At 71.8% G+C, this 57,671-nt stretch carries 43 protein-coding genes and 1 riboswitch (1 of these 44 running past the window's edge); of the genes, 22 read left to right on the top strand and 21 right to left on the bottom strand.

Translation table 11 applies throughout. The annotated features are described in order from the left end of the window. Together ACZ4FH_RS34640 and ACZ4FH_RS34635 are read right to left on the bottom strand one after the other, a co-directional pair. Positions 1–92, bottom strand: partial view of a helix-turn-helix domain-containing protein gene (locus ACZ4FH_RS34640; RefSeq protein ID WP_018518904.1) — the 5' end (the start) only. 130 nt of this gene lie to the left of the window's left edge; the window shows 92 of its 222 coding nt (coding positions 1–92); its start codon is at positions 90–92; the stop codon falls past the left edge of the window. A 373-nt stretch (positions 93–465) separates the two neighbouring features. After that, positions 466–2,064, bottom strand: a complete 1,599-nt coding sequence (locus ACZ4FH_RS34635) for an ABC-F family ATP-binding cassette domain-containing protein (protein ID WP_467309763.1) — start codon at positions 2,062–2,064, stop codon at positions 466–468. A 254-nt stretch (positions 2,065–2,318) separates the two neighbouring features. Here ACZ4FH_RS34635 and ypfJ point away from each other — a divergent pair, with 254 nt between their 5' ends. After that, a complete protein-coding gene (ypfJ, locus tag ACZ4FH_RS34630; protein WP_467309761.1) occupies positions 2,319–3,209 on the top strand; it encodes a KPN_02809 family neutral zinc metallopeptidase in 891 nt (296 codons plus the stop codon). A gap of 109 nt (positions 3,210–3,318) precedes the next feature. Beyond that, complete coding sequence (locus ACZ4FH_RS34625; RefSeq protein WP_467309759.1) at positions 3,319–3,732, top strand: VOC family protein; 414 nt, start codon at positions 3,319–3,321, stop codon at positions 3,730–3,732. 67 nt (positions 3,733–3,799) lie between these two features. Here ACZ4FH_RS34625 and ACZ4FH_RS34620 read toward each other — a convergent pair whose 3' ends face one another. The 3 genes from ACZ4FH_RS34620 to ACZ4FH_RS34610 all read right to left on the bottom strand — a co-directional run bounded on the left by ACZ4FH_RS34620 (position 3,800) and on the right by ACZ4FH_RS34610 (position 7,280). Continuing rightward, positions 3,800–5,110 carry a hypothetical protein gene (locus ACZ4FH_RS34620; protein WP_467309757.1) on the bottom strand — a complete coding sequence of 437 codons (1,311 nt, stop codon included), beginning with the start codon at positions 5,108–5,110 and terminating at the stop codon, positions 3,800–3,802. Positions 5,111–5,296: 186 nt separating this feature from the next. After that, positions 5,297–6,424, bottom strand: coding sequence for an alpha/beta hydrolase (locus ACZ4FH_RS34615; protein ID WP_467309755.1), 1,128 nt, complete (start codon positions 6,422–6,424; stop codon positions 5,297–5,299). 193 nt (positions 6,425–6,617) lie between these two features. Beyond that, complete coding sequence (locus ACZ4FH_RS34610) at positions 6,618–7,280, bottom strand: class II aldolase/adducin family protein (RefSeq protein WP_467309753.1); 663 nt, start codon at positions 7,278–7,280, stop codon at positions 6,618–6,620. A 236-nt stretch (positions 7,281–7,516) separates the two neighbouring features. On the opposite strand from ACZ4FH_RS34610, the gene ACZ4FH_RS34605 reads away from it, so the two are divergent. The 7 genes from ACZ4FH_RS34605 (at position 7,517) to ACZ4FH_RS34575 (ending at position 15,963) form a co-directional block, all read left to right on the top strand. After that, positions 7,517–8,791, top strand: coding sequence for an inorganic phosphate transporter (locus tag ACZ4FH_RS34605; RefSeq protein ID WP_467309751.1), 1,275 nt, complete (start codon positions 7,517–7,519; stop codon positions 8,789–8,791). A 10-nt stretch (positions 8,792–8,801) separates the two neighbouring features. Then, entirely contained in the window at positions 8,802–9,035 is a 234-nt protein-coding gene (locus ACZ4FH_RS34600) for a hypothetical protein (protein WP_383649373.1), read from the top strand. Positions 9,036–9,209: 174 nt separating this feature from the next. Further along, positions 9,210–9,335: riboswitch (cobalamin riboswitch) on the top strand. Positions 9,336–9,466: 131 nt separating this feature from the next. After that, the gene (locus tag ACZ4FH_RS34595; RefSeq protein WP_467309748.1) at positions 9,467–10,465 is read left to right on the top strand and encodes a cobalamin biosynthesis protein; all 999 of its coding nucleotides are present in this window, start codon (positions 9,467–9,469) and stop codon (positions 10,463–10,465) included. After that, positions 10,462–12,015 carry a cobyric acid synthase gene (locus ACZ4FH_RS34590; protein WP_467309746.1) on the top strand — a complete coding sequence of 518 codons (1,554 nt, stop codon included), beginning with the start codon at positions 10,462–10,464 and terminating at the stop codon, positions 12,013–12,015. Before ACZ4FH_RS34595 ends, ACZ4FH_RS34590 begins: the two co-directional genes overlap by 4 nt. Beyond that, positions 12,012–14,027, top strand: coding sequence for a putative cobaltochelatase (locus ACZ4FH_RS34585; RefSeq protein WP_467309744.1), 2,016 nt, complete (start codon positions 12,012–12,014; stop codon positions 14,025–14,027). The genes ACZ4FH_RS34590 and ACZ4FH_RS34585 overlap by 4 nt, the downstream gene beginning before the upstream one ends. Continuing rightward, complete coding sequence (gene cobO / locus ACZ4FH_RS34580; protein ID WP_467309742.1) at positions 14,027–14,626, top strand: cob(I)yrinic acid a,c-diamide adenosyltransferase; 600 nt, start codon at positions 14,027–14,029, stop codon at positions 14,624–14,626. Before ACZ4FH_RS34585 ends, cobO begins: the two co-directional genes overlap by 1 nt. Further along, entirely contained in the window at positions 14,620–15,963 is a 1,344-nt protein-coding gene (locus ACZ4FH_RS34575; protein ID WP_467309739.1) for a cobyrinate a,c-diamide synthase, read from the top strand. Before cobO ends, ACZ4FH_RS34575 begins: the two co-directional genes overlap by 7 nt. Positions 15,964–15,992: 29 nt before the next feature. Here ACZ4FH_RS34575 and ACZ4FH_RS34570 read toward each other — a convergent pair whose 3' ends face one another. Further along, complete coding sequence (locus ACZ4FH_RS34570) at positions 15,993–16,715, bottom strand: ZIP family metal transporter (RefSeq protein WP_383649388.1); 723 nt, start codon at positions 16,713–16,715, stop codon at positions 15,993–15,995. Positions 16,716–16,802: 87 nt separating this feature from the next. On the opposite strand from ACZ4FH_RS34570, the gene cobC reads away from it, so the two are divergent. Then, positions 16,803–18,395 (top strand): Rv2231c family pyridoxal phosphate-dependent protein CobC, encoded by a 1,593-nt coding sequence (gene cobC, locus ACZ4FH_RS34565; RefSeq protein ID WP_467309737.1) that lies wholly within the window; start codon positions 16,803–16,805, stop codon positions 18,393–18,395. On the opposite strand, the gene ACZ4FH_RS34560 is transcribed toward cobC, so the two are convergent. The 3 genes from ACZ4FH_RS34560 to ACZ4FH_RS34550 all read right to left on the bottom strand — a co-directional run bounded on the left by ACZ4FH_RS34560 (position 18,385) and on the right by ACZ4FH_RS34550 (position 21,551). After that, positions 18,385–18,780, bottom strand: coding sequence for a group I truncated hemoglobin (locus ACZ4FH_RS34560; protein ID WP_467309735.1), 396 nt, complete (start codon positions 18,778–18,780; stop codon positions 18,385–18,387). The two genes, cobC and ACZ4FH_RS34560, sit on opposite strands and share 11 nt — an antisense overlap. Before the next feature lie 151 nt (positions 18,781–18,931). Next, positions 18,932–20,110, bottom strand: a complete 1,179-nt coding sequence (locus ACZ4FH_RS34555; protein WP_467309733.1) for an SCO1860 family LAETG-anchored protein — start codon at positions 20,108–20,110, stop codon at positions 18,932–18,934. Positions 20,111–20,450: 340 nt separating this feature from the next. Beyond that, on the bottom strand, positions 20,451–21,551 hold the full coding sequence (locus tag ACZ4FH_RS34550) for an amidohydrolase family protein (RefSeq protein ID WP_467309731.1): 1,101 nt from the start codon (positions 21,549–21,551) through the stop codon (positions 20,451–20,453). Positions 21,552–21,721: 170 nt separating this feature from the next. Here ACZ4FH_RS34550 and ACZ4FH_RS34545 point away from each other — a divergent pair, with 170 nt between their 5' ends. From ACZ4FH_RS34545 to ACZ4FH_RS34520, 6 genes are all read left to right on the top strand, one after another. Beyond that, complete coding sequence (locus tag ACZ4FH_RS34545; protein WP_467309729.1) at positions 21,722–22,828, top strand: pyridoxal-phosphate-dependent aminotransferase family protein; 1,107 nt, start codon at positions 21,722–21,724, stop codon at positions 22,826–22,828. Between the two features lie 385 nt (positions 22,829–23,213). Further along, positions 23,214–23,678 carry a diaminobutyrate acetyltransferase gene (ectA, locus tag ACZ4FH_RS34540; RefSeq protein WP_467309821.1) on the top strand — a complete coding sequence of 155 codons (465 nt, stop codon included), beginning with the start codon at positions 23,214–23,216 and terminating at the stop codon, positions 23,676–23,678. A gap of 80 nt (positions 23,679–23,758) precedes the next feature. Further along, the gene (gene ectB / locus ACZ4FH_RS34535; RefSeq protein ID WP_467309727.1) at positions 23,759–25,021 is read left to right on the top strand and encodes a diaminobutyrate--2-oxoglutarate transaminase; all 1,263 of its coding nucleotides are present in this window, start codon (positions 23,759–23,761) and stop codon (positions 25,019–25,021) included. Between the two features lie 65 nt (positions 25,022–25,086). Then, a complete protein-coding gene (locus tag ACZ4FH_RS34530; protein ID WP_467309725.1) occupies positions 25,087–25,485 on the top strand; it encodes an ectoine synthase in 399 nt (132 codons plus the stop codon). A 4-nt stretch (positions 25,486–25,489) separates the two neighbouring features. Next, positions 25,490–26,383 (top strand): ectoine hydroxylase, encoded by an 894-nt coding sequence (gene thpD, locus ACZ4FH_RS34525; RefSeq protein ID WP_467309723.1) that lies wholly within the window; start codon positions 25,490–25,492, stop codon positions 26,381–26,383. A gap of 94 nt (positions 26,384–26,477) precedes the next feature. Further along, positions 26,478–27,500, top strand: coding sequence for a VOC family protein (locus ACZ4FH_RS34520; protein WP_467309721.1), 1,023 nt, complete (start codon positions 26,478–26,480; stop codon positions 27,498–27,500). A gap of 6 nt (positions 27,501–27,506) precedes the next feature. Here ACZ4FH_RS34520 and ACZ4FH_RS34515 read toward each other — a convergent pair whose 3' ends face one another. Beyond that, entirely contained in the window at positions 27,507–29,069 is a 1,563-nt protein-coding gene (locus ACZ4FH_RS34515; RefSeq protein WP_467309719.1) for a glycoside hydrolase family 53 protein, read from the bottom strand. Between the two features lie 59 nt (positions 29,070–29,128). Further along, positions 29,129–31,174 (bottom strand): beta-galactosidase, encoded by a 2,046-nt coding sequence (locus ACZ4FH_RS34510; protein ID WP_467309718.1) that lies wholly within the window; start codon positions 31,172–31,174, stop codon positions 29,129–29,131. A gap of 181 nt (positions 31,175–31,355) precedes the next feature. Here ACZ4FH_RS34510 and ACZ4FH_RS34505 point away from each other — a divergent pair, with 181 nt between their 5' ends. The 5 genes from ACZ4FH_RS34505 to ACZ4FH_RS34485 all read left to right on the top strand — a co-directional run bounded on the left by ACZ4FH_RS34505 (position 31,356) and on the right by ACZ4FH_RS34485 (position 40,339). Beyond that, positions 31,356–32,678: an extracellular solute-binding protein gene (locus tag ACZ4FH_RS34505; RefSeq protein WP_467309716.1), complete on the top strand. Its 1,323-nt coding sequence runs from the start codon at positions 31,356–31,358 to the stop codon at positions 32,676–32,678. Then, complete coding sequence (locus tag ACZ4FH_RS34500) at positions 32,675–33,601, top strand: carbohydrate ABC transporter permease (protein ID WP_467309715.1); 927 nt, start codon at positions 32,675–32,677, stop codon at positions 33,599–33,601. The genes ACZ4FH_RS34505 and ACZ4FH_RS34500 overlap by 4 nt, the downstream gene beginning before the upstream one ends. Continuing rightward, the gene (locus ACZ4FH_RS34495; protein ID WP_467309713.1) at positions 33,598–34,464 is read left to right on the top strand and encodes a carbohydrate ABC transporter permease; all 867 of its coding nucleotides are present in this window, start codon (positions 33,598–33,600) and stop codon (positions 34,462–34,464) included. The genes ACZ4FH_RS34500 and ACZ4FH_RS34495 overlap by 4 nt, the downstream gene beginning before the upstream one ends. A 41-nt stretch (positions 34,465–34,505) precedes the next feature. Beyond that, the gene (locus ACZ4FH_RS34490; RefSeq protein ID WP_467309711.1) at positions 34,506–35,540 is read left to right on the top strand and encodes a LacI family DNA-binding transcriptional regulator; all 1,035 of its coding nucleotides are present in this window, start codon (positions 34,506–34,508) and stop codon (positions 35,538–35,540) included. Positions 35,541–36,253: 713 nt separating this feature from the next. Next, positions 36,254–40,339, top strand: coding sequence for a carboxypeptidase regulatory-like domain-containing protein (locus ACZ4FH_RS34485; RefSeq protein ID WP_467309820.1), 4,086 nt, complete (start codon positions 36,254–36,256; stop codon positions 40,337–40,339). A gap of 70 nt (positions 40,340–40,409) precedes the next feature. Here the strand turns inward: ACZ4FH_RS34485 and ACZ4FH_RS34480 are convergent, their stop codons facing one another. After that, a complete protein-coding gene (locus tag ACZ4FH_RS34480; protein WP_467309709.1) occupies positions 40,410–41,504 on the bottom strand; it encodes an alkene reductase in 1,095 nt (364 codons plus the stop codon). 247 nt (positions 41,505–41,751) lie between these two features. On the opposite strand from ACZ4FH_RS34480, the gene ACZ4FH_RS34475 reads away from it, so the two are divergent. Continuing rightward, positions 41,752–42,237: a MarR family winged helix-turn-helix transcriptional regulator gene (locus ACZ4FH_RS34475; protein ID WP_467309707.1), complete on the top strand. Its 486-nt coding sequence runs from the start codon at positions 41,752–41,754 to the stop codon at positions 42,235–42,237. A 19-nt stretch (positions 42,238–42,256) separates the two neighbouring features. Here the strand turns inward: ACZ4FH_RS34475 and ACZ4FH_RS34470 are convergent, their stop codons facing one another. From ACZ4FH_RS34470 to ACZ4FH_RS34430, 9 genes are all read right to left on the bottom strand, one after another. Next, positions 42,257–43,321, bottom strand: a complete 1,065-nt coding sequence (locus tag ACZ4FH_RS34470; protein WP_467309705.1) for an aminotransferase class V-fold PLP-dependent enzyme — start codon at positions 43,319–43,321, stop codon at positions 42,257–42,259. 205 nt (positions 43,322–43,526) lie between these two features. Next, positions 43,527–44,246 (bottom strand): DsbA family oxidoreductase, encoded by a 720-nt coding sequence (locus ACZ4FH_RS34465; protein ID WP_467309703.1) that lies wholly within the window; start codon positions 44,244–44,246, stop codon positions 43,527–43,529. Positions 44,247–44,396: 150 nt separating this feature from the next. Further along, a complete protein-coding gene (locus ACZ4FH_RS34460; protein ID WP_467309701.1) occupies positions 44,397–45,116 on the bottom strand; it encodes a hypothetical protein in 720 nt (239 codons plus the stop codon). A 103-nt stretch (positions 45,117–45,219) separates the two neighbouring features. Then, a complete protein-coding gene (locus ACZ4FH_RS34455; RefSeq protein ID WP_467309699.1) occupies positions 45,220–47,856 on the bottom strand; it encodes a Tox-REase-5 domain-containing protein in 2,637 nt (878 codons plus the stop codon). Positions 47,857–48,003: 147 nt separating this feature from the next. Then, complete coding sequence (locus ACZ4FH_RS34450) at positions 48,004–48,498, bottom strand: GNAT family N-acetyltransferase (protein ID WP_467309818.1); 495 nt, start codon at positions 48,496–48,498, stop codon at positions 48,004–48,006. A gap of 60 nt (positions 48,499–48,558) precedes the next feature. After that, on the bottom strand, positions 48,559–49,422 hold the full coding sequence (locus ACZ4FH_RS34445) for a Dyp-type peroxidase (protein WP_467309816.1): 864 nt from the start codon (positions 49,420–49,422) through the stop codon (positions 48,559–48,561). A gap of 244 nt (positions 49,423–49,666) precedes the next feature. After that, positions 49,667–49,936: a hypothetical protein gene (locus ACZ4FH_RS34440; RefSeq protein ID WP_467309697.1), complete on the bottom strand. Its 270-nt coding sequence runs from the start codon at positions 49,934–49,936 to the stop codon at positions 49,667–49,669. Positions 49,937–50,880: 944 nt separating this feature from the next. Next, positions 50,881–51,129, bottom strand: coding sequence for a hypothetical protein (locus ACZ4FH_RS34435; RefSeq protein WP_467309696.1), 249 nt, complete (start codon positions 51,127–51,129; stop codon positions 50,881–50,883). A 472-nt stretch (positions 51,130–51,601) separates the two neighbouring features. After that, positions 51,602–57,547: an RHS repeat-associated core domain-containing protein gene (locus ACZ4FH_RS34430; RefSeq protein WP_467309694.1), complete on the bottom strand. Its 5,946-nt coding sequence runs from the start codon at positions 57,545–57,547 to the stop codon at positions 51,602–51,604. Positions 57,548–57,671: the final 124 nt, after the last annotated feature.

The raw sequence follows: 57,671 nt of genomic DNA, 5'->3' as shown, positions 1-57,671 counted from the left end.
GCACCGGAGTCGTACTTCTTCTTCAGGTCTGCCGCGAGCTTGTCGCGCGCGGCGCCGGTCACCCGGCTGCCCTTCTTCAGAGTCTCGGCCACCCGTGCCTCCTCATGGGAAGTGCGCTCTGGACTTCTCATGATCACCCCTCGGGGCCGTCCTGGCCACCCATTCGGCAAGGTCGGTGCAAGCGGATAGACGCCCCCTGAAGGCATCGACACGACCGGAACTCGCTATTCCGAGAGGCCGGGGAGGCGGTCCGCACACAGGCCCGAACGAACGCCCAGGTCAGGGCCGCACGGGGATCGAGCGCCCGCGCGCGCCCCCTGCCGGGTCCCGCTCCGGGCGCCGCCCCGGGGTACGAGACCTCCTCACACAGATGAAGGATCACGCGTAGGCCGAATGATCCAGTGCGAGTGGATCATTCGGCCCGGGGACACCGCGAACACGCGTCCGCGCAGGAGGCCGGCCGGGTCAGGCCAGGGCCACCAGGTCCCGGTAGTCCGCACCCCACAGGTCCTCGACGCCGTCGGGCAGCAGGATGATGCGCTCGGGCTGGAGCGCCTCGACCGCGCCCTCGTCGTGGGTGACGAGGACGACCGCGCCCTTGTACGTGCGCAGCGCGCCGAGGATCTCCTCACGGCTGGCGGGGTCGAGGTTGTTGGTGGGCTCGTCGAGCAGGAGCACATTGGCCGAGGAGACGACCAGCGTCGCCAGGGCGAGCCGGGTCTTCTCGCCGCCGGAGAGCACCCCGGCGGGCTTGTCCACGTCGTCCCCGGAGAAGAGGAACGAACCGAGCGTCTTGCGCACCGCGACCAGGTCGAGATCGGGCGCGGCGGAGCGCATGTTCTCCAGGACCGTGCGGTCCGGGTCGAGGGTCTCGTGCTCCTGGGCGTAGTAGCCGAGCTTGAGGCCGTGGCCCTGGATGACCTCGCCGGTGTCGGGCTCCTCGGCGCCGCCGAGCAGCCGGAGCAGCGTGGTCTTGCCGGCGCCGTTGAGGCCGAGGATGACGACGCGGGAACCCTTGTCGATCGCGAGGTCGACGTCGGTGAAGATCTCCAGCGAGCCGTAGGACTTGGAGAGGCCCTCGGCCATGAGCGGGGTCTTGCCGCACGGCGAGGGGTCGGGGAAGCGCAGCTTGGCGACCTTGTCGGAGACCCGGACGGCCTCCAGTCCGGCGAGCAGCCGGTCGGCGCGCTTGGCCATGTTCTGCGCGGCGACGGTCTTGGTGGCCTTGGCGCGCATCTTGTCGGCCTGGGCGTTGAGCGTGGCCGCCTTCTTCTCGGCGTTCTGGCGCTCGCGCTTGCGGCGCTTCTCGTCGGCCTCGCGCTGCTGCTGGTAGAGCTTCCAGCCCATGTTGTAGATGTCGATCTGGGAGCGGTTGGCGTCGAGGTAGAAGACCTTGTTGACGACCATCTCGACGAGATCGGCGTCGTGGGAGATGACGACGAAGCCGCCGCGGTAGTTCTTCAGGTAGTCGCGCAGCCAGACGATCGAGTCGGCGTCGAGGTGGTTGGTGGGCTCGTCGAGCAGGAGCGTGTCGGCGTCCGAGAAGAGGATGCGGGCCAGCTCGACACGGCGGCGCTGACCGCCGGAGAGCGTGTGCAGCGGCTGGCCGAGGACCCGGTCGGGGAGGCTGAGCGCCGCGGCGATGGTCGCCGCCTCGGCCTCGGCCGCGTACCCGCCCTTGGTCAGGAACTCGGTCTCCAGGCGCTCGTACTTCTTCATGGCCTTCTCGCGGGTGGCGCCCTTGCCGTTCGCCATCCGGTCCTCGTTCTCCCGCATCTTGCGCAGGATCTCGTCGAGGCCGCGGGCGGAGAGGATGCGGTCGCGGGCGAGCACGTCGAGGTCGCCGGTGCGCGGGTCCTGCGGGAGGTAGCCGACCTCGCCGGAGCGGGTGATGGTGCCCGCCGCCGGAACACCCTCCCCCGCGAGGCATTTGGTGAGGGTGGTCTTGCCCGCTCCGTTGCGGCCGACGAGGCCGATGCGGTCGCCCTTGGCGATGCGGAAGGAGGCGGACTCGATGAGGATGCGGGCGCCGGCGCGCAGCTCGACGCCGGAGGCGGTGATCACGGAAAAACTCCAGGGCGGAAGGAAAGGCGGAACGTCTGGCGATGTACGGCTCCGACGTCGTTACTCACGCCTACGCACAAGGAGGATGGCCATGGGGACCAGTCTACTGGCGGTGTCCAACGGGTTTTCCTCCCGCTCGGGGCGGGCCGCGGTCCCGGCCCGTCCCGAGCGGGACAGCGGGCATACAGGTGTGAACTGTCCGATACTCGGCGCATGACCGCGGGGCAGCCGCGGGACGGGCAGAGGGTGGTGCCATGCGGTTCGACGACGACGCCGGGCTGGACACGTCCGAGGTCGGGGACCGGCGCGGCAGCCGCGTCCCGGGCGGGCGCGCCACCGTGGGCGGCGGGATCGCCGGGCTCGTCGCGCTGCTCCTGGGCCTGTTCTTCGGCGTCGGACCCGATCAGCTCGGGCTGTCCTCGGGCGGACCGGACCCGGCCGCGACCGCGTCGACGGCCGACCGGGTGGCCGAGGACTGCCGGACCGGCCGGGACGCCAACACCAGGGACGACTGCCGGATCGTCGCGGTGGTCAACAGCGTGCAGGACTACTGGAGCCAGGAGTTCCGGCGGGACGGCACCCCGTACGGCGGTGCGCGGACGATCCTGTTCACCGACCGGGTCGGCACCGGCTGCGGTGCGGCGACCTCGGCCGTGGGCCCGTTCTACTGCCCGGCCGACCGGCAGGTCTATCTGGACCTGGGCTTCTTCGACGAACTGCGGACCACGTACGGGGCGAGCGGCGGGCCGTTCGCCGAGGCCTATGTCGTCGCGCACGAGTACGGACACCATGTGCAGAACCTGACCGGGACGCTGGGCCGGGCCCGGGACGGGCGGACCGGGGCGGACAGCGACGCGGTGAAGGTCGAGCTCCAGGCGGACTGCTACGCCGGGGTCTGGGCGCACCACGCGACGACGACGCCGGAGGAGTCGACCGGTCGGCCGCTGGTCACCGAGCTGACCCGGGCCGACATCCGGGACGGGCTCGACGCGGCCGCGGCGGTCGGGGACGACCGGATCCAGGAGCGGTTCCAGGGCCGGGTCACCCCGGAGTCCTGGACCCACGGCTCGGCCGCGCAGCGCCGGCAGTGGTTCACCACGGGGTTCCGGACCGGCGAGGCGGCCGCCTGCGACACCTTCCGCTGAGCTGCCGCGCCCCGTCGCGCGGGCGGTGTCAGTGCGCGGTGGAAGACTGAGACGCAGATCACATCCGGGCCGTCAGGGGTCCGGTGCGGACGAGAAGGGACTGAGCACGATGACAGGCGCAGCGGCGGGTGTTCCGACCGTCTACCCGACGATTCTGTACGAGGACGCCAAGGCGGCGATCAAGACCCTCACCGAGGCCCTGGGCTTCACCGCGGAGGCGGTGTACGAGGGCGAGGACGGCTCGGTGGTGCACGCGGAGCTGTCCTGCGGGAACGGCAGGGTGATGCTGGGGTCCAAGGGCCGCGAGGGGGTGTTCGCCCGGGTGATGCGGGACGCGGGCCCGGCGGGTGTCTACGTGGTCGTGGACGAGGTCGACGAGCACCACGCCCGCGCGGTCGCGCACGGGGTGGAGATCCTGATGGAGCCGACGGACCAGGACTACGGCTCGCGGGACTACATGGCGCGGGACGCCGAGGGCAACGTGTGGAGCTTCGGGACGTACGCCCCGGGTGCGGAGGGCTGAGCCGCCGCACCCGGGGCGCCCCGGCCCGGGTCCCGGGCGGGGCGCGGCCGTCGGAGAGCCGCCGCCTTCAGGCCCCGCCGGTGTGCACCTGGAAGGCCGCCTTGCGGACGGCCTTGGCGAGCGCCGGGTCGGGGTGCGCGGCGGCCAGGGCCACCAGGACCTGCACGGTGCGCGGATGGCCGACCGCCCGGACCTCGTCCAGCAGCGCGGGGACGGTGCCCTGGACGGCCGAGTCCAGGTGCCGGACCAGCAGCGCGGTCTCGCCGTGGTCGGCGACGGCCGCCGCGGTGTCCACCCAGAGCCAGGTGGCCTCCTCGCGGCTGAGGACCTCCTGGGCGTCCTCGGGGTCGGCCCCGTCGTACTCGGCGAGCCAGAGCAGCGCGTAGGGGCGCAGTGAGGGGTCGGCGGCCACGGACCGCACCTCGGGTTCGGCCGGCGCGCCGACGACCCGGAGCGCCTCGAAGGCGAGCCCGCGCAGCAGCGCGTCCTCGCCGCGGGCCACGCCGAGCAGTTCGGCGACGGCGCTGCCCACGGGCCGGGCGGCCAGCCAGGCCCGGTACTCGGCGCGGGCGGGGCCGGGGGTGAGGCGGGCGCAGCCGAGCAGCATGTCGGCGGCGGACTGCTCGATGTTCCCGGCCGGGCTCTGCGCGGCGACGCAGATCTGCTCCAGCTTGACCCAGACCGCCCAGTTGCCGAGCGGGGTGAGGGTGGCGTGCCCGGGGTGCAGGGTGAGCGCGCCGACGGCGGCCAGCCCCTCCAGGGCCCAGTCCAGCAGGAGCGCGACCAGGGCGGCGGGGTGCGCGGTGGGCTCGGGCGCGGTGGGCGCGGGCAGTGGCTGGGGCCCGTACGGGACCTCGCAGCGCTCCTCGTGCAGTTCCGCGACGCGCTGGCCGAGCAGGTCCAGGAGGACGGGCACCGCGACCGGGCCCGCCGAGAGCTGGAGCAGGGAGAGCACCTGGGGCACGGCCTCGACGGCCTCGGCGACGGCGGTGGACTCGATGCCGAGGGGTGCGGGGTGGACGAGCGACCAGGCGTCGAAGAGCGCCACCCAGCCGCGCAGCACGGCGGAGTCGTCGCGGTCCCAGGCGCGCAGCCGCCAGCCGGGCCGCGCGGTGTCGCCGTGCAGTTCCACGAGTCCGGCGAGACGGGCCCGGTCCCAGCCGGAGCGCACCTGCTCGGGGGACAACTCCAGCGCCGCCGCGGCCTGTTCGAGGGGGCGGGCGGCGAGCGGGGCTATGCCCGCCCGGGTGCCGTCGGCCGCCCAGCGGGCGATCCGGACGGCGTCGGCGAGGGCGGCCCTGGCCTGGCGGGCCAGTTCGGCCCGGGGCGGGGTGCCCTCGGGAGGGCGCGGCGCGGGCCTGGTGCGCCGGGTGGTCACGGCCTTACGAGCGGTGGCAAGGGGTCGCGGGCGGACAAGTCGCAGCCTGGAGTCGCGCGGGGTACGGGACGTCACGGGGAGCAGTCTTGCCTCTGACGGCCCGAAAGCCCAAACGGAACCCCGCTGACCGGTCCCGGGAGGGGATCGCGGAGCCCGGGGACCAAGCGCCCGAAGCGGCACATCGGCTCACATCAGGGGCGTGAGGAAGCGGCGCAGGGTCTCCTCGTAGTGGACCGGGTCGGCGTTCCACATCGCGCCGTGCGGAGCCCGGGGCACGGGGTGCAGGGAGACCAGGTCGGGGCGGAGCGCGGCCAGCTCCCGGGACGGCCGCCAGGGGGCGAGGGTGTCGTCGGGGCCGTGGAAGATCAGCGTCGGGACGTGCAGGGTCGCCGGGACCGAGGTGTCCAGGAGGCGGGCCCCGTGCAGGCCGGTCTGGCCCTGGGCGGCGCGGACGGCCAGGGGCCGCAGGACGGAGGGGACGCCCCGGGCGGCGGCCAGGGCGCGCAGGGTGACGGCCCAGTCCAGCACCGGGGAGTCGAGGACCAGTCCGCGGATCCGGTCCCGGAGCGCGGAGTTGACACTGGCGTGCAGGGCCATGGCCGCGCCGGTGGACCAGCCGTGCAGGACGACCTGTTCGGCGCCGTAGCGGACGGCGAAGCGGATGGCCGCGTCCAGGTCGCGCCATTCGGACTCGCCGAGGTGGGAGAGGCCGTCCGGGGAGCGCGGGGCGTCCGGGTCGCCGCGGTAGCCGAGGCCGAGCACCGGGAGCTGCTGCCCGTGCAGGAAGCCCAGCACGTTGAGGGGGTGCGCGCGGGTGGTGCCGATGCCGTGCACCGCGATCACCCAGGTGGCGCGGGCCCCGGGGACGAACCAGGCGGGCAGTCCGCCCAGCTCGCCGGGGATCTCGACCTCGCGGAAGTCCAGGCCCAGGGCCTCGGCGGGGTCGCCGGAGTGGATCTCCGGGGTGATGTGGACCTTGGCGCCGGGGACCAGGACGCCCCGGTCGACGCGCTCCAGCCGGCGCACGACGGTGTCGGCCGCCTGGCGGGCCTGGTCGAGCACCGGTCCGACGACGGCGTGGACGTCGTCGCCCGCCAGTCCGTAGGTGCCGGGCCGCAGCGAGGCGAGGGACCGGGTGAGGGTGACCTGTCCGGCGGCCGTGGCGTGCACGGTCAGTCCGCGGTCGGCGGGAAGGGGTCGTCCGGACGGCGCCCCGAGGGCGGCGTCGCTGGCGAGCCGGCCGGCCGCGACCGCGGCCGCTCCGGCGCCGAGGATGGTGGTGACGGCCGCTGCCGTCGCTGTTGCCGGGCGCACGGCATCAGTCTCCGGGGCTCCCCCGGGCCCGGCCACCGGACGGGGGCCGTCCGGTGGCCGGACCGTATACGGGAGGGGCCGCGCGACGGGGCCGGGCGGGAGCCGGCGGGGGCGGGGCCGCCGCACGGGGCCGGGGGCGGGTCCGGCCGCACGGGAGCCGGGGGCGGGTCCGGCCGCACGGGAGCCGGGACGGTCAGCGCGGGCGCTGTCCGTATCCCTTCAGGGCCTCGCCGACCTCGGCCAGTTGTGCGGGGGTGAGCAGGGCCGGGGTGCGGCCGGGGACGGAGCTGGCGGTGAGCCAGAGGCGGCAGAGCCATTCCAGCTGGGCGGTGCGGTCGTAGGCCTCGTCGAGGGTGGTGCCGTAGGTGACGGTGCCGTGGTTGCCCAGCAGACAGCCGGAGCGGTCGCGCAGGGCCAGGAGCATGTTCTCGGCCAGTTCCTCGGTGCCGTAGCGGGCGTAGGCGGCGACCCGGACGGGGCCGCCGAGCATCGCGGAGGCGTAGTGGAGCGAGGGCACCTCGGTGACCAGGGTGGAGACGGCGGTGGCGTGGACGGCGTGGGTGTGCACGACGGCGGCGGCGTCGGTGTTCCGGTAGACGGTGAGGTGAAGAGGGAGTTCGCTGGTGGGGGTCAGTTCCCCATGGGTCTGCTTGCCTTCCGGATCCACGGCGGTCAGATCCTCGGGGCGGAGCCGGTCGTAGGGCACTCCGCTGGGGGTGACGAGGATCGTGTCGCCGACCCGCGCGGAAACGTTTCCCGAGGTCCCCACGACCAGCCCCTCGGCGGCGGTCCTGCGGGCGGTCGCGACGACCGCGTCCCAGGCCGCTTCGATCGATTCGCGCCACGCATCGCTCATACGAAGATCCTTTCAACGGATGAGCGGCCCCGTGCCGCCCCCTCCCGCGGGCCCTCGCCCGGCCCCGAATTCTGGGCCCCGCCCGGCCCGTAACGGAATCCCGCCTCCGTCCGGCGGACGAAGAGGGCGGCCGGGCTCCGGTTGGAGTCACCGCAAAGCCCTGCCCAGTTCATCTTCCGTTCACCCAGCTTGCCTACGGTCCACGTGCCAATGACGTCGAACGATTGCCTGGGTAAATGGAACACATCACGCTGCTGCTCGCGATTGTGATCGTGACAGCTCTAGTGTTCGATTTCACGAACGGTTTCCACGACACCGCCAACGCGATGGCCACCACCATCTCGACCGGCGCCCTCAAACCCAAGACAGCGGTGGCCATGTCCGCCGTTCTCAACCTCGTCGGCGCGTTCCTGTCGGTGGAGGTCGCCAAGACGATCTCCGGCGGGATCATCAATGAAGACGGGCTCAGAACCGAGGTCATCTTCGCGGCGCTCGTCGGCGCCATCCTGTGGAATCTGCTGACCTGGCTGGTCGGCCTGCCCTCCAGTTCCTCCCACGCCCTGTTCGGCGGCCTCATCGGCGCCGCGGTGATGTCCGCGGGCTGGTCCTCCGTCGACGGCGGCACCGTCGTCACCAAGGTGCTGCTCCCCGCGGTCGCCGCCCCGATCGTCGCCGGTGTCGCCGCGCTGCTGGCCACCCGGCTGACGTACCGGATCGGCGGGCGGATCAAGGGCGAGGCCCAGGAGAAGGCCACCGCCAAGGGCTACCGGGCGGGCCAGATCGCCTCGGCCGGCCTGGTCTCCCTCGCCCACGGCACCAACGACGCGCAGAAGACCATGGGCATCATCACCCTCGCCCTGGTCACCGGCGGCGTCCTCTCCCCCGGCTCCAACCCGCCGGTCTGGGTGATCGTGAGCGCCGGTCTCGCCATCGCGATGGGCACCTACCTCGGCGGCTGGCGCATCATCCGCACCATGGGCAGCGGCCTGACGGAGCTCAAGCCGCCGCAGGGCTTCGCCGCCCAGACCAGCGCGGCCACCGTCATCCTGGCCTCCTCGCACCTCGGCTTCTCCCTCTCCACCACCCAGTCCTGCTCCGGTGCGGTGATGGGCGCGGGCCTCGGCCGTCAGGGGGGCGTGGTCCGCTGGTCCACCGCCACCCGGATGTTCGTCGCCTGGGGCCTGACCCTGCCGGCCGCCGGTCTGGTCGGCGCGGGCGCCGAGTTCGTCACCAAGCAGGGGACCTGGGGCGTCGTCGTCGTGGCGGTGCTGCTGGTCGCCGGCTCCGGCGCGATCTGGGCGCTCTCGCGCCGCAAGCCCGTCGGCCACGACGACGTCGCCCCGACGGGTGCGCAGTCCGCGCCGGACGCCGAACCGGCCGGAGTCGTGACCACCGCCATCGCGGCCGTCAGCCCGCCGCCCACGCTCGCCGCCCAGCCCGACCTGACGGCGACCCTCCCGTCCCCGGCCGCGCCCGTCGCCGCCGACCCGGCCCGACCCGCCACGGTGTAAGGACAGACACATGCACATCGACTGGGCAGCACTCGGCACCGTCTTCGGCGTCTCCCTCGTCACCACCGTCGCTCTCGTGGGCCTGTTCACCCTCGGCATCGTCGGCCTCTCCAAGCAGCCGGAACCGGCCGCGCGGGGCGGCGCGGCGGGCGGTTCGGTCCTGCTGGCCCGCGCCGGCGGGTACGTCTGCTTCGGACTGTGCGCGGCGGCGGTCGCGTACGGGATCTATCTGATCGTCGCCTGAGCCGTCCGGGGCCCGTACGGAGTTCGGGCCCCGGGCACCCCCACCGGGCCGGGCACCCTTCACGGGTGTCCGGCCCGGTGTGTGTCCGCCCACACCGCGCCCCCGCAGGTCAACGGCAAGTTGACGGGTGTTCGCGGAGCGTGGTGGACTGCCGGAGCCATTACGGCGACAGCAGAGGAAGCCGGTGCGAATCCGGCGCGGTCCCGCCACTGTCACCGGGGAGCGGTCTCCCCTCTCGGAAGTCACGGTCCACCAGGACCGGAAGGCCGGGAGACCGCGGATCCGGGAGCCAGGAGACTCTGGTCGCCGTCTCGTCGAACCAGGGCGCGGACCCTGAGTGAGGACATATCGCCATGCCCGGCCCCGTCGCGACCCTTTCCCCGCCGCTTCCCCGTACCGGGGCCCGCCGAGGCGCCACGGCCGGCTGACCCGTGCGTGCCGATCGCGTCTTCGCGTACGGCGCCACGGCCGGGATGATCGGCGATCTGCTGCTCGGTGACCCCCGCAGGGGCCATCCGGTGGCCGCCTTCGGGCGGGCCGCGGCGGACGTCGAACGCCTGCTGTGGCGCGACCACCGGGGGTGGGGCGCGCTGCACACCCTGGTCTGCGCCGGCGGCGCCGCCGGGGCCGCCGCACTGGCCGCCCGCGCCGTGCGCCACCACCCCGCCGCCTCCGTCGCCCTGACCGCGGCCGCCACCTGGTCCGTCGTCGGGGGCACCTCCCTGGGCCGCGAGGCGCGGGCCGTCGGCGGCGCGCTGGCCGCCGGGGACATCGAGGGGGCCCGGAAGCGGCTGCCGCATCTGTGCGGCCGCGACCCGCAGTCCCTGGACGGCCCCCAGATCGCCCGCGCGGTGGTGGAGTCCGTCGCCGAGAACACCTCGGACGCCGTCGTCGGCGCCCTGGTGTGGGGGGCGCTGGGCGGAGTCCCCGGGCTCGTCGGCTTCCGGGCCGTCAACACGCTGGACGCCATGGTGGGCCATAAATCGCCCCGCTACCGGCGCTACGGCTGGGCCTCCGCCCGTCTCGACGACGTGGCCGGCTGGCCCGGCGCCCGGCTGACGGCCCTGCTCGCCACCGCCGCCGGAGGGGCGCCGCGCGCGGCGGTCCGGGCCTGGCGGGCGGACGCGTCCCGGCATCCGAGTCCCAACGCGGGCCCGGTGGAGGCCGCGTTCGCGGGGGCGCTCGGCGTGCGGCTCGGCGGCACGCTCGCCTACGGCGGCCGGGTCGAGCACCGTCCCGTGCTCAACGGCGCGGCGGGCCGGGCGGTGGAGACCGCCGACATCGCACGCGCGGTGCGGCTCTCGCGCCGGGTGGGCGCGCTGGCGCTCGGCGTCGGCGTCGCGGCCCGGCTGGGCACCGGGCTCGTCGCCCGGCGACTGGCCCGAGGCCGTACCTCCCCCTCCCCCACGGCCGGAAGGAACCGGACATGAGCGGCGGACTGCTGGTCGCCGGAACCACATCGGACGCGGGCAAGAGCGTCGTCACGGCGGGCATCTGCCGCTGGCTGGTGCGCCGGGGCGTGAAGGTGGCGCCCTTCAAGGCGCAGAACATGTCGCTGAACTCCTTCGTGACCCGTGAGGGCGCCGAGATCGGGCGGGCCCAGGCCATGCAGGCGCAGGCCGCCCGCGTCGAGCCGACCGCCCTGATGAACCCGGTGCTCCTCAAGCCCGGCGGCGACCGCTCCAGCCAGGTGGTGCTGATGGGGCGCCCGGTCGGCGAGATGAGCGCCCGCGGCTACCACGGGGGCCGGCAGGAGTCCCTGCTGTCCACCGTCACGGACTGCCTGGAGCAGCTGCGGAGCACGTACGACGCGGTGATCTGCGAGGGCGCCGGCAGCCCGGCCGAGATCAATCTGCGCCGCACCGACATCGTGAACATGGGCATCGCGCGGGCGGCCCGCTTCCCGGTGGTGGTCGTCGGCGACATCGACCGGGGCGGGGTCTTCGCCTCGTTCTTCGGGACGACGGCCCTGCTCTCGCCCGAGGACCAGGAGCTGATCGCCGGGTATCTGGTGAACAAGTTCCGCGGCGACGTCTCGCTGCTGGAGCCGGGCCTCGACATGCTGCGGGAGCTGACGGGCCGGCCGTCCTACGGGGTGCTGCCCTTCGCGCACGGTCTGGGCATCGACGAGGAGGACGGGCTGCGGGTGTCGCTGCGCGGTGCCGTACGCGAGTCGGTGGTGGCCCCGCCGCACGGGGAGGACGTCCTGCGCGTGGCCGTGTGCGCGGTGCCGCTGATGTCGAACTTCACCGATGTCGACGCGCTGGCCGCCGAACCGGGCGTCGTCGTGCGGTTCGTGGACCGCGCGGAGGAGCTGGCCGACGCCGATCTCGTCGTCGTGCCCGGCACCCGGGGCACCGTGAAGGCGCTGGCCTGGCTGCGCGAGCGCGGACTGGCCGACGCGCTGCTGCGACGGGCGGCCGAGGGCCGTCCGGTGCTCGGGATCTGCGGCGGCTACCAGATCCTCGGGACACGGATCGAGGACGAGGTGGAGTCGCGCGCCGGGCGCGTCGAGGGGCTGGGACTGCTTCCCGTCCGGATCCGCTTCGACCGCGAGAAGACCCTCGCCCGGCCGTCCGGCGAGGCGCTGGGCGCCCCGGTCGAGGGGTACGAGATCCACCACGGCGTCGCGGACGTGCGCGGCGGCGAACCCTTCCTCACGGACGGCCGGGGCCGCCCGCTGGACGGCTGCCGCTCCGGCTCCGTCTGGGGCACCCACTGGCACGGTTCGCTGGAGAGCGACGCCTTCCGGCGCGCCTTCCTCACCGAGGTCGCACGGGCCGCGGGCCGCCGTTTCGTCCCCGCCCCCGGCACCTGTTTCGCCGCGCTCCGCGAGGAACAGCTCGACCGCCTCGGCGATCTGATCGAGGAGCACGCGGACACCGACGCGCTGTGGCGGCTCATCGAGTCGGGCGCGCCGTCCGGGCTGCCGTTCGTTCCGCCGGGTGCGCCCGCATCCCCCGCCAAGGAGGTCCTGTGAGTACGCCCTACCCCTTCACCGCGATCGTCGGACAGGACGACCTGCGCCTCGGGCTGCTGCTCAACGCGGTGAGCCCGGCCGTCGGCGGAGTCCTCGTCCGGGGCGAGAAGGGCACCGCCAAGTCCACCGCCGTCCGGGCGCTGGCCGCGCTGATGCCCGAGGTCCGTGTCGTCCCCGGCTGCCGGTTCTCCTGCGCCCCGGACGCCCCCGACCCGGCGTGTCCGGACGGCCCGCACCCCTCCGGGACCGGCGCGGCGCGGCCCGCCCGCACGGTCGAACTGCCCGTCGGCGCCTCCGAGGACCGGCTCGTCGGGGCCCTGGACATCGAACGGGCGCTGGCCGAGGGCGTGAAGTCCTTCGAGCCGGGGCTGCTGGCCGAGGCGCACCGGGGGATCCTCTACGTCGACGAGGTCAATCTGCTCCACGACCATCTGGTCGACCTCTTGCTGGACGCGGCGGCGATGGGCGCCTCGTACGTGGAGCGCGAGGGCGTCTCCGTACGGCATGCCGCGCGGTTCCTGCTCGTGGGCACGATGAATCCGGAGGAGGGCGAGCTGCGCCCGCAGCTGCTCGACCGGTTCGGGCTGACCGTGGAGGTCGCCGCGTCGCGGGACACCGAACTGCGGGTCGAGGTGGTGCGGCGGCGGCTGGCGTACGACGACGACCCGGCGGGTTTCGCCGCCCGGTGGGCGGACGAGGAGGCCGCGCTGCGGGAGCGGATCGCGGCCGCGCGGGCGCTGCTGCCCGAGGTCCGCCTCGGCGACCGGGCGCTGCGCCAGATCGCGGCGACGTGCGCGGCGTTCGAGGTCGACGGGATGCGGGCCGACATCGTGATGGCCCGGACGGCGACGGCGCTGGCCGCCTGGGCGGGGCGTACGGACGTGCTGGCCGAGGACGTCCGGCAGGCCGCCCTGCTGGCGCTCCCCCACCGCCGCCGGCGCAACCCCTTCGACGCGCCGGGGCTCGACGAGGACAAGCTCGACGACACGCTGGAGGAGAACGGCGGCGGGGACGACGATCCGGAGCCGGACGGCCCCGGTGGCGGCGGCCGGCCGCCCCGGGGGGACGGTCCCGACACGCCGCCGGAGCCCGGGGCCGGGGCGGACGACACGCCCGGAGCGGCCGGTGACGGGCCGTCGGAGCCGGCTCCCTCGCTGCCCGGACAGGGCGGTGAACAGGCACCGGCACGGGCCGGTGAGCCGTTCCGGACGAAGGCGCTGAGCGTGCCGGGGCTGGGCGAGGGCGCGGCGGGGCGGCGGTCCCGGGCGCGTTCCGCGCAGGGGCGGACGACCGGGGAACGGCGGCCGCGGGGCGGGCTGACGGCGCTTCATCTGGCCGCGACCGTACGGGCCGCCGCCCCGCACCAGCGGGCGCGGGGCCGGTCGGGTCCGGGGCTGGTGGTGCGGCGGGACGATCTGCGGCAGGCGGTGCGGGAGGGGCGCGAGGGCAATCTCGTGCTGTTCGTCGTGGACGCCTCGGGGTCGATGGCCGCGCGGCAGCGGATGGGGGCGGTGAAGGGCGCGGCGCTCTCGCTGCTGCTGGACGCCTATCAGCGGCGGGACAAGGTCGGGCTGATCGCCTTCCGGGGGCGGGGCGCGGAGCTGGTGCTGCCGCCGACCTCCTCGGTGGACGCCGCCGCGGCCCGGCTGGAGCTGCTGGCGACCGGGGGCCGCTCCCCGCTGGCGGCCGGGCTGCTGAAGGCCCATGAGGTGCTGCGGGTGGAACGGCTGCGCGATCCCTCGCGCCGGCCGCTGCTCGTGGTGCTGACGGACGGGCGGGCGACCGGCGGACCGGAGCCGCTGGCGCTGGCCGCGCGGGCCGCCCGGCTGCACGCGGCCGCGGGCACCGCCTCGGTCGTCGTGGACTGCGAGGCGGGGCCCGTGCGGCTGGGGCTGGCCGGGGTGCTCGCCGGTGAGCTGGGCGGTACGGCCGTCACGCTCGACGAGCTGCGGGCCGACACCGTCGCCGGTCTGGTCAAGGACGTGACGAACACCCTCAGGAGGGCCGCGTAATGCCGCAGGGACAGCCGGACAGCGTGCCGGACGACGGACTCACCACGCGTCAGCGGCGCAACCGCCCGCTGCTGATGGTGCACACCGGCACCGGCAAGGGGAAGTCGACGGCCGCCTTCGGGACGGCGCTGCGCGCCTGGAACCAGGGGTGGTCCGTCGGGGTGTTCCAGTTCGTGAAGTCGGCGAAGTGGAAGGTCGGCGAGGAGAACGCGCTGAAGGTCCTCGGGGCGAGCGGCGAGGGCGGTTCCGTCACCTGGCACAAGATGGGCGAGGGCTGGTCCTGGGTCCAGCGCGACGACCAGAGCGACAACGAGACGAAGGCCCGCGAGGGCTGGGAGCAGGTCAAGCGCGATCTGGCCGCGGAGACGTACCGGCTGTACGTGCTCGACGAGTTCGCCTATCCGCTGCACTGGGGGTGGATCGACACGAACGAGGTCGTCGAGGTGCTGCGGAACCGGCCCGGCACCCAGCATGTGGTGATCACCGGGCGCAACGCGCCGGCCGCCCTGCTGGAGGCGGCGGACCTGGTGACGGAGATGACGAAGGTCAAGCACCCGATGGACGCCGGGCAGAAGGGCCAGAGGGGCATCGAGTGGTGAACGTCCCCCGGCTGGTCGTGGCCGCGCCCTCGTCCGGGAGCGGCAAGACGACCGTGGCGACGGGTCTGATGGCGGCGCTGACGGGCCGGGGGCTCGCCGTGTCCGGGCACAAGGTCGGCCCGGACTACATCGATCCGGGCTACCACACGCTGGCGACCGGCCGTCCGGGACGCAATCTCGACGCGTACCTGTGCGGTCCGGACCTCGTCGCGCCGCTGTTCCTGCACGGGGCGCGGGGCTGCGACCTGGCGGTGGTCGAGGGGGTGATGGGGCTGTACGACGGGGCCTCGGGACAGGGCGAGCTGGCGTCCACCGCGCATGTCGCCAAACTGCTGCGGGCCCCCGTGGTGCTGGTCGTGGACGCGTCCTCGCAGTCGCGGTCCGTGGCGGCGCTGGTGCACGGCTTCGCCTCGTGGGATCCGCAGGTGCGGATCGGCGGGGTGATCCTCAACAAGGTCGGAACGGACCGGCACGAGGCGCTGCTGCGCGAGGCGCTGGAGGAGTCCGGGGTGCCGGTCCTCGGGGTGCTGCGGCGGGCCGAGCGGGTCGCCGTGCCGTCCCGGCACCTGGGTCTGGTGCCGGCCGCCGAGCGGCAGGGCGGGGCGGTGGACGCGGTCGCGGCGATGGCCGAGCAGGTGCGGGCCGGCTGCGATCTGGACGCGCTGACGGCACTGGCCCGGTCGGCCCCGCCGGTGCCGGGCGAGGCGTGGAGCCCGCCGGAGCACCGGCCGGGCCGGGCGCCGGTGGTCGCGGTCGCCTCCGGGGCGGCGTTCACCTTCTCGTACACCGAGCACACCGAGCTGCTGGCCGCGGCCGGTGCCGAGGTGGTGCCCTTCGATCCGCTGCGGGACGAGGCGCTGCCCGAGGGGGTCGCGGGGCTCGTCGTCGGGGGCGGGTTCCCGGAGGTGTACGGGCCGGAGCTGTCGGCGAACGAGGCGCTGCGCCGGGAGGTCGCGGCGCTGGCCGCCTCGGGGGCGCCGGTGGCGGCGGAGTGCGCCGGGCTGCTGTATCTGGCGCGGTCGCTGGACGGGCTGCCGATGTGCGGGGTGCTGGACGCCGAGGCGCGGATGTCGGGGCGGCTGACGCTCGGTTACCGGGAGGCCGTGGCGCTGTCCGACAACGTGCTGGCGGCGGCCGGGACCCGGATGCGGGGGCACGAGTTCCACCGCACGGTGCTGGAGCCGGGGGCCGGTGACACCCCGGCCTGGGGCATGCGGCTGCCGGAGCCCCGGGTGGAGGGCTTCGTCCGGGGCGGGGTGCACGCCAGCTATCTGCACACGCACTGGGCGTCCCTGCCGGGGACGGCGCGGCGGTTCGTCGAACGGTGCGCGGGGTGAGCGGTGCCCGCCGGGCGCACCGCGGGGGGTCACTGGGCGAGGCCCACGACCAGCCAGATGAAGCCGACGCCCGCCACGGTGAACAGCAGGGTGGAGCGGGCCGGGTGGTCGTGGTGGGCCTCGGGCAGGATCTCGGCGGCGGCGAGGTAGAGCAGCGCCCCGCCGAAGAAGCCGAGATAGCAGCCGAGCAGTTCCTCCGGAAGGGTGAACACGAGCGTCGTCGCCGCGCCGACGACGGGGGCCGCCGCGTCCGCGTACAGCATCGTCAGCGCCTTGCGGCGGGCGTTCCCGTACAGGCTGGTGATCGTGTACGTGTTGAAGCCGTCGGCGAAGTCGTGGGTGATGACGGCGAGGGCGACGGCGGCGCCCATGCCGCCGCCGACCTGGAAGGCGGCGCCGAGCGCCACCCCGTCCATGAGGCTGTGGCCGACCATGGCGGCCGCGGCGGTCAGTCCGACCTGGGGGACGCGTTCCTCGCCCGCGCCGTGGGCCGCCTGGCGCACGGCGAGCAGACGCTCCACCAGATGCGCGAAGAGGAAGCCGCCGACGAACAGGAGGAGGGCCGCCGGTACGCCGAGGACGAGGCCTCCGGCGGCCTCGATGGCCTCGGGCAGCAGATCGAGTCCGACCACGCCGAGCATCAGTCCGCCGGCGAATCCGAGGACCAGGTGGCGGCGGTCGGTGACGCGCTGGGCGACCCAGCCGCCGGCCAGGGTCATGAGGAACGCGCCGAGCGCGACGAACACCGCCATGGGGTCTTGCTAGCCGATGGATCCGGGTCCCCGCATCTCCGGGCGGGCGGCGCGGAGCTGGTCGTCGGGGTGGGGGCGTCCCGGGGGGTGAGCGCGCAGGAGGTCGTCGCGCTGGTCCGGGAGGCGCTGGCGGCCGCCGGTCCGGGGGTGCCCCCCGTGGTGGAGCTGGTGACCGTCGACACGAAGGCGGACGAGCCGGGGATCGTCGCGGCGGCGGCCCGGCTGGGGGTGCCGCTGCGTTCGTATCCGGCCTCTGTACTGGCCGGAATCATGGTGCCCCATCCGTCGGGGGCGCCGCTCGCCGCGACCGGAACGCCCTCGGTGGCGGAGGCCGCCGCGCTCGCCGGGGGCGGTGAACTCCTCGTCCCCAAACGGAAGTCACGCGTCCGGGGCGGTCCGGCGAAGGCGACCTGCGCGGTGGTCCGGCGCACGCCCGGCGGGCAGGTCGGCGGGCCCGCCGGCGGCGCGGTCGCCGCCCCGGACCGTTGCGTGAAGCCGGGTGCGGGGCGCATAGTCGTTCTGCCGTGCACCCACCCGGATCACGACGGCCCTCCCCACCGTCCCCCCACCCCCACCATGGCGGTCATGTACATTCCCACGGATAGTCCCGACGCCTCCGGCGCGGGCAGACACGACCTGCGCCATCACGGCGACGCCGAGGTACGGGGACAGGGCCGGGATCTGACCGATCTCGCCGTCAACGTACGGGCCGGAACGCCGCCGCACTGGCTCACCGAGCGGATAGCGGCCTCGCTGGGCACGCTCGCCGCCTATCCCGACGGCCGTACGGCACGTGCGGCGGTCGCCGCCCGGCACGGTCTCGCACCGGAGCGCGTGCTGCTGACCTCCGGCGCGGCGGAGGCGTTCGTGCTGATCGCTCGGGCGCTGCCGGTCCGCCGGCCGGTCGTGGTGCACCCTCAGTTCACCGAGCCGGAGGCGGCGTTGCGCGCGGCCGGGCACGAGGTGGGGCGGGTGCTGCTGCGGGCCGGGGACGACTTCCGGCTGGATCCGGCCGAGGTGCCGGACGAGGCGGATCTGGTGGTGGTCGGCAATCCGACCAATCCGACGTCCGTGCTGCATCCGGCGGCGGTGCTGGAGCGGCTGGCCCGGCCGGGGCGGACGCTGGTGGTCGACGAGGCGTTCATGGACGCGGTGCCGGGCGAGTGCGAGGCGCTGTGCGGCCGTACGGACGTCCCCGGGCTGGTCGTGCTGCGCAGTCTCACCAAGACCTGGGGGCTCGCCGGGCTGCGGATCGGCTATGTGGCGGCGGAGCCGGAGACCGTACGGCTGCTGGAGGAGGCGCAGCCGCTGTGGCCGGTGTCCTCCCCGGCCCTGGCGGCGGCGGAGGCGTGCATGGAGCCCCGGGCGCTGGCGGAGGCGGCCGAGGCGGCGGAGCGGATCGCGGTGGACCGGGCCCATCTGGTGGCGGGGCTGCGGGAGTTCACCGAGGTCGAGGTGGTGGAGCCGGCCCGGGGGCCGTTCGTCCTGGTCCGGCTGGAGCGGGCGGCGGAGATCCGGGAGCGGCTGCGGATGCTGGGCTTCGCGGCCCGGCGCGGTGACACCTTTCCGGGACTCGGTGCCGAGTGGCTGCGGCTGGCCGTGCGCGACCGCGCGACGACCAACCGCTTCCTCCAGGCATTCGATCTGGCGCTCCAGGCGCTCTCGGCGGTCAGCCGCTGACGATCTCCGGCTTGAGCGGGGCGAGGCGTGCGGCGATCTCGCCGATGGTGCCGTCGTCGACCCCGGCCTCGCTCAGCGAGGCGGCGAGGTGGTCCACCACGCGGTCGAAGTGCGCGCCGGTGATGTCGAGTCCCTGGTGCGCGCGGTTCATGCCGCGGCCGGCGTAGGGGCCGGGGGAACCGAGGGCGCTGCCGACGAAGGCGCGCTGGTGGGCCTTGAGGCGGTCGACGTCCGTGCCGGTGAAGTAGGGGGCCAGCTCGTCGTCGGCCAGGACGCGTACGTAGAAGAGGTCCACCACGGCGGCGACGGCTCCGGCGCCGCCGATCCGGTCGAAGATGCTCGTCGGCGCCGGGTCCGGGGTCGCCGCTTCCTTGGTCTGATCCATGGCAGTCGAACATAGCGTCGAAGAGGGTCGCCCGGACTCGGTTGGCCGGAATCCACAGGCGCGGACAGGGAAGTGGGGAGCGGCGTTCCGGCTGTGAACACCGCTCCCCGTCCCCCGGTGACGGCCCCCCGCCGTCACCGTCGGGCCCCGGTCAGTTCTGCGAGCGGCGCCTGGCCACGACCGTCGCCGCGGCACCGGCCGCGAGCAGCAGGGCCGCGCCGCCGGCGATGTACGGCGTGCTGGAGCTGCTGCCGGTCTCGGCGAGGTCGGCGTCGGTGGACTGCGGCGCCCGGTCGGTGCCGGTCTGGGTCGTGACGTCACCGCCGGTGGAGCCCGTGGTGCCGGATCCGGAGGTGGCGCCGCCGCTGCCCGAACCACCGTTGCCCGAACCACCGCTGTTCGAGGCGCCGTCGGTGGAGCCGCCGCCGGTCGAGCCGGCCGTGGTGGAGCCGCCGTCGCCCGAACCGCCGTTGCTCGCACCGCCGTTGTCCGCACCGCCGCCGCTGGTGGAGCCGCCGCTGTCGGAACCACCGCCGCTCGCGCCGCCGTTGTCCGAACCGCCGTTGTCCGAACCGCCGCTGGTGGAGCCGCCGGTGCTCGCGCCGTCGCCGCCCGGCTTCGGCGTCTCGCAGGTGGCCTCGGCGAGCGTGACCTCGCCCTTCACATCGGCGACGTTGAGGTCGAGCGGGTTGACGGCGACCTTCAGCTGGAGGGCGACCGCGGCGGCCGTGCGGGTGGTGGTGCTGGTCTTCGAGAGGTCCAGGGTCACCGAGCCGACGCCGGGGACGGCGACCCGGGTGGTACCCCCGGCGGACAGGGTGACGCGCTTGCCGAGGACCTTCACATGGCCCAGCACGTTCGACTCGGCGACCGGCCGGTGGCCCGTCTCGCAGACGGCCTTCGAGGTGACCTGATCGACCTCGACGAGGGAGAGCAGCGGCAGACCGGGAAGGTGCAGCCGGGCCCGGACCACGTTGCTGTAGCCCTCGGCGCGGTGCCGTTCGACGGTCGCCCGCGCGGTGGCCACGTCGGCGCGCAGCACATGGACCGGCCTGCCGCTCTCCACCCCGTCCAGCTTCACGGTGAGCGCGGTCTGCTCGGCGCTCCGCGGGGCGCGCACCTCGTTGAGCGTGGCCTTGAGCGGCACGTCGATCGCCTTGTTCAGCAGCGAGACGTCGAGGGCGGTGCGGAGCACGACCGCGCTCGCCTTCCCGTCGCCGGTGGTCGTGGTGGCCGGAGCGGCGGTGGCCTGCGCCGGGACGGTCACCAGCAGGGCGACGGGGGCGGCAGCGGCCGCCAGGGCGGCGAGACGGAAGGTGTTGCTGTTCAAGATGGTGGAACCCCCACAAGAGACATGGAGCCGCCGGCGCCGTCCAATGGGGGACATCGCGGGCACCGGTGGCCTCGACTCCGTGAATCTTTACGCACAGAGGGTGAACTGGCGGACACCCGAGGTGAGTTCACCCCAAAGGGGGGTTTCCGCGCCTGTATTCGAATATTCCGGCACGTGTGTTCCTCGGGTTCACCCGTTTCACCGAGCGTGGTGGATCCTCGCGGCGTCCGCACGGCTCGGGCGGGCCATTCCAACGACCGGATGCGCCCGGGGTCACTGCCGGTCAACCTGGTGCGTCCCGGACCGCAGCGGTCCGGGACGCGGGGCCCGCACGCCCTCAGCCCACGACCCGGCCGTTCAGCACGATGTGGCGCGGGGCCGCCAGCGCGCGGACGTCCGCGCGCGGGTCCTCGTCGTACACCACCAGATCGGCCGGGGCGCCCTCCTCCAGACCGGGCCTGCCCAGCCAGGCACGGGCGCCCCAGGCCGTCGCGGACAGCGCCTCCAGGGGCGGGATCCCCGCCCGGACCAGCTCGGCCACCTCGTCGGCCACCAGCCCGTGGGCCAGCACCCCGCCCGCGTCCGTGCCGACGAACACCGGCACCCCGGCGTCGTACGCCGCGCGCACCGTGTCGTAGCGGCGCTCGTGCAGCCGGCGCATATGGGCGGACCAGCGGGGGTACTTGGCCTCGCCGCCCCGGGCCAGCTCGGGGAAGGTGGCGATGTTGACCAGGGTCGGCACGATCGCGACACCGCGTTCGGCGAAGAGCGGGATCGTGTCCTCGGTCAGCCCCGTGGCGTGCTCGATGCAGTCGATCCCGGCCTCCACGAGATCGACCAGCGCGTCCTCGGCGAAGCAGTGGGCGGTGACCCGGGCGCCCAGCCGGTGCGCCTCGGCGATGGCCTCCTCGACCTCCCGGCGCGGCCAGCACGCGGTCAGATCGCCCACCTCGCGGTCGATCCAGTCGCCGACGAGCTTCACCCAGCCGTCCCCGCGCCGGGCCTCCCGCGCCACGTACGCGACCAGGTCACCGGGCTCGATCTCATGGGCGTAGTTACGGGTGTAGCGGCGCGGCCTGGCGATGTGGCGGCCGGCCCGGATGATCTTCGGCAGGTCCTCCCGGTCGTCGATCCACCGGGTGTCGGCCGGTGAGCCCGCGTCCCGCAGCAGCAGCGCCCCGGCCGCCCGGTCGTCGAGGGCCTGCTTCTCGGAGGTGGCCGCGTCGACCGCGCCGTGGTGGTCCAGCCCGACGTGGCAGTGGGCGTCGACCAGGCCCGGGAGCACCCATCCGGTGACGACGTCCGCCCCGTCCGCACCCGGGGGCCGCTCGTACGTGACCCGTCCGCCGACCGCCCAGAGCCCGTCCCTGACGTCGTCCGGGCCGACCAGCACCCGGCCCTCCACCCGCAGTACCCGCGCCGCCTCGTGATCGCTCATGCACAGCACTGTACGAGCCCTCCGGCCGGGCCCCCACCCCCGGACCGGGGGGCCGGCGGACCGGCCGGGACGGTCCGCGCGGGCCCTCCGGGACCCCCTGGGTACCCTCGGTGCAGGCACGGCCGGCAGGCCGGGCCGCACATCGATCCGATTCCGAAGAGAGCCCCGCCGTGACGCACCCCTTCCTCGATCTGACCCCGCTCACCGCCGCGCACTTCGCGGCGATCGAGCGGCGGGTGGCCCGCCTCCTCGCCACCGAGCAGGACGTCGTCATCACGCAGGGCGAGGCGCTCCTGCCGCTGGAGGGCTGCATCCGGGGCGGCGCCCGGCCCGGTTCCACGGCCCTGAACGTCGTGACCGGACCGTACGGGCAGACCTTCGGCAACTGGCTGCGCGACTGCGGCGCCGAGGTCGTCGACCTCGCGGTGCCCTTCCACACGGCCGTCACCGCCGAGCAGGTCGCCGAGGCGCTGGCCGCGCACCCGGAGATCGACTTCGTCTCGCTGGTCCACGCGGAGGCCGCCACGGGCAACACCAACCCGGTCGCGGAGATCGGCGAGGTCGTCCGCGCCCACGGGGCGCTGTTCATGCTGGACGCCGTCGCCTCGGTGGGCGCCGAACCGCTGCTGCCGGACGCCTGGGGCGTGGACCTGTGCGTGATCGGCGCGCAGAAGGCGATGGGCGGGCCGGCCGGGGTCTCGGCGGTGTCGGTGAGCGCCCGCGCCTGGGAGCGGATGGCCGCCAACCCGCAGGCGCCGCGCCGCTCCTACCTCTCCCTGCTGGACTGGAAGGAGCGCTGGATCGACACCGGCCGCCGGGCGCTGCCGCACGCCCCGGCGCAGCTGGAGATGCTGGCCCTGGAGGCGTGTGTGGAGCGGATCGAGGCGGAGGGCGCCGAGGCCGTGATGGCCCGTCACGCGGCGGCGGCCGCGGCCACCCGGGCCGGTGCGCGGGCGCTCGGCGGCGGTCTGGCCCCGTATGTGCACGAGGCCCGTGACGCGGCGCCGGTGGCGACGACGCTGCGCGCGCCCGAGGGCGTGGACGCCTCGGCGCTGGTCGCGCAGGCGCTCGCGGCCGACCCGTCGCTGCCGCTGATCGCGGGAGGCGGGGCGCTGTCCAAGGAGATGATCCGGGTCAATCACTACGGGGTGGACGCGACGCGGGGCGCGGTGCTGTCCTCGCTGGCGGCGCTGGGGGCCGCGCTGGCCGACACGGGCCGGCCCGTCGATCTGGAAGCTGCCCGGAAGGCCGTTTCGGAAACCTGGCCCAGCGAATAAATTCCGACGTTATTCCACCATGCGGGGAGCTGCCTAATTGCGGGCAGCTCCCCGCATTCTTCTGCCCGCTTTCCCCCGGGCTAAACACCCGGGTTCACCGGGCGATCACTCCACACAATTCCCCGGTGCGCCACGAGAGTTACGAGCTTGTGACCGACTCCACACCATGGGCACTATGACCGTTTAATTCCGCTCAAATCGCCCGAAAATCCAGAGGTCTCGCGCCGGTGTGCGCGCTCGCGTGATAGCACAGGGAACGCTTTCACCCAACCCCTTCCCTCGATGCGGTTTGGAAATTTGCTGGGTAAATTCAATTCACATGACCGCCGCACCAGCAGATTGTGCCCGTGCCCGAAGCGAATTCATCACCATCGACATCCCACGAGTGGAGGACGGGGCCGCGATCTGGCGTATCGCCCGCGACTCCGAGGTCCTGGACCTCAACTCCTCGTACAGCTACCTGCTGTGGTGCCGTGACTTCGCGGCGACCTCCGTGGTCGCGCGCGACGAGACCGGCGCCCCGGTCGCCTTCGTGACCGGGTACATCAGGCCCGACCGCCCCGAGACGCTCGTCGTCTGGCAGGTCGCCGTCGACGCCGGCCACCGCTCCACCGGCCTGGCGGGGAAGCTGCTGGACAGCCTGACCGCGCGGGTCGCCGCCGAACAGGGTCTCGCCTCCGTCGAGACGACCGTCACCCCGGACAACACGGCATCGGACCGGCTGTTCACCTCGTACGCGCGCCGCCACGACGTGGCGCTGGAGCGCGAGGTGCTCTTCGACGGCGCGCTGTTCCCCGAGGACACGCATCTGCCCGAAGTGCTCTACCGCATCGGCCCGTTCCACACCTGAGCGCCACCGTGCCGACGGGGCACCGCCCGCCGGCAGCCTCTTCACCGCCCGTCACACCCCCCTCACGCAGGAGACCCGCTGTGACCATCACCCCGCCTGCCCTCAGCGTCTTCGAGACCCTGGAGTCCGAGGTACGGAGCTACTGCCGCGGCTGGCCCGCCGTCTTCGACCGGGCGCAGGGCGCCCGGCTCACCGACGAGGACGGCCACACCTACCTCGACTTCTTCGCCGGCGCGGGCTCGCTCAACTACGGCCACAACAACCCGGTGCTCAAGCGCGCGCTGATCGACTACATCGAACGCGACGGCATCACCCACGGCCTGGACATGGCGACCACCGCCAAACGCGCCTTCCTGGAGACCTTCCAGAACGTCGTCCTGCGCCCGCGCGACCTGCCGTACAAGGTGATGTTCCCCGGCCCGACCGGCACCAACGCGGTCGAGTCGGCGCTGAAGCTGGCCCGCAAGGTCAAGGGCCGCGAGTCCGTGGTCTCGTTCACCAACGCCTTCCACGGCATGTCGCTGGGCTCGCTGGCGGTGACCGGCAACGCGTTCAAGCGGGCCGGGGCCGGCATCCCGCTGGTGCACGGCACGCCGATGCCGTTCGACAACTACTTCGACGGCCAGGTCCCCGACTTCCTCTGGTTCGAGCGGCTGCTGGAGGACCAGGGCTCCGGGCTCAACCACCCGGCCGCCGTCATCGTGGAGACCGTCCAGGGCGAGGGCGGGATCAACGTGGCCCGCGCCGAGTGGCTGCGGGCGCTCCAGGACCTGTGCCACCGCCAGGACATGCTGCTGATCGTCGACGACATCCAGATGGGCTGCGGCCGGACCGGCGGCTTCTTCTCCTTCGAGGAGGCCGGCATCACCCCGGACGTCGTGACGCTGTCCAAGTCGATCAGCGGCTACGGACTGCCCATGTCCCTCTGCCTGTTCAAGCCGGAGCTGGACGTCTGGGAGCCGGGCGAGCACAACGGCACCTTCCGCGGCAACAACCCGGCGTTCGTCACCGCCGCCGCGGCCCTGGACGCCTACTGGGCGGACGGGCAGATGGAGAAGCAGACCCTGAAGCGCGGCGAGCAGGTCGAGCAGGCGCTGCTGGCCGTCTGCGGCGAGCACGACAGCGCGCGCTTCCGCGGCCGGGGGCTGGTGTGGGGCCTGGAGTTCGACGATCCGGCGCGCGCCTCGGCCGTCTGTGCCCGCGCGTTCGAGCTGGGGCTGCTGCTGGAGACCTCGGGCCCGCAGAGCGAGGTCGTGAAGCTGCTGCCGCCGCTGACCATCACCCCCGAGGAACTGGACGAGGGGCTGCGCACCATGGCCCGCGCCGTCCGCGAGACCGCCTGAGCCCGCGGCTCGGCGCCGTACCACCCCACGCACCACCACCGCAGAGAGAAAGGCACCGAACCACCGTGATCGTCCGATCGTTCGCCGAGATAGAGAACACCGACCGGCATGTGAAGGCCGAGTCCGGCACCTGGGAGAGCAAGCGCATCGTGCTCGCCAGGGAGAAGGTCGGCTTCTCGCTCCACGAGACCATCATGTACGCCGGCACCGAGACGTCCATGTGGTACGCGAACCACATCGAGGCCGTGCTGTGCGTCGAGGGCGAGGCCGAGCTGACCAACGACGAGACGGGCGAGAAGCACTGGATCACGCCCGGCACGATGTATCTGCTCAACGGCCACGAGCACCACACCATGCGCCCCAAGACGGACTTCCGTTGCGTCTGCGTCTTCAACCCGCCGGTCACCGGACGGGAGGAGCACGACGAGAACGGTGTCTACCCGCTGCTGACCGAGGAGGGCTGAGCCCATGACCACCGACGTACGCACCGATCTGTACCCCTCGCGCGGCGCCGCCGAGATGACCACTCCCCGCCAGGACCCGGTCATCTGGTCCGCGCCGGGCGCACCGGGTCCGATCACCGCCAAGGAGCTCCAGGGCTACGAGCACGACGGCTTCCTCACCGTCGGACAGCTGATCACCCCGGACGAGGTGGCCGGCTACCACGCCGAACTGGAACGGCTGATCGCCGACCCCGCCGTCCGCGCCGACGAGCGCTCCATCATCGAACCGAAGTCCCGGGCCGTCCGGTCCGTCTTCGAGGTCCACCGGATCAGCGAGGTCTTCGCCCGGCTGGTCAGCGACGAACGGGTGGTGGGCCGGGCCCGCCAGATCCTCGGCTCGGACGTCTACGTCCACCAGTCCCGGATCAACGTCAAGCCCGGCTTCGGCGCCTCCGGCTTCTACTGGCACTCGGACTTCGAGACCTGGCACGCCGAGGACGGCCTGCCGAACATGCGGACCGTCTCCGTGTCCATCGCCCTGACCGAGAACCACGACACCAACGGCGGGCTGATGATCATGCCCGGTTCGCACAAGTCGTTCCTCGGCTGCGCGGGCGAGACGCCCAAGGACAACTACAAGAAGTCGCTCCAGATGCAGGACGCCGGCACCCCCTCCGACGACGCCCTGACCAAGATGGCCGACCGCCACGGCATCAGGCTCTTCACCGGCAAGCCCGGTTCGGCCACCTGGTTCGACTGCAACGCCATGCACGGCTCCGGGGACAACATCACCCCCTTCCCGCGCAGCAACGTCTTCATCGTCTTCAACAGCGTGGAGAACGCCGCCCAGGAGCCGTTCGCGGCCCCCGTCCGCCGCCCGGAATTCATCGGGGCTCGGGACTTCACTCCGGTGAGGTAGGGATGTGCGGGGCGGGGCGGGACGCGTGGTGCGTCCCGCCCCGCCGTGTCATATCCGCTGGACCCGGCGAAGCCCCCCGGGAAACAGTGGGCCCATGACCTCACACGTACATCACGTCACCATCGACTGCGCGGACGCCTACGAGCTCGGTTCGTTCTGGGCGCAGGTGCTGGGGGGCTCGCTGGCCGGGGACGATCTGCCCGGTGATCCCGAGGCGCTGCTCGAAACCCCGGGCGCGGCGCTCCTGTTCGTCACCGTGCCCGAGCCGAAGCGCACCAAGAACCGGGTCCACTTCGACGTCATGCCCGACCGGACGCGGGACGAGGAGGTGGAGCGGCTGCTGGCGCTCGGGGCGACGGTGGTCGGGGACCACCGGAGGCCGAACGGGCGGGGGTGGGTGACGCTGGCCGATCCGGAGGGCAACGAGTTCTGTGTGGAGTGCGGTGCCGAGGAGCGGGCGCGGCTGACCGGGACGCGCCGGCCGGTGACGGCGGACGACGTGACGGCGGCGGTGACGCTGTGCGTGGAGACGCTGGGCGCGGCGGCGGACCGGGATTGGCACGTTCCGGCAGGGGACCTCACCTGGGACTGCTGGGAGACGGTCGACCACCTGAACGACGATCTGTTCGCGTACGCGGTGCAACTCACCCCGGGCACGGCCTCGCTGGAGGCGGACGCGCCCTACCACTGGGCGCCGCGGCGCGAGGGCGGGCCCTGGAACGCGGTCTGGGCCGACCCGGAGGCGGGCGTCGCCGGGCTGCTGAGGACCGTGGAGACGAGCGGCGCCCTGCTGAGCGCGATGGTCCGCACGGCCCCGCCCGCCACCCGCTCCTTCCACTCCTACGGGCCCTCCGACCCGGAGGGCTTCGCCGCGATGGGCGTCGTGGAGACCCTGGTGCACACCCAGGACGTCGCCGCCGGGCTCTCGCTGACGTGGGCGCCGCCGCAGGACCTCTGCGACCGGGTGCTGGCCCGGCTCTTCCCCGACGCCCCGCAGGACGAGGACCGCTGGGCCGTGCTGCTGTGGTGCACCGGCCGCACGGCCCTGCCCGGTCATGAGCGCCGCACCGCGTGGAAGTGGCGCGGGGCCCCGCCGGAGGAGGCCCCGCAGGCGTAGCGTCCGCTACCGGTGGGAGAACCAGGAGGCGGCCGGCAGCAGTTTCGTGTCGTAGCCGAACAGGGCCTGGTTCTCCCAGGCGTTGCCCGACGCGGGGTCGGCCGGGTCCCAGCCGCTGCCGGCGACGGCGGTCCAGGCCGGCTCCCAGTAGACCGCGCCCAGTCCCCGGCCGCCGGGCACGGCCTCGACGACGTTCAGCACGTCGCGGAGGTTGGCCGCCTGGCCGGCCGGGGTGGCCGGGTAGCCGGGGACCAACTGGTCGGCGGTGGCGATGTTGTTCTCCAGGCCGTCGGCGTCGGCGAGGGTGTGGGCGTAGGCCGTCTCGGCGACCAGCACCGGCTTCCCGTAGCGGGCGGCGGCGTCGTCCAGGTTGGTCTGGAGGTCGGAGAGCGGCCCGTGCCAGTAGCCGTAGTACGAGAGCGCGACGACGTCGAAGGGCACTCCGTACGCGACGGCGTTGTCGAACCACCAGCGGGTGCCGGCGTTGTTGCCGCCCTTGGCCAGGTGCAGGGCCACCTTCGTGCCGGAGGAGACGGCCTTGGCCGCGTTCGCCCCGGAGGTGAGCAGTCCGGCGAGCTGGGACCAGTGGTCGGTGGAGCCCTCGGGCCAGAGCATCCCGGCGTTGATCTCGTTGCCGATCTGGACCATGTCGGCGGTGGTGCCCTGTGCCTTGAGGGCGTTCAGCACGTCGTACGTGTGGGTGTAGACGTCGGTGCGCAGCTGCGCGTAGCCGTGTCCGGCCCAGGCGGCGGGCTTGTTCTGCTTGCCCGGGTCGGCCCAGCTGTCGGAGTAGTGGAAGTCGACGAGGACCTTCATGCCGAGGGCCTTGGCGCGCTTGGCCATGGCGAGGACGTGGGCCTTGTCGTTGTAGCCGTCGGCCGGGTTGACCCACACCTTGAGGCGGACGTAGTTCATCCCGGCGGACTTCAGGATCCCCGCCGCGTCGCCGGTGGTGCCGCTCGCGGAGCGGTAGACGGCGCCGTGGGCCTCGTTCTTCGGGAGGGTGGAGAGGTCACCGCCCTTCACGGTGAGGCCGGTGGAGCCGGGGGCGAAGGCGATGTCGTCGAAGTTGGCCCACTCCCCCGCGTGGGCGTCGGAGTTGAGGCTGAGGGTGCAGGCGCCGCCCACCACCTTCACGGAGGTGACGAGGCGGATCCAGGCGCCGTTCGCGGTGGGCGGCAGATCGGTGCGCTGTTCGGCGCTGCCGCAGTTGCGCAGGGCCAGGTAGGCGGAGTTCTGGCCGCCGCTGGACCGCACCCAGGCGCTCAGGGTGTAGGTGCCGTCGGTGAGGCCGGTGAGGTACTGGTAGGTCTCCACCTTGTAGGCGGAGGCGGACCAGTGGCTGAGCCGGGTGCTGCCGCCGTGGCCGCCGGCCTCGGTGAAGGAGGCGGTGTCCTGCCCGGTGGCCGAGTACGTCGACCAGCCGGTGCCGCCCGACTCGAAGCCGGTGTTGACGGGGGTGGTGGTGGCCGCGTGCGCGGGGAGGGCCGGGAGTGCGGCCAGCAGGAGGCCGGTGAGCGAGGCCGCCAGCACCCCCGCTCTCCTTCTGCCGTGCGTCGTTCCGTACATCGTCGATGTCCCTTCGACCGTTGTGCGGGGGGTGCGGGGGTGAAACGGGTGGTGCGTCCTCAGCCGTCGAGGCGGACCACGCGGACGCCGCCCGCCGGGACGGCGAGGTGGCCGGTGGCCGGTTCTCCGGTGAGGAGTTCGGTGCCGGGGGCGTCGAGCGGCACCTTGGCCTCGCTCCCGGTGTGGTTGATCAGGAAGAGGTACGTGCCGGCCTCGCCGGTGCGGGTGACCGCCTCGACGTCGTGCGGGAGGCCGGTGCGGGGCGCGATGCGGGCGTCCTCGCAGGCGCGGTCGAGGACGGCGTCCAGACCGGCCGCGGTCGGCCGGGTGGAGACGTACCAGGCGGTGCCCTCGCCGAGGCGGTGGCGGGTGACGGCGGGCCGGCCGGCCGGGATGCCGTCGGCGTAGGACCACTGGGTCTCGGCGCCGCGCGGGACCACCACGTCGGTCCAGAGGTCGGCGGTCAGCTCCGGGCCCCCGGGGGCGCCCTCGGGCGTGATCAGCCGGACCGTCTCGCCCTCGCCGAGCGGGGAGAACTCCTCGACCGTCAGCCCCAGCACGTCCCGCAGCGCGCCCGGGTACGGACCGGGGTGCACGGCGTCGTTGGTGTCGACGATGCCGGAGAAGTACGAGACGACGAGGGTGCCGCCGCCCTCCACGTACCGGCGCAGATTGCGGCCGGTCTCCTCGGTGGCGAGGTAGAGGGCCGGTACGACGACCAGGGGGTAGCCGGACAGATCGGCGTCCGGGTGGGCGAAGTCGACGGTGAGGTGGCGGTCGTAGAGCGCGGCGTAGTAGGCGTCGGCGCGCTCGCGGGCGTCGTGGGCCTGGCTGGGCCGCCACTCCAGGGACTGCGCCCACCAGGACTGCCAGTCCCAGACCATGGCCGCGTCGGCGACGGTCCGGGTGGTGCGGATGCCGTCCAGCAGGCCGAGGTCGGCACCGAGGCGGGAGACCTCGCGCCAGACCCGGGAGTCCGTGCCGGCGTGCGGGACCATCGCGGAGTGGAACTTCTCGGCGCCCTGCCGGGACTGCCGCCACTGGAAGAACATCGCGCCCTCCGAGCCGCGTGCCACGTGCGCCAGGCTGTTGCGGGCCATCTCGCCGGGGCGCTTGGCCGGGTTGCGGGGCTGCCAGTTGACTCCGCTGGTGGAGTGCTCCAGGAGCAGCCAGGGGGCGCCGCCCGCCACGGAGCGGGTGAGGTCGGCGGCCATGGCGAGGTTGACGTGGGTGCGGCGGCCGTCGGTGATCAGGTAGTGGTCGTTGGTGACGAGGTCGACCTCGCGGCCCCAGGCCCAGTAGTCCACCGAGTCGCACTGGCTGAGCGCGGTCATGAAGTTGGTGGTGACCGGGATGCCGGGGGCGAGCCGGTGCAGCAGGTCCCGTTCGGCGCGGAAGTTCTCGCGCATCGTGGCGTCGGCGAAGCGGGCGTAGTCGAGGTGCTGGGCGGGGTTGCCGACGGTGGGGGTGGTGCGCGGCGGGTCGATCTCGTCGAGGCTCCGGTAGCGCTGGCCCCAGAAGGCGGTGCCCCAGGCCTCGTTGACCGCCTCGACGGAGCCGTGGCGGTCGGCGAGCCAGCGGCGGAAGCGGGCGGCGCAGTGGTCGCAGTAGCAGGCGCTGACCGGGACGCCGTACTCGTTGTGGACGTGCCAGAGGGCGAGGGCCGGGTGGTCCGCGTAGCGGCGGGCGAGCTGTTCGGTGATGTTCGCCGCGGCGGCCCGGTAGTCGGGGTTGCTGTGGCAGATCGCGCCGCGTGAGCCGAAGGCGTAGCGCGTGCCGTCCCGGCCGACGGGCAGCGCCTCGGGGTGGGCGCGGTAGAACCAGGCGGGCGGGGCGACGGTGGGGGTGCCGAGGTCGGCGCGGACGCCGTTGGCGTGCAGCAGGTCCAGGAGGCGGTCGAGCCAGCCGAAGTCGTAGCGGCCGGGGTCGGGTTCCAGCAGGGCCCAGGAGAAGATCCCGACGCTGACCATGGTGACGCCGGCCTCCCGCATGAGGCGCATGTCCTCGTGCCAGACCTCCTCCGGCCACTGCTCGGGGTTGTAGTCGCCCCCGAAGGCCAGCTGGTGCAGACCCTGCGGAGCGGTCGCGCGAGGGGTGTGCGGCATGGGTGTCTCCTGGGCTCTTTGGTACAACTTCTGGGAACGTGCACACACCGTCTCGGCGGCGCAGAGCCAACATAACCGCACAGCAACAACCATTGACAAGTGTCGGTTTCGTTTCTCTACTGTGAACGCTCACAGCGCACATCAGGCGCTGCACCCTCGCTTCTCGTCAGGGGAGACCTCCATGAAGTACCGCATCGTCGCGGCCTGTGCGGCCGCCTCGCTCGCCGCCACCGCACTGCTCACGGGCTGCGGCTCGTCGGACGACGACGGCAGCGGCGACGGCCCGGCCGCCTCCGGCCCCGTCTCGCTCACCTACTGGGCCTGGGCCCCCGGACTGGACAAGGTCGCGGACCTCTGGAACAAGGGCGAGGGCAAGAAGGCCGGCATCACGGTCACCGTGAAGAAGCAGGCCTCCGGCGACGACCTGGTCACCAAGATCATCACCGCGGCGAAGGCGCACAAGGCCCCCGATCTGGTGCAGGCCGAGTACCAGGCGCTGCCCACCCTGGTCTCCAACGACGTGCTGGCCGACATATCCAAGGAGGCAGGCGACGCCAAGGGCGCGTTCGCCGACGGCGTCTGGCAGCAGGCGACGCTGGGTTCGGACGCCCTGTACGCGCTGCCGCAGGACTCCGGCCCGCTGATGTTCTACTACCGCAAGGACCTGTTCGCGCAGTACGGGCTGACCGTGCCCACCACCTGGGAGGCGTTCGCCGAGACCGCCCGCGCGCTGAAGAAGAAGGCTCCGGACAAGGACCTCACCACCTTCTCCTCCAACGACTCCGGCCTCTTCGCGGGCCTGGCCCAGCAGGCCGGCGCCCAGTGGTGGACCACCTCCGGTGACACGTGGAAGGTCGCCATCGACGACCCGGCCACCCGCAAGGTCGCCGACTTCTGGGGCGGCCTCGTCAAGGAGGGCGCCATCGACAACCAGCCGATGTACACCCCGGCCTGGAACAAGGCGCTCAACACCGGCAAGCAGATCGCCTGGGTCAGCGCCGTCTGGGCGCCCGGCACCCTGAACACCGCCGCCCCCGACACCGCCGGCAAGTGGGCCATGGCCCCGCTCCCCCAGTGGACGGCCGGCGAGAACGTCACCGGCAGCTGGGGCGGCTCCTCCACCGCCGTCACCAACGACTCGAAGCACAAGGAGGCCGCGGCCACCTTCGCGAAGTGGCTGAACACCGACTCCGCCGCACTCGCCGCCCTGGTGAAGGAGAGCGGGATCTACCCCGCCGCCACCGCCGCCCAGACCGGTGGCGCGCTCGCGAAGCCCCCGGCCTACTTCTCCAACCAGCCGGACTTCTACACCGAGGCCGCGAAGATCGCCAAGGGCACCGCCCCCGCCGCCTGGGGCCCGAACGTCAACGTCGCGTACACCGCGTTCAAGGACAACTTCGCCACCGCCGCCAAGAACCGCTCCGCCTTCGGCCCCGCGCTCACCGCGATGCAGGACGCCACCGTCGCCGACCTGAAGAAGCAGGGCTTCGGAGTCTCCGAGTGACACGCGCCCGCCGCCGGAAGCCGTACGGGGTCAAGAGCGCCCCGTACGCCTTCCTGATCCCCGCCACCGTCCTCTTCCTGCTCTTCTTCGCGCTGCCCATCGGCTACGCCCTCCACCTCAGCCTGCGCCGGACCGAGGTCAGCGGGCTGGGCCTCGGCAGGGGCGCGCGCAAGGAGGTCTGGGCCGGACTCGCCAACTACCGCCAGGCGCTCGCCGACTCCGAACTGCTGCACGGCGCGCTGCGCATCCTCGGCTACGGCGCGATCGTCGTCCCCGTCATGCTGGGCCTCGCCCTGCTCTTCGCGCTGCTCCTGGACACCGAACGGGTCCGGCTGCGCGGCTTCACCCGGCTGGCGATCTTCCTCCCGTACGCGATCCCCGGCGTGGTCGCGGCCCTGATGTGGGGCTTCCTCTACCTGCCGGACGTCAGCCCGTTCCACTTCCTGCTCGACAAGGCCGGTCTGCCGCAGCCCGATCTGCTCGACGGCGGCCCGCTCTACCTCGCGCTCGCCAACATCGCGGTCTGGGGCGGCACCGGCTTCAACATGATCGTCATCTACACCTCGCTGCGCGCCATCCCCGCCGAGATCTTCGAGGCGGCCCGGCTGGACGGCTGCTCGCAGCTCCAGATCGCGTTCCGGATCAAGATCCCGATGGTCGCGCCCTCGCTGGTGCTGACCTTCTTCTTCTCGATCATCGCGACGCTCCAGGTGTTCAGCGAGCCGACGACGCTGAAGCCGCTCACCAACTCGCTCTCCACCACCTGGAGTCCGCTGATGAAGGTCTACCAGGACGCGTTCGTCAACAACGACATCTACGCGGCGGCCGCCCAGGCGGTCATCATCGCCTTCGTCACCCTGGCCCTGTCCTTCGGCTTCCTCAAGGTCGCCAACTCCCGTACGAAGCAGGGGGATGCCCCGTGACCACGACGCACCCGGCCCCGCTGCCCGCGGCCCGCCGCCGCTTCGCCCCCGTGCCCACGGCGGCGCTGCTGCTGGGGGCCCTGTACTGCCTGCTGCCGGTCGCCTGGATCCTCGTCGCCTCGACGAAGTCCGGCGGCGAGCTGTTCTCCACCTTCACCTTCCTGCCCGGATCCGGCTTCGCGGACAACGTCGCCGACCTCTCGGCGTACCGGGACGGGGTCTACTGGAGGTGGATGGCCAACTCGGCCCTGTACGCCGGCGTCGGCGCCCTGCTGTCCACCGCCGTCTCCGCGGTCTCCGGCTACGCGCTCGCGATGTACCGCTTCCGGGGCCGGGAGACGATCTTCAACATCCTGCTCGCCGGGGTGCTGATGCCCCCGGTGATCCTCGCCGTCCCGCAGTACCTGCTGATGGCGAAGGCCGACCTCACCGACTCCTACCTGTCGGTGATGCTGCCCGTGATCCTCTCCCCGTACGGCGTCTATCTGGCCCGGATCTACGCGGCGGCGGCCGTGCCCGGTGACGTCGTCGAGGCCGGGCGGATGGACGGCGGCGGGGAGTGGCGGATCTTCCGCACCATCGCGTTGCCGATGATGGTGCCCGGCCTGGTGACCGTCTTTCTCTTCCAGTTCGTCGCGATCTGGAACAACTTCCTGCTGCCCTACATCATGCTCGGCGACGACGAGAAGTTCCCGGTCACCCTGGGGCTGTTCACCCTGCTCCAGCAGGGCGCGTCCACCCCCGCCCTCTATACGCTGGTGATCACGGGGGCGCTGCTGGCGATCGTCCCGCTGATCGCCCTGTTCCTGGTCATCCAGCGGTTCTGGAGCCTCGACCTGCTCTCCGGGGCCGTAAAGTCCTGACGGGCCCCGCCAGGACGTCACTTGATGAAAGATCACGCACCATGAGCCGCACAGAACAGACCGGATCGGGACGCCGACGGCCGCCGACCATCCATGACGTGGCACGGGAGGCCGGGGTCTCCCGGGGCACGGTCTCCCGGGTGCTGAACGGCGGCCACAACGTCAGCCCGGCGGCCCTCGACGCGGTGAACGCCGCGATCCGCAAGACCGGCTACACCGTGAACCGGCACGCCAGATCGCTGATCACGGGCCGCTCCGACTCGGTGGCGTTCCTGCTCACCGAGCCCCAGGAGCGGTTCTTCGAGGACCCGAACTTCAATGTGCTGCTGCGCGGCTGCACCAGCGCGCTCGCCGCGCACGACATCCCGCTGCTGCTGATGATCGCGGGCACGGAGGCCGAGCGCCGGCGGAACATGCGCTACATCGCGGGCCATGTCGACGGGGTGCTGCTGGTCTCCAGCCACTCCGGCGACCCGGTCGCCACCCAGCTCCACGAGGCCGGCGTCCCCCTGGTCGCCTGCGGCAAACCGCTCGGCCAGGGCTCCAAGGTCAGCTATGTGGCGGCCGACGACCGCGACGGTGCCCGGGACATGGTGCGTTTCCTCCACGCGTCGGGGCGCCGCCGCATCGGTACGGTGAGCGGCCCGCTGGACACCCCGGGCGGGGTGGAGCGGCTCGCGGGCTACCGCGAGATGCTGGCCGACTGCGGGCTGCCCGCCGACGAGGCGCTGATCGTGCCCGGCGACTACAGCCGGGCGGGCGGGGAGGCGGCCGCCGCGCTGCTGCTGGAGCGGGCGCCGGACGTGGACGCGGTCTTCGTGGCCTCGGACCTGATGGCGCAGGGGGTCCTCGCGGCGCTGGAGAAGGCCGGGCGCAGCGTGCCGGACGACGTGGCGGTGGGCGGTTTCGACGACTCCCCCGCGGCACTCGCCTCCCGGCCCGCCCTGACGACGATCCGCCAGCCGTGGGACCGGATCAGCTCCGAGATGGTACGGGTGCTGCTGGCCCAGATCGGCGGGGAGGACCCGGCCGCGGTGATACTCCCCACCGAGCTGGTCCGCCGCGACTCGGCGTGACGGGGGCGTCCCGGCGCCCGTGGCACACCGCCCGCCGGCGCCCCCTGCGGGTGGCGCGATGTTGTCCGGACCCATAAGCGGCGAGGGGGCCCTGGAGCCGGGTTTGACTCCCCGGATCCGCCGGTATCTTCGCCGGATCGCGTCGGATAAACATCTCCCGCTTCGCATCTTTTCCACCCGATCGACCAACCGTCACGGGAAACCCGCAAGCGGAGCGGCATTTTCCATTAATATTCGAAAGCAGACATCCTTCACACGCGTGGTGTCTACACAAATCATGTCCGAAACCAGTCGAGAAAATATCCCTCCCTCAATAGGCGCGCCGGTCACCGGCACCGCCCCGGAACCCCTGACCCCATGAACCATGATCATGTGGCTGAAATGGAACTCACCACCCTGGCGTGTTCGGACTACTCTCCGAGCACACACCGCCCATCACGGCCGACCCGGCCCGGCCCACCCGGACGCCACTCCTGACCGCTTCGATCCGCGAGAAATAAACAATTAACGATCGCATCATTGACACATGCCTCCCAAATAACGGCTAAGTGGTGAACGGCGAAAACCATTCGCCGTCGACCTGAAAAGCGTGTGGTCGACCCGTGCATCACATGGGAGACACGCAATTGACTGTCACCGGCATATCCAGACCGGCTGCCAGACGGACAAGATCCCCCTGGACGGGGCTGACCGCCCTGGCCGGCGCCTCAGCCATCGCGTTACTGGGACTCACCGCTCCGGCGGCGACCGCGACGGCTTCCGCGAGTGCCGACCCGACCACGAAACCGTCCGTGGAGGCCTCCTGCGCCGATCCCGGGCCCGGCCACGTCCGCTGCTTCGCGCTGCGCCGCACCGACGTGAGTGCCGGCAAGGGCATCCAGCCCGCCGCCGCCACCCCGGACGGGTGGGGCGCCACCGCGCTCCGGAGCGCCTACAACCTGCCGGCCGACGGCGGGGCGGGGCAGACCATCGCGATCGTCGACGCCTACGACGACCCGACGGCCGAGGAAGACCTCGCGGTCTACCGTGCGCAGTACGGACTGCCGGCCTGCACCACGGACAACGGCTGCTTCAAGAAGGTCGACCAGCGCGGTGGCACCGACTACCCGGCGGCCAACAGCGGCTGGGCCGGTGAGATCTCCCTCGACCTGGACATGGTCTCGGCCGCCGCACCGTACGCGAAGATCGTCCTGGTCGAGGCCGACTCCGCCGGCTTCGAGGACATGGGCGCCTCGGTCGACCAGGCGGTCGCGCAGGGTGCCAAGTACGTCTCGAACTCCTACGGCACGGGCTACTCCAGCGTCCCGGGCAGTGGTGAGGACCCGGCGGAGACCACCGAGTTCGACGCCCACTACAACCACCCGGGCGTCGCCGTGGTCGCCTCCTCGGGCGACAGCGCGTACGGCGTCTCCTACCCCGCCGCCTCCCCGTACGTGACCTCCGTGGGCGGCACGGCCCTGGAGCAGGACTCCTCCACCGCCCGCGGCTGGTCCGAATCGGTCTGGTTCAACAGCTACGGCGGACCGGGCTCCGGCTGCTCGCTCTACGAGGCCCGACCGGCCTGGCAGGAGGGCGTCAGCACGGACTGCGACAAGCGCGCGGTCTCCGATGTCGCCGCGGTCGCCGACCCGTTGACCGGTGTCGCGGTCTACCAGACCTACGGCGGGGACGGCTGGGCCGTCTACGGCGGCACCAGCGCCTCCTCGCCCATCATCGCCGGCGTGTACGCGGCCGCCGGCACCCCGCCCGCGGGCTCCTACCCGGCCGCCTACCCCTACGCGGCCGGCGGCAGCGGTCTGAACGACGTCGTGGACGGCACCAACGGTTCCTGCACCCCGGCCAAGCTGTGCAGTGCGGGTACGGGCTGGGACGGTCCGACCGGTCTCGGCACGCCCAACGGCGTGCAGGCGTTCCGCAGCGGACCGCACGGCGTACTGAGCGGGAGCGTCACCGACACCACCACCGGCGAAGGCGTCGCGGGCGCGGAGATCACCGCGGGCGACTCCCGGGCCACGTCCGGTGCGGACGGCTCCTATGCGCTGACTCTTCCGCCCGGCAGCTACGACCTAGAGGTCGCCGCCTACGGCTACACCACGGCCACCTTCCCCGGCGTCGACATCACCGACGGCTCCACGGTGACCAGGAACCTCGCGCTCACCCCGGTCCCGACCCGGACCGTGTCCGGCAAGGTCACCGACGGCTCCGGCCACGGCTGGCCGCTCTACGCGGCCATCAGCGTCGAGGGGGTGCCCGGCGCGCCCGTCGAGACCGACCCGGCCACCGGCACCTATGCGGTCGACCTCCCGGCCGGCACGTCGTACACCCTGAAGGTCACCAGCAACTACCCGGGCTACCGGAGCGTCTCCAAGGACGTCACCGTGGGCGATTCGGCGGTCTCCGCCAATGTGGCCCTGCCGGTGGATGCCTGGGCGGGCACCGCGCCCGGGTACACCGCGACGGACGAGGGCGTCACCGAGCCCTTCGACTCGACCACGTCGGCACCCGAGGGCTGGACCGTCGACAACGCCGAGGGCACCACCGGCGGATGGGAGTTCGACGACCCCGGCGAGCGGACGAACACCACCGGCGGCACGGGCGCCTTCGCCATCGTGGACAGCGACAAGGCGGGCAGCGGGAAGGTCCAGGACTCCACACTGACCAGCCCGTCCTACGACTTCTCGGACACGGAGCTGCCCGAGCTGAGCTACCGGACCAGCTACAAGCCGTACTCCGGCCAGAAGGCCGACGTCGAGGTGAGCTCGGACGGTGGCGCCACCTGGACCAAGGTCTCCTCGCACACCACCGCCGTCACCGGCTCCAAGGTCACCGTCGCGCTCACCGGCCAAGCGGGCGAGTCCGATGTCCGGGTGCGGTTCCACTTCACCGGCAAGTTCAGCTGGTGGTGGCAGCTCGATGACGTGTTCATCGGTTCCCGCGGCCTGTCGGCCGTCCCCGGCGGCCTTGTCGTCGGTCAGGTCACCGATGCCAACACCGGTGCCGGCATCGCTGGTGGGACGCTCACCGGCACCGGCGACGGCGCCGTGAGCACGACCTCGGCCGCCACCCCGGACGACACGGCGCTCGGCGACGGCTTCTTCTGGGCCTTCGCGCCGGTCGGCAAGCAGACGGTGACGGCCGCGAAGGCCAAGTACACCAGCGCCTCCAAGGCCGTGACCTTCGCCGCCGACTCGACCGTGACCAAGAACTTCTCCCTCAAGGCGGGGCGTCTGAAGGTCACCCCCGCCGCGGTCACCGCCCCGCTCGCCTGGGGCGGTGCGGCCACCAGAACCGTCACGATCAAGAACACCGGTGGCGCCGACGCCACCGTCAAGCTGGACGAGAAGAGCGGCGCCTCCACACCGGCCGCTTCGGGCGCCCCGCTGATCAGTGAGAAGGGGTCCTACTCGCCCCTGTCGTCGAAGAGCCGAAAGGCCGGCAGAACCGCCGTTGCCACGGCCCCTGCGGCCGAAGGCGGTGACGCCTGGCAGACGGTGGCCGATCTGCCCGAGGCCATCATGGACAACGCGGTCGCCGTGAACGACGGCACGATCTACTCGGCGTTCGGCTACGACGGTACGGACGACACCCGGTCGCTGTACTCCTACGACGCGGCGGACGGCTGGACGAGGCTGGCCGACGCGGCCGACACCCGGGAGGCACCGGCCCGCGGCTTCATCGACGGGAAGTTGTACGTCGCCGGCGGCTGGGGCGCCGACGGGGATCCGGACGCCAAGCTGGAGATCTACGACCCCGCCTCCAACACCTGGACGACCGGTGCCTCCTCGCCGGCCCCGCTGGCGGGCGCGGGCTCCGCGGTCCTGAACGGCAGGCTGTACTCCGTCGGCGGCTGCACCACCACGTGCGGCTCCACCGCGGTGACGGTGTACAACCCGTCGGACGACTCGTGGTCCACCGCTGCGAACTACCCGGAGAACGTCGCCTGGGAATCCTGCGGCACCATCAGCGGGCTGCTGTACTGCGCCGGCGGTACCAACAGTGCCGGTGAGCTGAAGTCCGCGTACGCCTACGACCCCGCCGCCGACTCCTGGTCGGCTCTGCCGGACATGCCGAAGACCGTGTGGGCCTCGTCCTACACGTCGGCCAACGGGCTGCTGCTGGTCTCCTCCGGTGTCAGCGGCGGCGCCCTCACCAATGCGGGGTACGCCTACGACCCCGCCGCCGGGACCTGGTCCTCCCTGCCCAACGCCGACGTGGCGACCTACCGCGGCGGCGGTGCTCCCGGCTTCTACAAGGTCGGTGGGGCCGACGCTCCCAGTTCCCCGTCCACGGCAGTGGAACTGCTGGCCGGCTACGACCAGGCCGGCGGCTCGGACGTCAGCTGGCTGTCTCTGGACCTCCCGGAGTTCAAACTCCACCCGGGGGACAGCGTCTCGGTCGCGGTGGCGTTGAACGCCTCGGTCGAGGAGATCACCCAGCCCGGTGAGTTCACGGCCCGGATCGGCATCGCGACCAGTACCCCCTACGCCGTGGCACCGGTCCCCGTCACCATGACGGTGGCCCCGCCGAACACGTGGGGCAAGATCACCGGAACGGTGCTCGGCAGGTCGGCCACCGGCGCCACGGCACCCCTCAAGGGGGCGACCGTACAGATCGACTCATGGGCGTCCTCGTACACCCTGATCACGGACAAGGACGGCCACTACGCGCTCTGGCTGGACGCCCGCAACAACCCCCTCACCGTGATCGCCGCCAAGGACGGCTACGCCCCGACAGTGGCCACCGTCAAGGTCGTCAAGAAGGGAACCGTGACCACTGACTTCACTCTGAAGAAGGCATAGGGACCGCGGCGGGCCCGCCCCCGGGCCGGGCCCGCCACGCACCGGGCCGCCGGAAGCGGCAGCCGTCCGGTCAGGACGCCGCGGGGGTCTGCCGGACACTCCCCAGCACCGGGTAGTCGGTGTAGCCGCGGTGGTCGCCCCCGTAGAAGGTGGCGCGGTCCGGGGTGTTGAAGGGACCGCCCGCCCGCAGCCGCTCCGGCAGGTCGGGGTTGGCCAGGAACAGCGCGCCGTAGGAGACGAGATCGGCCACGCCCTCCTCGACCAGGGCGAGTTCCCCCGGGCCGGTCGGGCCGTCGCTCGCCGGGTTGAGGACGAGCGTCCCGCCGAACTCCTTGCGCAGGGTCTCGGTGAGCGCCCGGTCCCCGGGCTTCGCCTCGACGAGGTGCAGATAGGCGAGCCCGAGCGGTTCGAGCGCCCGCACCAGTGCCGGGTAGGCGGCCTCGGGGGCGGGCTCGTCGATGTCGTTGTACGGGTTGCCGGGCGAGAGGCGGATCGCGGTGCGGGAGGCGCCGATCTCGTCGGCGACGGCCCGCACGGCCTCCAGGGCGAAGCGGATCCGGGCCTCCGGCGATCCGCCCCAGTGGTCGGTGCGGCGGTTGGAGCCCGGCGCCAGGAACTGGTGGATGAGATAGCCGTTGGCGCCGTGGAGCTCCACCCCGTCGAACCCGGCGTCGATCGCGCCCCGGGCGGCGGAGGCGAAGTCGGCGACGGTGGCGCGGACCTCCGCGTCGGTCAGGGCGTGCGGGGTCACGAAGTCCTTGGGCCCCTCCGGGGTGAAGACCTGTCCGGTGGCGGCGACGGCGGAGGGGCCGACCGGGACGAGGCCGTCGGGCAGCAGGTCCGGGTGGCCGATGCGGCCGGCGTGCATGATCTGGGCGAAGATCCGGCCGCCCTTCGCGTGCACGGCGTCGGTGACGGCGCGCCAGCCGGTGATCTGCCCGGCGCTGTGCAGTCCCGGGGTGGACGGGTAGCCCTGGCCGACCGCGGAGGGCTGGACGCCCTCGGTGATGAGGAGCCCGGCCGAGGCGCGCTGGGCGTAGTACTCCGCCATCAGGGCCGTGGGTGTCCCGCCCTCCCCCGCCCGGTTGCGAGTCATCGGCGCGAGGGCGATGCGGTTGGCCAGCGGGGTGCCGGACAGGTCGAGCGCGTCGAACGCGGTGGTCATGGAAAGCCCCCAGGAGGAAACGGACACGGCAGGAAACGGACACGGCAGGAAACAGGTACGGCGGAACAACCGATATGTGGTCGGCCAACAAAAAGTATGTGGTCGACCAACGATCTGCGGCGTGTGCCACTGTAGCGTATTGATTGGCCGGCCAAGGTAAAGTTGGCGGACCGCCCGGGACCCGGGAGCGCCGGCCGTCCGGGGCCCGGCCCGCAGCCCGTCCGCACCCCCGCCCGAGGAGCCCGCGATGACCTCCGATCCCGCCTGTACCCATCTGCCCGGCGCCGCCCGGGGCGGCCCGGTCAGCCATGCCGTGTCACGGGTCGCGCGGCTGCACCGGATCGCGGCGGGCAAGCTGCTCAAGGCCACGGGCCTCTACCCCGGCCAGGAGTACCTGATGATGTGCCTCTGGGACACCGGAGCGGTCCGGCAGTCCGAGGTGATCAAGGCGGTCGACCTGGACCCGTCCACGGTCACCAAGATGCTCCAGCGCCTCGAACAGGCCGGGCACGTCCGCCGCAGCCCCGACCCGGCCGACCGCAGGGCCGTGCTGGTCGAGGCCACGGACAGCAGTTGCGCGCTCCTGACCGACGTGGAGCGGGCCTGGACGAATCTGGAGGAGCACACCCTGGCGGGCCTGGACGCCGACGAGCGCACGGAGCTGGCGCGGCTGCTCGCCAAGGTGGAGGAGAACCTCTGCCGCGAGACGGCGGACTGCCCCGAGACGCCCTGACCTCCCGTCGCGGAGCGGGTCAGCGGCCGGCCAGCACCCCCAGCGCCAGGTCCACGTCGGCCACGGTGTTGTAGAGGTGGAAGGCCGCGCGCAGATGGCCCGCCCGGTCGGAGACCATCACCCCGGCGCGTTCCAGCTCCGCCGCCCGGTCGCCGAGTCCGGGCACCGCGACGACGGCGGTCTCCCCCGGCACCGGCTTGTGCCCCAGCCCCGCCAGCCCGTTGCGGAACCGGGCCGCCAGCGTGGTGGCGTGCGCGTGGACCGCCTCGGGACCGATCTCGTTCAGCAGGTCCAGCGACTGCGCGGCGCCGTGGTAGGGCAGGAAGGCGGGCGGCTCGTCGTAGCGGCGCGCGTCCGGGGCGAGCGTGGCGACCGGTGCGTACAGGCTGTTCCACGCGTCGGCGCCGGCGACCCAGCCCGCGAAGACGGGCGGCAGTGAGTCCTGCGCCTCGCGGGTGACGGTCAGGAAGGACGTGCCGCGCGGGCAGAGCAGGAACTTGAACCCGGCGGTGACGGTGTAGTCGTACGCGCCCGCGTCGAGCGGGAGCCAGCCGGCGGACTGGGTGGCGTCCAGCAGCGTACGGGCCCCGTGGGCCGCGGCCGCGGCCCGGACGGCGTCGAGATCGGCGAGCCGTCCGTCGGCGGACTGCACCGAGGAGAAGGCGACCAGCGCGGTCTCCGGCCGCACCTCCCCGGCCAGCTCCTCCAGCGGAACGGTCCGCAGGGCGAGGTCGCCGCGGACCGCGAACGGGCTGGTGACCGAGGAGAACTCCCCTTCCGGAACGAGGACTTCGGCTCCGGCCGGCAGCGAGCAGGCGATCAGCCCGACATGGACGGCGACCGAACTGCCGACCGCCACCCGGCCCGCGTCGACCCCGGCGATCCGCGCGAACCCCTCCCTGGCCCGGTCCACCGCCTCGAAGTCGCCCGCACCGGCCCTGCGGCCGGAGGCGTTCTCCTCGGCGAGCGCCTTCACGGCGTCGACGGTGCGGCGGGGCAGCAGCCCGCAGGAGGAGGTGTTGAGGTAGGCGGTCTCCGGCGCGAACTCGGCGGCGACCGCACGGCTGAGCGAAGAGATCATCATGGGCCCAGCGTGAAGGCCGTCCCACCCGCAGTCAACGAGGCGGCCGGCTCCGGGGTCCGGCCGGGTCCGGTGCCGGGTCCTTCAGCCGCACGCAAAGGCCCGGCGCGGGGTGCGGCGCCGGGTGCTTTTTCTCGCGCGTGTGCGGAGGTGCTGCGCCGGGCCTCCTCCGTGCGGAGGACCCGGCGCCGCACCCCCGCCGCGTGCCTCAGGCGGAGGTGCCGGACGAGGGCACCTCGCAGGCGCCGTCCGCGTCGCAGGCCGCCGCGTCGCCGCCGATCGCGGTCAGCGGGCGGTCCTTCCACGCCTGCTCCAGCGCCTGGGCGAAGACCTCGGCGGGCTGGCCGCCGGAGATGCCGTAGCGGCGGTCGAGGACGAAGAACGGCACCGCGTTGGCGCCCAGCTCGGCGGCCTCCTGCTCGTCGGCCCGCACCTCGGCGGCGTACGCCTGCGGATCGGCGAGCACCGCGCGTGCCTCGGCCCCGTCGAGACCGGCCTCGACGGCGAGGTCGACGAGGACCTCGTCGTCGTAGACGGACCGCTCCTCGGCGAAGTTGGCGCGGTAGGCGAGGTTCAGCAGCGCGTCCTGGCGGCCCCGGGCCTTGGCCAGGTGGAGCAGCCGGTGGATGTCGAAGGTGCTGCCGTGGTCGCGCCCCTCGGTGAGGTAGCCGAGCCCCTCGGCCTGCGCGTTGGCCGCGACGTTCGCCTCCATGGAGCGGGCCTCCTCGACGGTGCGCCCGTACTTCGTCGCCAGCATCTCGATGACCTGGCCCGTGTCGCCCTTGGCGCGCCCGGGGTCGAGCTCGAAGGAGCGGTGGACCACCTCGACCTCGTCGCGGTGGGCGAAGCCCGCCAGGCCCTTCTCGAACCGGGCCTTGCCGATGTAGCACCAGGGGCAGGCGATGTCGCTCCAGATCTCGACGCGCATGACTCTTCTTCTCTCCAGGCTCTCGTGCGGCTGCTCGCGCGGCGGGGAGGGCCCGTCCGCTCCCCGTGAGAACGCGCGGCGGCGGCCGGTCATTCCCGGCCCGGGTCGGGCCGGGTCGGGCCCGAGTCGGGCCGGGTCGATACGGCCGCCCTACAGGTACGTACGGTTCATCGGCCGGGGCAGCGGCTCCAGCGCCCCCGCGTCGCGCAGCCGCTCGTAGGCGGCGACGACGGTGTCCGTGTCGCCGGGCGGGGCGATGTCGAGGAGCACGCCGGGACCGTTCAGTTCCTTGCGGGCGGTGCCGACGCCCTCGGGGGCGAGGGCGGCGCGGCCCGGGGAGAGGTAGCCGAGCCGGCCGACGCAGAGCTGGGAGAGCGTGTAGTCGTAGCCGGCCTCGTCCTCCAGGGCGTCGAGGACGTCGTCGTCGGTGACGTCGCCGATGTCCGGCTGCCAGACGTCGGCGAGCAGGGCGAGGAGCGCGGCCTCGGGGACCTCGGCGGTGTCCGGGGAGACAACGGTGATCAGGAGGGACTGGGTGACGTACTCCGACTCGCCGCCGCCGCGTCCCCGGACGGTGACCTCCCAGCCGGGCTCCCCGCTGCTCGACAGGTTCAGCCCGGCCCCGTCGGAGGTGTCCGGGGAGTCGTGGTCGGCCCGGAGCGCGGCGGTCAGCGCGGCCTCCTCGGCGGGGAGGGGCGCGGGGGCGCCGGACGCGCGCTGGAGGGTCCAGGTCCACGGCTGCCCGGCCGGGGCGGAACCGGCCGCCGGGAGCAGTCCGGTGAGCGCGTCGAGCGTGGCCGCCCAGCGGCCCGCGAGCGCCGCGGGCGACTCCTTCCGAGGTCCCCAGAAGCCCCGCACCACACGTCGCATGTCCTGCCTCCACCGTTCGTGAGCGTTGTGCGTTCCGCCGCCGCAGCGCGTACGGACCGGCGCGCGTCCAGGCTAGTGGACGCGCGCCGGGTGACCGGATTCCCTAGTCGAAGGCGCCGGCCTTGCGGGTGCTCTTCTCCGGGTTCTGCTTGGTGTAGACGACCTTGATCGGCAGCCCTTCCTCACGGAAGGCCTTGCGGGCGGCCTTGGCCACGTCCGGGTCGGAGAAGTGCCATTCGACCGCGCGCCCGCCGGACGCGGCGACCTGCTCGGTGGCCTCCTTGACGAACTTCTCCTTGCCGGACTTGGTGAGCGTCGACTTGTCGCCCTTGGTCAGGTAGCTCTTGTAGCCGTTCTTCGCCTCCAGGAAGGTCTGCCTGCTGGAGTCCCACCCGTCGTACTCGACCGGGGGCTTCCCCTCCTTGGGGTTGGCGACGATGTACTCCTTGCCGCGCTTGGTGTTGGTGATCTGCTCCTGGTAGCGCAGCCAGGACTCGTTCTTCCAGTTGGGCTTGGGGTTGCGGTCGCGGCTGCCCCAGTAGCCGTCACCGGCGTCGGCGGAGCCGAGCTCCGGGTCGTTCAGGTTCTCGGCCCACTTCGGGTCGTTGTAGTTGCGCGGGTCGGAGCTGTCGTTGCGCTTGGCCTCGGGCCACGGCTTCTTGTTGTTGAGGGCCTTCTCCGCGCGGTCCTTCTCCTCGGCGCGCTTCTTGGCGGTCCAGGCGTCGCGCTCCGCCTTGCGGGCCTCCTCGGCCTTGGCCTTGGCGGCCTCGTCGCAGCCGTCGTCGGCGAGGATCACATGGTCCGGCGGACCGGCGGCGAGCACCCCCGTACCGGATCCGGCGACCCCCGTCCCGCCGTAACGGGTCCGTGGCCCGAGGGATCCGGAGGCGATGGAGCAGCCGGTCTTGCGGGCCGCGTCCTCGGCCTCGTCGGCGGCGTCGTCGGCCTCCTTGGCGGCCTTGCGCGCTCCGTCGACGTCTCCGGCCTCGGCGGCCTTGCGGGCCCGCTTCGACGCCTTGCCCGCGTCGTCGGCGGCCTCCGCGACCTCGGAGGCGATCTTCCCGATCTTGCCGAGCCTGCTGGTCTTGCCGATGACCTTGGCGACGTCGTAGCCGGGGATGAAGAGCGAGCCGACGTTCCAGACGACGTCCGTCACGGCGCGGGTCTTCTCGCCGTTGTTCCACCGCTCGCGCACGTCGTCGCCGACGAACATGTCGTCGCCGACCTTCACGACGGTGTTGAACGACGCCTTGCCCCAGTCACCGAGCGCGCCCAGGTAGTTGCCGTCCTTCCACTTGTCGACGGCGCCCTTGGAGTCGTCCATCCAGTCGCTGCCGAGCTGCTTGCCGTAGTCGGCGATGCCCGACCAGGTGGACGGCTTGAACAGGTCGATGACCCCGGTGACGTCGCCCCAGACGCCGTCGACGAAGAGGCCCTTGCCGACCTGCGCGGTACGGTCCCAGGCGCAGCCGAAGAAGCCCCAGCCGCTGCAGTCCTCCTTGTCGCCGCCGTCGGACCCGCCGTCGTCGCCCGAGTCGTCCTCGCCGGAGACGTTGATGTCGTCGTAGGCGGCCTCGGGCTCGTCCGAGTCCTCGGGATAGGTGTCGGTGCCGGGCCCGTCGGGACCGCCGGTGCCGCCACTGTCCGTACCGGCGGTGTCCGTACCGGCCGTGTCCGTACCGCCGTTCGCGCCGCCGGCGGTGTCGGCGCCGCCGTTGGCGCCGTTCGCCCCTCCGTCGGCACCGTTCGCGCCTCCGTCGGCACCGCCCGCGGAGTCCGTACCGGCCGGGCCGCCGCTGGTGCCGCCGGCGCCACCGCCCGTATCGGTTCCTCCGGCACCACCGCTCGCACCGGCACTACCGCTCGCGGAGCCGCCCGCGCCGCCGTTCGCGCCCGCGCCGCCGTTCGCGCCCGCGCCACCGTTGCCATTGGAGCCGTTGGAGCCGTTGCCGCCGTTGGAGCCATTGGAGCCGTTGCCGCCGCTTCCGTCGGCACCGCCGCCGTCCGCGCCGCCGACGACGGTGGCGCCGTCACCGGGCCCGGCCGAGTCGGCGCCGCCCGCGCTGTCGCCCGCGTTGACGGTCTCGCTGCCGCCGCCCTTGGCCGGGCAGGACGTACCGGTGACGGAGCAGACGGCTTCCTGGAAGCGGTCGGCCATGGGCCCGCCCACGCCGCTGAGCAGCAGCGCGACGACGATGGCGGCGACGAGCATGACGAGCCCGACGTACTCCAGGGCGGACTGCCCCCGGTCGCGACGCCAGGTGATCATGTGCGGGAGGGAGAACTCCGGCTTGTCCTCGCGCTGGCCGGCCGGCAGCCGGAACCACTCGCGGCTCTGGGGCCGGGTGAGGAAGATCAGGACCAGCACCGGCAGGAAGATCTGCGTGAGCCCGCGCATGGACCCGTCGGCGGCGTTGGATATGCCGCCGATGATCAGCCAGATCTGTACGGCGAGGAGCCCGGCCCACACGCCCCTGCCGCCGGTCCACACCCGCCGCGAGAGCAGCCATCCGGCGACGCCTGGCAGGGCCCCGTACACCAGCAGCCCGATGACCACGCCGTCCAGCGCGTCGGCCGCGAGCGCCGAGCCGAACAGCCCGGCGGCACCGAGCAGCGTCGCCCCGAACAGGACGTGCACCAGCATCCGGACCGCGCCCATCGAGCGCGGCAACTCCCGGCGTCCCGCGCCGGGGGTCGGTCCGAACCCTCCGTACGCGGCTATTCCACCAGTCGCAGACATGACCAGCTCCCCCACCAGCGCTGCCCGCAGGCAGAAATCACGACGTCCCAGCTTACGCAGCCCGGGGTTCCGGAGTCATGGGTCCCAGGACCCAACTCACCCCACAACGGGCCCTTTCCGAGGCCCAACGGCCCACCCGGCGGAGGGTCAGTCCACCGAACCGGAAGCCGCGGGCACCGCGAGACAGAGTGTCAGATGATCCCCCGCGCGCGGGAGCCCCGGATCCTCCACCCAGCCGCGCGCCGCATAGAACGCCTGGGCCCGCAGATTGTGCACGAACACCTCAAGCCGCACCTCCGCCACCCCCTCCCGCTGCCAAGCCGCCACGCACACCTCGTGCAGCGCGGACCCGATCCCCTCCCGCCACCGCTCCGGCGCCACATGAAGCTGCGTCAGATGCATCACCCCGTCCCGCACGGAGTACGCCCCCACCCCCGAGACCTCCCCGCCCTCCTCCTCCACGACCAGCACCGTCGCCCCGACCCGCTCAATGGCCCCGGCCCACCCCTCCCGACTCCGCCCGACCTCCGCCGGCCCGGCGTACTCGTCCTCCGGCAGATGCCCCTCGTAGTAGGTGGCCCGCGCCTTCGTGTGCAGCCGGACTATGGCGTCGAGATCGTCGAGCGTCGCGTTTCTGATCATGCGGATGGAGACGCGCGGGACGGCGGTGCGGTTGCCGACCCCGCCCACCCGGGGCCCACCTCAGCCGGGAAACAACTCCCCCACCCACGCGTCCCCGGCCGGCGGCACGAAGAAGTACCCACCACCGAAGGTCAGCATGTACTTCGCCATCGCCTCCCCCTCCAGCCGCTTCTGCACCGCCTCGAACCCCCGCACCAGGTCCCGCTGGAAGCAGGTGAAGATCAGCCCCTTGTCCCCGTCGCCACGGTCGTAGTTGTACCCGCGGCGCACCATCTCCGGCGGGTTACGCCGATCCGGCGCCGCAAGCCGCACATGCGAGTCCAGCGGCGTGACCCTCCCCTTGGGGTCAGCAGCAAAGCCGGGCTCCTCCCCCTTCGGCGCACCGTCGAGCCAACGCCCGTCCCTGCGCCGCCCGATGATGCGCTCCTGCTCCCCGACGCTGTCCTTGTCCCACAACTCGGTAGCAAGCCGCACGATCCGCACCACCTGGTAGCTACCGCCAACGGCCCACGCGGGCTCCCCTTGCCCCTCCCGGACCAGAGCCCGGTCGACCACACCCCGCGCATCCCCCGGATTCCCGAACCCTTCGGTGAAGTGAAACGGATTCCGCGCCAACGCCCGCCCCGCCTCGACCCGGTTCTCCTCCCGAAACCCCTCAATCCGCCACCGCACCCGCCACCCGTCGAGCCCACCCAGAACCCGCTCAACAGCCGCCCGAACCTGCCCGGCATCCGTCCCCACACACTGCAGAAGCAGATCCCCGTGCACGTAGGCCGGGTCAAGAACATCACCGGCAAACGCAGGCATGACGGCCAGCTGCCGCACCGCTTTCCCACCCCGCCGAACAAGCGACTCCCCGAGCCCGGCCCAAGCCCCCACCCGTTCGGACCGCACGGCCTCGACGCGTTGCACAACCCGCCGCATGGCCTTCCCCGAAACCCCCGCACCCCGCCCATGGGCATCAAGCCCCAAGAGAACCGCGTGCGCCCCGACCGCCGCTCCCCCCAGATGCGCCGGAAGACCAGCCTCCTCCGCACCTACCGCAAGCACCTGCCGCCCGGCCAACACCCCACCGCCGACCAGAACAACACCTGCGGCGGCACTCACTGCTGCCCTGCGCTTCACGCAGCCCTCCCTCACCTGGCCCCGGAACCAACGATCAACTCTCTCAACCAGCGTTGCCGATCCTGACCTTCTCGATCGGTTTCGAGGTCCCATCGGCCATCAGTACCCCGGTGTTGAGGATGAAACTGTTCTCTGCAGCCCTGCAGACCGCTTTCGACTTGCTGAGCCAATTCTTGACCCCACTGATCAGCTTTTCGCCGAGCTTCCAGAGGCGCTTGCCGAGCTCCGCCGCCTTCTTCCACTTCCACGGCACCGCGTACTTCTTGGCCAGCTTGCCGACGATTCCGCCGACCGCGCTGGAGATGACGCTCACTGCGGTGGCGCCGCAGGCACCGAGTGCGCCGGTCGTGAAGCAGCCCAGGGCATCGGTGATGCCCAGCTCATCGGCTGCGATCTTGGCAAGTTCCTTGACTGCCGCTCAGGGCTGTTGCAAGGTCGGGTGATCTTGCAACAGCCCTGCCCATCGGACGGGATGCGGCCATGGCGAACACCTGGGTCAAGGCACTGAGATAACCCGTCGAATTCCGTTCGGAACGCGCACATCGGTCCGCGCGGACCTGGCCCGGCACCACTCCCGCCCAGCCTGTGAATTCGATGCCCAAGCATCCTTCAGGTAATGCGTAATGAGCCACGATTTAATCACGGTAGGGAGATCCTGCGGATAGGGGACCCGATGGCATGTATCTGCGATCGACTCGATCTCCTTCGCCGCTTCGCCGCCTTCGACGACAGGCCCCCGTCCGACAATTTCGATTATGTCCTCGAATCCCGCCGAAAGGATTTCATCACACCAGGCTGCCGAATTCGACCGAACCCGCCCAGCGGGCGCACCCCGCTTGAACCGGGTGGCCGAATTTGTTGCCCGGAATCCGTCACGGCAGGCTGCGGCAAGCTGATGCGCCGCAGCCTCCCCCGCGCAATCCCGCACCACCTCCCCGAACCAGAACCGCCCAGCCGAGTCAGCGTTCGACCAGCCCCTGACCAGCGCCGTCAGCCCATCAGCGCCCTCGGTGGAGGCGCTTCTCACCGCCCGGCAGACACGGGCGACCCCGGAGATGTACGTGCCCGCATGCGTGAACCCCGGGGCGACCCCCAGGGCAGCGGCCTCCGTTTCTGCCACTCCGTGCCGCGCCGTTGACCGAATTTCAACGAACCCCTGAACAGTGCACCGCAACAGCGATCGCATGATGTCGGAACGTTCCATACACTGACCTTTCATTGGGCTACGGTCAGCCCGCTGGAGAGCGCAACCGTCCACTATCTGAGCCTGTACAGGAAGATGGGAACGTCCCAACCGATCTTTCCCTTGAGATCTGCGACGGTTCCGTTGGCCTCCGGCTGCTTGCCGAGAATATTTCGCTGAACCCAGCTGAATTTCGGGTAGCTGCAGTTGTGGACCAGGACCGGCGTGCCGCCCGCCTGCACATAGTACGTGTGGAGCTCTGCGACGGTGAGGCTGTAGGTGCGTACGTGTTTCCGGTAGTGGCGGTTGCCGGTGACGACCAACGATCAACCATCTACATGGCCAACCTCCAGATTCTGCTGGGCGTACGAAACATCGAGGTTAGCGAGCCCAGCTCACACACCCGACTAAGCGAGATTCTCTTCTTATGACGTCGAGCGCCGCCCCGAGCCGGTCTACAGCTGCTTGAAATGCCTGCGTCGTTTCCGGCCCTAACGACGGAGACGAGGCGGCACCCACATCATCAACCGAAACACCGTCACTAACCTTTACGGAGAAGCATCGCCACGCTGATTCATAGAGACTCATGCATCGCTCAAGTTCGGCAGCGCAGTCCGACCACACCGCATCTGCCAGTTTTCCTTTGGTGCGTGCAAGAAGGTGGTTTACTTCCGCATATGCAGCGACAAAGTCTCCGGTCAGAGCTCGCCGATGAGCACCCGCATGGCGATGGGCTAGAACATCGATAAACACCTGATATGGATTCACATACGCGTCCACGCTCAGTCGACCCCCTTACTTTCCATACAACCAGGGCGGGATATAGCTGCGGAGCAAAGACGTTCCCGGCCCACCCGGGAGGAACTCATCGAGGCCGCCCGCTCTAAGAATATCGGCGCAGTGTGTAATGCAGCTATTACTCGCCTTATTCCATTCGCCGAACATGTAACTTGGCCTTGCGAACAACTCGTCGATGTGTGCCATAGCTCCCTCGGGATTCGGAAGCGTGAAATCGTGTGTGAATGCTCCTCCTCCAGGAGCTTTGACGATACGGGGAAGGTTGAGACTCTCGATGCCACCCCATGGCGGTTCCACGTAGTCAGGAAAAGCATCAGTCGTCACTGTCCGATCCCCAGACCTCACAGTAATTGATGCATGTTGATTTGCGGGGTCCCAATGGAACGTAGCGTTAGGACCACAGGCGTTGTGCACCAAGATCGGCGTCTTGCCCGCGAGCACATAGTACGTGTGGAAGTCGTCAACGGTGAGGTTGTAGACCGTTGTTGACTCGGCACGGTGTTGGGTGGCAGTGATCTGTACCCAGGTGCCGGCACTGGTCTGGAGCCATTGCCCGGGCTGGAGGTCTCCGGCATCCACCCACTGGTGAAAGTTGGGCACCCAGAAGGGATGGCCATCAGTGGCAGTGATATCGCCGGTAGTCGTGCCCTTGGATCCGTCGGTGTCAATGACAAGATCGACGAGCTGTTTCTCCCCTTGCCCCTCGATGAGGGCAGTGACGGTGCGAAGGCCAGTGGCGCCCGTCTCCGGGTCGGCAGCTTGTACCTTGTCACCGACCTTGATGTCCTGTATCGGCTTGAGGGTGCCATCAGCCATGAGAACCGGCGTGTCTTCGGTGAAGCTGTTCGGGGCCAGGCAACTGCCTGCCCTTGCCGCGCCCCTGGCCGCCACAACCATGCTCAGGTACTCGCCCATCTGGCCGAGCATGCAGCCCATCAGCGCGGCGTTGGCGACGTCGCCCCAGTTGACCTTGCGGCCTGACAGTCGCTGGAAGGCCCAGGTCAGGCCGCCGTCGATGGCGCCGTTGATGGCGCAGGCGGCGATGAGGGGGTTGTTGCCGGAGGGGTCGGTGTAGGTGGTGGGCGAGGAGAGGGCGTACTGGTAGAGGTTGGTGCCGCCGGCCTGGCCGATGGGGTCCTGGGAGATGAAGCGGCCGGTTTCGGGGTCGTAGTAGCGGTTGCGGTAGTAGAGGAGGCCGGTGTCGTCGCTCTCGCGGCCGGTGAAGGTGTAGGGGTTGGTGGAGTCCGCACCGGTGGTGGTGGTCGTGCCGTTGGGGTCGTACGTGTAGGTGGTGGCGACGGTGCCGTCGGTGTTGGCGAGGCCGATGATCGAGCCGAGGGCGTCGGTGAGGTAGATCTGGGTGGCGCCGTTCTCGGTGCGGGTGAGGTACTGGTCCAGGCCGGAGGTGGCCACGGTCGCCGCGGTGTCGCCGGAGGCGTTCTGCTCGACGAGCGGGTTGCTGCCGTCGGTGAGGAACTTGTTGGTGGTCCCGGCGATGGTCTTCGTGGAGCGGGTGCCCAGGGCGTCGTAGCCGAAGGTGCTGTTCTGGCCGGCCTTGGTGAGGCCGGAGAGCTGGCCCCTGGCGTTCCACGTGTAGTCGCGGACGCCGTCAGTGGTGAGCTGCCCGTCGGCGTCGTACGTGAAGGAGCGGCCGGCGAAGGTGGTGATGCGGTTGTCCTTGCCGAAGGCTGTATCCGCTTCGGCGGCCGGGAGTGCGACGTTGGCGAGGGAGCCGGTCAGGCCGGTCTGCAGGGCGCGGTCGTCGCGGGTGTAGACGAGGTCGCCGATGGTGGTGGCGCCCTTGGCGTAGGCGATCGACTTGACCGTGCCGGTCTTGTCGTAGCCGGTGGTACGGGTGATGCCGCCGGGCAGGGTGGCGGTCTTCTCCCGGCCCACCGCGTCCAGTCCGAACCCGACCGTCTGGGTTCCGGTGGTGACGGAGGTGAGGATGCTGGTCTTGTCGAAGCCGTACGTGGTGGTCTGCCCGGCCGCGGTCATCGTCTCGCGACGGTCGGCCGCGTCGTAGGTGTAGGCGACGGTGCCGTTGGGGCCGGTGACGGTCTTGGGCCGGTCGTAGGTGTCGTAGGTGAAGGTCTGGTTGCCGGCCTGGGAGTCGGTGATCTGCTGCGGCAGGTCGTGCGCGTCGTAGGCGTAGGTGACGGTGGATTCGGCCTGGCCGGCGATGTCGACGCCGTACGCGGTGGTCTTGGACCTGCCGAGGAGGTCGTACGTGGCGGTGGCCACCTTGCCGCCCCGGCTCGTGGCCTTCTTCAGGAAGCCGGCCGCGTCGTACTCGAACGTGGCCTGTGCGCCCAGGGCGTCGGTGGTCGACTTCGGACGGTCCGCGTTGTCGTAGGTCCAGCCGACCGTGTTGTTCCTGGCGTCGGTGAGGCTGGTGAGGTTGCCGTTCTCGTCGTAGTCGAAGCCGGTGGTCTGGCCGAGTGCGTCGGTCACGGTGCGGGGCTGGTTGAGCTTGTCGTAGGCGACGGTCGTGCGCGAGCCCACCGTGTCGGTGAGTACGGAGGCCCGGCCGACGGCGTCCGTGAACTGGGACGACACCCGGCCTTCCGCGTCCTTGACCGAGACCAGGTCTCCGTTGCGGTACGTGTATTCGCTCACCGCTCCGGCGTTGTCGGTCGCAGTCCTGACCTGGCCGTCGGATGCGTAGGTGAGCGTGGTGGTGCGGCCTTCGGAGTCAGTGACCGTGTGCAGGTTGCCTTCGCCGTCGTAGCCGAAGACGGTGTCGTTGCCGAACACATCGGTCGTCTTGGTGGGCTGGTCGTAAGGGCCGTCGTAGACCGCGGTGCCCGAGGGCCGGGCGTCCGCCGTGCCCGCGAGTTCGACCGACCGGGTCACGTACCCGTTGGCGTCGTACGTCAGCTCCGTGCGCCGGCCGTACGGGTCGACGACCGCGTCGATGCGGTGCTTCGGGCCGCGCACGATCTGCGTCGTCCGTGCCAGGGGCGAACCATAGGCGGCGGTGTCCCGGACCCCGTACCCATCGGTGTCGAACTCGACACGCCGCACCGCTCCGCCCGGCTCGGTCACCTCGGCGGAGGTGACCTGGCCGGTGCCGGTCTCGGTGTACGCGAAGGAGTACTCCGCGCCCTCGGTGAGAACCTGCTTCTTGACGCGCCCGTCCGCCTGGAACGTGTTGGTCATGTACGTGATGCCACGCGCGTCCTTGGCGGTCGCGATGCGGTTCGAGGTCCCGTCGTACGTGTACGAACTGGCCTTGCCGGCCGGGTCCGTGACCGTCTCCAGGCGTCCGGCCGTGTCGTACGTGTACGACGTGGAGCGGCCGATGTTGTCGGTCGCCTTCGTGATCCGGTGTTCGGCGTCGTAGGCCAGGGAGATCCAGCGCCCGCCGGGTGTGTCGATGCGTGTGATCTCTCCCTTCTTGCCGTCGCGGCGGGTGAGCGTGGTGGTGTTGCCGTGGCGGTCGCGGATCTCCTTCAGGGCCGCGTACTGGGGAAAGACCCAGACGGTGCCGTCACGGAACCTGAGCTGCCAGGTGGAGTCGATGTTGGTGATCTTCGAGCCCTGGAATCCCGTGGGAGTGTCGAGGGGTTCGAAAACCGCGTCGTTCCACCCCGTTCCGGCCGAGGTGCGCGTGAAGTGGATCTTCGCGCCGCCCGGCAGGTAGAGGTCGACCTCCTTGTACTGCTCCTCGGAGTGCAGGAAGGCGTTGTACGTGAGGTCTCGGCCGATTCCGAAGGCGCGCTTGCGGGTGTCGCCCTGCCAGTAGGTACGGGTGATCTCCGCAGAGCCCAGCGGGTCGGAGACGGCCAGATCGGTGCGGGAATCGGTAAGCATGCCGGTGCCGAGCTGGACCGGGTCGCCCGACAGCCAGTCGATCGCGTCCTTGAGCCACGAGATGTCCCACGGGACAAGGTCGGCGATGTTGAACATGGCGCCGTGGAAGGACCAGATCCGGGTCTTGGCGTCCGGCACGACCTGGCGCCCGTCCTTGGAAACCCGGCCCTTGCCGTAGACGTGCCAGCCCTTCTTCTCCGGGTCGTAGTCCATGAACTCGACCCTGGTTCCGGGGGCCTCGTGCGTGTAGTTCGGGTAAATGACCTGCGCGCCCTTGGGAAACACGTAGGTGCCGCCGGGCTGCACGGTGAAGTACACGGGGACGACGCTGTTCTTGGGCAGCGGGAAGGGCGGCCGGTCGATCGGGATCGCGGTGATGCCGAGTTCGGTGACGGGCTTGCCCTTGTCGTCACGGACGACCGAACCCTTGGGGATCCGCACCTCAAGGCCGGGGATTTCGGGGGTCTTCAGGACGACCTCGGTCTTGGCCGGGGCGTCGAAAGTGACCGTGTGCTTGGTGTCCAGCGGGGTCATCCACACCGGGAAGCCGAGATCGGTGCTCCTGCCCGCCTTGGGCTGGACATGAATGTCGAAACGGCCGTACTGGCGCTGGACCGTGTTCGCGCTCGAACCGTCGACCACCAGCGTCGTGGTGCTGTCGCTGATTCCGGCGAGCAGGAACCGGCCCTTGCCGTCCGTGCGCGTCGAACTGTCGCCGGCACTGACCGAGACCCGGGCCAAAGGCGCGCCGTCGAGCTTGAGAACGCGTCCGGTGAGTGCCGTTCGGCCGGGCGGTGCCCTCAACCGCTGAGGAGCCTTCGGGGCGGCTCCGCGTGTGGTGAGCCAGTCACGGCCTGCCAGTTGGGCTTTTCCGGGCTGCCAGGCGTCGGGTCCTTCGGGAAGCACGGACGGCTGCGCTGTCGAGGGCGCGGCCTTGGCGGTGGAGGTGAGCGCCGATGAAGTGGGGGCCAGCGTTCCTGTGGTCTTGATCCCCAGACTGATCGTGCCGGTCGCCAGCCCGTACGGATCGGCCGTCACGGTGTAGACGCCGCCGGCGGGAAGCTTCGGAAGGGCGGTGGTGAGGGTGGTGGCGCCTAGATAGCGCTCGTCCACCAGGAGCTTGCCGTCAGGCCCCCGGACCGACAGGTACCAGGCGAAGGGGGGTGTGTCGAGGGCAAGGGTGAGCAGTTGGTCCTTGGCGCCGGTGAATGTGAACCGCCCGTTCTGGCCGGCCTCCGTGATGGCTGCGGAGACTTTGGCACCGCCGACCGTCAACGCCCCTGCTATCAGGTCGGGGACGAGTGTGCCGCTGATGGTGACGGGAGCGGTGATGGCTTGGTCGGGGTTCACCAGTACCCGGTGGATGCCTGGGGCGAGGGCACCGCGCAGGTCCACTTCGCCGCTTCCGGCGGTGTACGTCGAGGCGTTGTCGTCAGCGACGCCGTCCGGTGTGATCAGGGCAATGGTGGCGCTGGTGGTCGTCCCACCGGTAAGGCGCATCGCTGCACCGTCTCCGGTGGCTGCGGTGTAGACGAACTCAAGGGGTTGCCCCGGACGTGCCGTCGTACCGTCGGTCGGGCCCGTGGCGGTCGGCTCGCCGACCAGGAGCGGCGTGGACAGCCAGAGCGTCAGGTCGCCGGTTGCTGCCTGGGACGGCTGGAGTACCAACGTGTAGACCGCTCCGGGGGTCAGACCCGTCATGTACTTGGTACCGGAGGCCTTGCCCAGGATGGATCCCAGCTGGGTCTGCGTACCTGACGGGCTGACTACGTAGACACCTGTGCTCTTGGCGACACTGTTCCCCGTGATCGCGAAGCCGAGCACGGCGGAGTCCGGTGCGGTGAATTCTGCTTGGACACGCTGCCCCGGACGAAGCAAGTGCGCGGTCGCGGAGGCACTGTCCAGCGCAGCCGTGACGTGTACGTCCGTGGACAGAGTCGCATTCAAAGACCCTGTGCCGGCCTGAAAGGGTTCGAATGCGACCTGATAGGTCCCCGTTTCGGGGAGATCGGCCAAGCCGACAGAGGCATCCGTGCCCGCGGAGACGAACTGTCGGTCGACCAGGGTCTTGCCGGATGGTGCGAACACGGATACGTAAAGGGTCTTCGTGAAGGTGTTCCCCGTCATGCCCACCGACAGGTCGTTGCCCGCCCCCGGCCGGCCCCCCCCCCCGGCCCGGGTCGCCCCCCCGGAAAAACCAACCACCGCACGAAGCCCCCCCCCGGGCAGCCACCACAGATAAAAGGCCGGC

The sequence above is a fragment of the Streptomyces sp. NPDC024555 genome, assembly GCF_055559335.1.
Note: the sequence above shows the minus strand (reverse complement) of the source record. Positions and strands in the feature narration are given on the sequence as shown.

Coding starts and splice junctions, on each gene's coding strand:
- ACZ4FH_RS34475 (WP_467309707.1), top strand. CDS start 41,752: ATGACCTCCGATCCCGCCTGTACCCATCTGCCCGGCGCCGCCCGGGGC.
- ACZ4FH_RS34560 (WP_467309735.1), bottom strand. CDS start 18,780: ATGGATCAGACCAAGGAAGCGGCGACCCCGGACCCGGCGCCGACGAGC.
- ACZ4FH_RS34490 (WP_467309711.1), top strand. CDS start 34,506: ATGAGCCGCACAGAACAGACCGGATCGGGACGCCGACGGCCGCCGACC.
- ACZ4FH_RS34610 (WP_467309753.1), bottom strand. CDS start 7,280: ATGAGCGATGCGTGGCGCGAATCGATCGAAGCGGCCTGGGACGCGGTC.
- ACZ4FH_RS34480 (WP_467309709.1), bottom strand. CDS start 41,504: ATGACCACCGCGTTCGACGCGCTCGACCTGTCCGGCACCCCGCTGGCC.
- ACZ4FH_RS34445 (WP_467309816.1), bottom strand. CDS start 49,422: ATGCGGCGGGTTGTGCAACGCGTCGAGGCCGTGCGGTCCGAACGGGTG.
- thpD (WP_467309723.1), top strand. CDS start 25,490: ATGACCACCGACGTACGCACCGATCTGTACCCCTCGCGCGGCGCCGCC.
- ACZ4FH_RS34450 (WP_467309818.1), bottom strand. CDS start 48,498: ATGATCAGAAACGCGACGCTCGACGATCTCGACGCCATAGTCCGGCTG.
- ACZ4FH_RS34455 (WP_467309699.1), bottom strand. CDS start 47,856: ATGTCTGCGACTGGTGGAATAGCCGCGTACGGAGGGTTCGGACCGACC.
- ACZ4FH_RS34550 (WP_467309731.1), bottom strand. CDS start 21,551: ATGAGCGATCACGAGGCGGCGCGGGTACTGCGGGTGGAGGGCCGGGTG.
- cobO (WP_467309742.1), top strand. CDS start 14,027: ATGCCGCAGGGACAGCCGGACAGCGTGCCGGACGACGGACTCACCACG.
- ACZ4FH_RS34505 (WP_467309716.1), top strand. CDS start 31,356: ATGAAGTACCGCATCGTCGCGGCCTGTGCGGCCGCCTCGCTCGCCGCC.
- ACZ4FH_RS34510 (WP_467309718.1), bottom strand. CDS start 31,174: ATGCCGCACACCCCTCGCGCGACCGCTCCGCAGGGTCTGCACCAGCTG.
- ACZ4FH_RS34430 (WP_467309694.1), bottom strand. CDS start 57,547: ATGACGGGGAACACCTTCACGAAGACCCTTTACGTATCCGTGTTCGCA.
- ACZ4FH_RS34605 (WP_467309751.1), top strand. CDS start 7,517: ATGGAACACATCACGCTGCTGCTCGCGATTGTGATCGTGACAGCTCTA.
- ACZ4FH_RS34470 (WP_467309705.1), bottom strand. CDS start 43,321: ATGATGATCTCTTCGCTCAGCCGTGCGGTCGCCGCCGAGTTCGCGCCG.
- ACZ4FH_RS34460 (WP_467309701.1), bottom strand. CDS start 45,116: ATGCGACGTGTGGTGCGGGGCTTCTGGGGACCTCGGAAGGAGTCGCCC.
- ACZ4FH_RS34590 (WP_467309746.1), top strand. CDS start 10,462: ATGAGCGGCGGACTGCTGGTCGCCGGAACCACATCGGACGCGGGCAAG.
- ACZ4FH_RS34625 (WP_467309759.1), top strand. CDS start 3,319: ATGACAGGCGCAGCGGCGGGTGTTCCGACCGTCTACCCGACGATTCTG.
- ypfJ (WP_467309761.1), top strand. CDS start 2,319: ATGCGGTTCGACGACGACGCCGGGCTGGACACGTCCGAGGTCGGGGAC.
- ACZ4FH_RS34600 (WP_383649373.1), top strand. CDS start 8,802: ATGCACATCGACTGGGCAGCACTCGGCACCGTCTTCGGCGTCTCCCTC.
- ACZ4FH_RS34465 (WP_467309703.1), bottom strand. CDS start 44,246: ATGCGCGTCGAGATCTGGAGCGACATCGCCTGCCCCTGGTGCTACATC.
- ACZ4FH_RS34520 (WP_467309721.1), top strand. CDS start 26,478: ATGACCTCACACGTACATCACGTCACCATCGACTGCGCGGACGCCTAC.
- ACZ4FH_RS34515 (WP_467309719.1), bottom strand. CDS start 29,069: ATGTACGGAACGACGCACGGCAGAAGGAGAGCGGGGGTGCTGGCGGCC.
- ACZ4FH_RS34570 (WP_383649388.1), bottom strand. CDS start 16,715: ATGGCGGTGTTCGTCGCGCTCGGCGCGTTCCTCATGACCCTGGCCGGC.